The 55,016-nt window shown below is 66.4% G+C and carries 55 protein-coding genes (1 of these 55 running past the window's edge); 26 read left to right on the top strand and 29 right to left on the bottom strand.

The window, feature by feature from the left end; all coding sequences use genetic code 11:
* From IPU70_RS25560 to IPU70_RS25550, 3 genes are all read left to right on the top strand, one after another.
* A protein-coding gene (locus IPU70_RS25560; protein ID WP_207471715.1) for a metallophosphoesterase crosses the window boundary here: on the top strand, positions 1–1,124 show its 3' portion. Its footprint begins 949 nt before the window's first position; 1,124 of the gene's 2,073 nt are visible here — the last part of the coding sequence; its start codon lies off the left edge, out of view; the stop codon is at positions 1,122–1,124.
* 28 nt (positions 1,125–1,152) lie between these two features.
* Positions 1,153–2,118, top strand: coding sequence for a tripartite tricarboxylate transporter substrate binding protein (locus IPU70_RS25555; RefSeq protein WP_207471713.1), 966 nt, complete (start codon positions 1,153–1,155; stop codon positions 2,116–2,118).
* A 124-nt stretch (positions 2,119–2,242) separates the two neighbouring features.
* Positions 2,243–4,159, top strand: coding sequence for a S9 family peptidase (locus tag IPU70_RS25550; RefSeq protein ID WP_207471712.1), 1,917 nt, complete (start codon positions 2,243–2,245; stop codon positions 4,157–4,159).
* Here the strand turns inward: IPU70_RS25550 and IPU70_RS25545 are convergent.
* Entirely contained in the window at positions 4,149–5,360 is a 1,212-nt protein-coding gene (locus tag IPU70_RS25545) for a GGDEF domain-containing protein (RefSeq protein ID WP_207471710.1), read from the bottom strand. The two genes, IPU70_RS25550 and IPU70_RS25545, sit on opposite strands and share 11 nt — an antisense overlap.
* Positions 5,361–5,912: 552 nt before the next feature.
* Between IPU70_RS25545 and pgaA the strand changes: the two genes are divergently transcribed.
* The 4 genes from pgaA to pgaD are packed head-to-tail and all read left to right on the top strand — an operon-like array spanning position 5,913 to position 12,218.
* Positions 5,913–8,384, top strand: a complete 2,472-nt coding sequence (pgaA, locus tag IPU70_RS25540) for a poly-beta-1,6 N-acetyl-D-glucosamine export porin PgaA (protein WP_207471709.1) — start codon at positions 5,913–5,915, stop codon at positions 8,382–8,384.
* 20 nt (positions 8,385–8,404) lie between these two features.
* Positions 8,405–10,438, top strand: coding sequence for a poly-beta-1,6-N-acetyl-D-glucosamine N-deacetylase PgaB (pgaB, locus tag IPU70_RS25535; RefSeq protein ID WP_207471707.1), 2,034 nt, complete (start codon positions 8,405–8,407; stop codon positions 10,436–10,438).
* Positions 10,435–11,775: a poly-beta-1,6-N-acetyl-D-glucosamine synthase gene (pgaC, locus tag IPU70_RS25530; protein ID WP_013392973.1), complete on the top strand. Its 1,341-nt coding sequence runs from the start codon at positions 10,435–10,437 to the stop codon at positions 11,773–11,775. The genes pgaB and pgaC overlap by 4 nt, the downstream gene beginning before the upstream one ends.
* The gene (gene pgaD, locus IPU70_RS25525; protein ID WP_207471705.1) at positions 11,772–12,218 is read left to right on the top strand and encodes a poly-beta-1,6-N-acetyl-D-glucosamine biosynthesis protein PgaD; all 447 of its coding nucleotides are present in this window, start codon (positions 11,772–11,774) and stop codon (positions 12,216–12,218) included. The genes pgaC and pgaD overlap by 4 nt, the downstream gene beginning before the upstream one ends.
* 67 nt (positions 12,219–12,285) lie before the next feature.
* Here pgaD and IPU70_RS25520 read toward each other — a convergent pair whose 3' ends face one another.
* Positions 12,286–13,530, bottom strand: a complete 1,245-nt coding sequence (locus tag IPU70_RS25520; protein ID WP_207471703.1) for an MFS transporter — start codon at positions 13,528–13,530, stop codon at positions 12,286–12,288.
* 170 nt (positions 13,531–13,700) lie between these two features.
* On the opposite strand from IPU70_RS25520, the gene IPU70_RS25515 reads away from it, so the two are divergent.
* Both IPU70_RS25515 and IPU70_RS25510 read left to right on the top strand, forming a co-directional pair.
* Positions 13,701–14,501, top strand: coding sequence for a helix-turn-helix domain-containing protein (locus tag IPU70_RS25515; RefSeq protein WP_013392970.1), 801 nt, complete (start codon positions 13,701–13,703; stop codon positions 14,499–14,501).
* 247 nt (positions 14,502–14,748) lie between these two features.
* A complete protein-coding gene (locus IPU70_RS25510) occupies positions 14,749–17,340 on the top strand; it encodes a penicillin-binding protein 1A (protein WP_207471701.1) in 2,592 nt (863 codons plus the stop codon).
* 36 nt (positions 17,341–17,376) lie between these two features.
* Here the strand turns inward: IPU70_RS25510 and IPU70_RS25505 are convergent, their stop codons facing one another.
* Positions 17,377–18,090, bottom strand: coding sequence for a metallophosphoesterase (locus tag IPU70_RS25505; protein WP_207471854.1), 714 nt, complete (start codon positions 18,088–18,090; stop codon positions 17,377–17,379).
* 176 nt (positions 18,091–18,266) lie between these two features.
* Here IPU70_RS25505 and IPU70_RS25500 point away from each other — a divergent pair, with 176 nt between their 5' ends.
* The gene (locus IPU70_RS25500) at positions 18,267–19,442 is read left to right on the top strand and encodes a PepSY domain-containing protein (protein WP_013392967.1); all 1,176 of its coding nucleotides are present in this window, start codon (positions 18,267–18,269) and stop codon (positions 19,440–19,442) included.
* On the top strand, positions 19,439–19,624 hold the full coding sequence (locus IPU70_RS25495) for a hypothetical protein (RefSeq protein ID WP_013392966.1): 186 nt from the start codon (positions 19,439–19,441) through the stop codon (positions 19,622–19,624). The genes IPU70_RS25500 and IPU70_RS25495 overlap by 4 nt, the downstream gene beginning before the upstream one ends.
* A 39-nt stretch (positions 19,625–19,663) precedes the next feature.
* On the opposite strand, the gene IPU70_RS25490 is transcribed toward IPU70_RS25495, so the two are convergent.
* On the bottom strand, positions 19,664–20,491 hold the full coding sequence (locus IPU70_RS25490) for an aldo/keto reductase (protein ID WP_207471699.1): 828 nt from the start codon (positions 20,489–20,491) through the stop codon (positions 19,664–19,666).
* 343 nt (positions 20,492–20,834) lie between these two features.
* Here IPU70_RS25490 and IPU70_RS25485 point away from each other — a divergent pair, with 343 nt between their 5' ends.
* Both IPU70_RS25485 and IPU70_RS25480 read left to right on the top strand, forming a co-directional pair.
* Positions 20,835–22,640 carry an ABC transporter ATP-binding protein/permease gene (locus tag IPU70_RS25485; RefSeq protein ID WP_207471692.1) on the top strand — a complete coding sequence of 602 codons (1,806 nt, stop codon included), beginning with the start codon at positions 20,835–20,837 and terminating at the stop codon, positions 22,638–22,640.
* Between the two features lie 52 nt (positions 22,641–22,692).
* Positions 22,693–23,085, top strand: a complete 393-nt coding sequence (locus IPU70_RS25480) for a Rieske (2Fe-2S) protein (RefSeq protein WP_207471690.1) — start codon at positions 22,693–22,695, stop codon at positions 23,083–23,085.
* Here IPU70_RS25480 and IPU70_RS25475 read toward each other — a convergent pair.
* Positions 23,082–23,957: a nickel/cobalt efflux transporter gene (locus tag IPU70_RS25475; RefSeq protein ID WP_207471688.1), complete on the bottom strand. Its 876-nt coding sequence runs from the start codon at positions 23,955–23,957 to the stop codon at positions 23,082–23,084. The two genes, IPU70_RS25480 and IPU70_RS25475, sit on opposite strands and share 4 nt — an antisense overlap.
* A gap of 11 nt (positions 23,958–23,968) precedes the next feature.
* Positions 23,969–24,247, bottom strand: a complete 279-nt coding sequence (locus IPU70_RS25470) for a metal-sensing transcriptional repressor (protein ID WP_207471680.1) — start codon at positions 24,245–24,247, stop codon at positions 23,969–23,971.
* 130 nt (positions 24,248–24,377) lie between these two features.
* Between IPU70_RS25470 and IPU70_RS25465 the strand changes: the two genes are divergently transcribed.
* From IPU70_RS25465 to IPU70_RS25455, 3 genes are read left to right on the top strand one after another with little or no spacing between them, the layout of a single operon-like run.
* The gene (locus IPU70_RS25465) at positions 24,378–25,343 is read left to right on the top strand and encodes a chromate resistance protein ChrB domain-containing protein (protein WP_207471671.1); all 966 of its coding nucleotides are present in this window, start codon (positions 24,378–24,380) and stop codon (positions 25,341–25,343) included.
* Between the two features lie 25 nt (positions 25,344–25,368).
* A complete protein-coding gene (locus IPU70_RS25460) occupies positions 25,369–26,568 on the top strand; it encodes a chromate transporter (protein WP_207471669.1) in 1,200 nt (399 codons plus the stop codon).
* A gap of 21 nt (positions 26,569–26,589) precedes the next feature.
* Positions 26,590–27,054, top strand: coding sequence for a chromate resistance protein ChrB domain-containing protein (locus IPU70_RS25455; protein WP_207471666.1), 465 nt, complete (start codon positions 26,590–26,592; stop codon positions 27,052–27,054).
* A gap of 170 nt (positions 27,055–27,224) precedes the next feature.
* On the opposite strand, the gene IPU70_RS25450 is transcribed toward IPU70_RS25455, so the two are convergent.
* Positions 27,225–28,208: a bile acid:sodium symporter family protein gene (locus IPU70_RS25450; protein WP_207471659.1), complete on the bottom strand. Its 984-nt coding sequence runs from the start codon at positions 28,206–28,208 to the stop codon at positions 27,225–27,227.
* 108 nt (positions 28,209–28,316) lie between these two features.
* On the opposite strand from IPU70_RS25450, the gene IPU70_RS25445 reads away from it, so the two are divergent.
* Positions 28,317–29,159 carry a LysR family transcriptional regulator gene (locus IPU70_RS25445; RefSeq protein ID WP_207471657.1) on the top strand — a complete coding sequence of 281 codons (843 nt, stop codon included), beginning with the start codon at positions 28,317–28,319 and terminating at the stop codon, positions 29,157–29,159.
* A gap of 10 nt (positions 29,160–29,169) precedes the next feature.
* Here the strand turns inward: IPU70_RS25445 and IPU70_RS25440 are convergent, their stop codons facing one another.
* The 8 genes from IPU70_RS25440 to IPU70_RS25405 form a co-directional block, all read right to left on the bottom strand.
* A complete protein-coding gene (locus IPU70_RS25440) occupies positions 29,170–29,703 on the bottom strand; it encodes an OsmC family protein (protein ID WP_207471655.1) in 534 nt (177 codons plus the stop codon).
* A gap of 48 nt (positions 29,704–29,751) precedes the next feature.
* Entirely contained in the window at positions 29,752–30,864 is a 1,113-nt protein-coding gene (locus tag IPU70_RS25435; protein ID WP_207471653.1) for a c-type cytochrome, read from the bottom strand.
* Between the two features lie 59 nt (positions 30,865–30,923).
* Entirely contained in the window at positions 30,924–31,715 is a 792-nt protein-coding gene (locus tag IPU70_RS25430) for an ABC transporter ATP-binding protein (RefSeq protein WP_207471651.1), read from the bottom strand.
* Entirely contained in the window at positions 31,709–32,725 is a 1,017-nt protein-coding gene (locus IPU70_RS25425; RefSeq protein ID WP_207471649.1) for an ABC transporter permease, read from the bottom strand. The genes IPU70_RS25430 and IPU70_RS25425 overlap by 7 nt, the downstream gene beginning before the upstream one ends.
* Positions 32,712–33,743 (bottom strand): ABC transporter substrate-binding protein, encoded by a 1,032-nt coding sequence (locus IPU70_RS25420; protein ID WP_207471647.1) that lies wholly within the window; start codon positions 33,741–33,743, stop codon positions 32,712–32,714. Before IPU70_RS25420 ends, IPU70_RS25425 begins: the two co-directional genes overlap by 14 nt.
* Before the next feature lie 131 nt (positions 33,744–33,874).
* Positions 33,875–34,216, bottom strand: a complete 342-nt coding sequence (locus IPU70_RS25415) for a hypothetical protein (RefSeq protein ID WP_207471645.1) — start codon at positions 34,214–34,216, stop codon at positions 33,875–33,877.
* 72 nt (positions 34,217–34,288) lie between these two features.
* A complete protein-coding gene (locus IPU70_RS25410) occupies positions 34,289–35,158 on the bottom strand; it encodes an N-formylglutamate amidohydrolase (RefSeq protein ID WP_207471643.1) in 870 nt (289 codons plus the stop codon).
* 2 nt (positions 35,159–35,160) lie between these two features.
* Positions 35,161–36,150: a tripartite tricarboxylate transporter substrate binding protein gene (locus tag IPU70_RS25405; protein WP_013392954.1), complete on the bottom strand. Its 990-nt coding sequence runs from the start codon at positions 36,148–36,150 to the stop codon at positions 35,161–35,163.
* Between the two features lie 112 nt (positions 36,151–36,262).
* Between IPU70_RS25405 and IPU70_RS25400 the strand changes: the two genes are divergently transcribed.
* Positions 36,263–37,195, top strand: a complete 933-nt coding sequence (locus IPU70_RS25400; protein ID WP_207471641.1) for a LysR substrate-binding domain-containing protein — start codon at positions 36,263–36,265, stop codon at positions 37,193–37,195.
* Between the two features lie 106 nt (positions 37,196–37,301).
* On the opposite strand, the gene IPU70_RS33105 is transcribed toward IPU70_RS25400, so the two are convergent.
* From IPU70_RS33105 to IPU70_RS25375, 6 genes are all read right to left on the bottom strand, one after another.
* Positions 37,302–37,517 (bottom strand): hypothetical protein, encoded by a 216-nt coding sequence (locus tag IPU70_RS33105; RefSeq protein WP_013392952.1) that lies wholly within the window; start codon positions 37,515–37,517, stop codon positions 37,302–37,304.
* Between the two features lie 103 nt (positions 37,518–37,620).
* Positions 37,621–38,727: an AGE family epimerase/isomerase gene (locus tag IPU70_RS25395; protein WP_207471639.1), complete on the bottom strand. Its 1,107-nt coding sequence runs from the start codon at positions 38,725–38,727 to the stop codon at positions 37,621–37,623.
* Between the two features lie 148 nt (positions 38,728–38,875).
* Entirely contained in the window at positions 38,876–39,088 is a 213-nt protein-coding gene (locus IPU70_RS25390) for a hypothetical protein (protein WP_008159938.1), read from the bottom strand.
* 346 nt (positions 39,089–39,434) lie between these two features.
* Complete coding sequence (locus IPU70_RS25385) at positions 39,435–39,659, bottom strand: hypothetical protein (RefSeq protein ID WP_013392950.1); 225 nt, start codon at positions 39,657–39,659, stop codon at positions 39,435–39,437.
* Between the two features lie 70 nt (positions 39,660–39,729).
* The gene (locus IPU70_RS25380; RefSeq protein ID WP_207471637.1) at positions 39,730–40,476 is read right to left on the bottom strand and encodes a sulfite exporter TauE/SafE family protein; all 747 of its coding nucleotides are present in this window, start codon (positions 40,474–40,476) and stop codon (positions 39,730–39,732) included.
* Positions 40,477–40,582: 106 nt separating this feature from the next.
* Positions 40,583–41,494, bottom strand: coding sequence for a DMT family transporter (locus tag IPU70_RS25375; protein ID WP_207471635.1), 912 nt, complete (start codon positions 41,492–41,494; stop codon positions 40,583–40,585).
* Positions 41,495–41,654: 160 nt separating this feature from the next.
* On the opposite strand from IPU70_RS25375, the gene IPU70_RS25370 reads away from it, so the two are divergent.
* Positions 41,655–42,125: an Lrp/AsnC family transcriptional regulator gene (locus IPU70_RS25370; RefSeq protein WP_006226939.1), complete on the top strand. Its 471-nt coding sequence runs from the start codon at positions 41,655–41,657 to the stop codon at positions 42,123–42,125.
* Between the two features lie 108 nt (positions 42,126–42,233).
* Entirely contained in the window at positions 42,234–42,467 is a 234-nt protein-coding gene (locus IPU70_RS25365) for a hypothetical protein (protein WP_207471633.1), read from the top strand.
* A 69-nt stretch (positions 42,468–42,536) separates the two neighbouring features.
* On the opposite strand, the gene IPU70_RS25360 is transcribed toward IPU70_RS25365, so the two are convergent.
* From IPU70_RS25360 to IPU70_RS25350, 3 genes are all read right to left on the bottom strand, one after another.
* Positions 42,537–43,130, bottom strand: coding sequence for a YSC84-related protein (locus IPU70_RS25360; RefSeq protein ID WP_207471631.1), 594 nt, complete (start codon positions 43,128–43,130; stop codon positions 42,537–42,539).
* Positions 43,131–43,241: 111 nt separating this feature from the next.
* Complete coding sequence (locus tag IPU70_RS25355; protein WP_013392945.1) at positions 43,242–43,496, bottom strand: hypothetical protein; 255 nt, start codon at positions 43,494–43,496, stop codon at positions 43,242–43,244.
* Between the two features lie 184 nt (positions 43,497–43,680).
* Positions 43,681–44,544 carry a MurR/RpiR family transcriptional regulator gene (locus tag IPU70_RS25350; protein WP_207471630.1) on the bottom strand — a complete coding sequence of 288 codons (864 nt, stop codon included), beginning with the start codon at positions 44,542–44,544 and terminating at the stop codon, positions 43,681–43,683.
* 118 nt (positions 44,545–44,662) lie between these two features.
* On the opposite strand from IPU70_RS25350, the gene IPU70_RS25345 reads away from it, so the two are divergent.
* Together IPU70_RS25345 and IPU70_RS25340 are read left to right on the top strand one after the other, a co-directional pair.
* Complete coding sequence (locus IPU70_RS25345) at positions 44,663–45,661, top strand: tripartite tricarboxylate transporter substrate binding protein (protein WP_207471629.1); 999 nt, start codon at positions 44,663–44,665, stop codon at positions 45,659–45,661.
* Between the two features lie 11 nt (positions 45,662–45,672).
* Positions 45,673–46,626, top strand: coding sequence for a succinylglutamate desuccinylase/aspartoacylase family protein (locus IPU70_RS25340; RefSeq protein WP_207471628.1), 954 nt, complete (start codon positions 45,673–45,675; stop codon positions 46,624–46,626).
* Between the two features lie 95 nt (positions 46,627–46,721).
* Here IPU70_RS25340 and IPU70_RS25335 read toward each other — a convergent pair whose 3' ends face one another.
* Positions 46,722–47,636, bottom strand: a complete 915-nt coding sequence (locus tag IPU70_RS25335; RefSeq protein ID WP_207471622.1) for a PhzF family phenazine biosynthesis protein — start codon at positions 47,634–47,636, stop codon at positions 46,722–46,724.
* A gap of 208 nt (positions 47,637–47,844) precedes the next feature.
* On the opposite strand from IPU70_RS25335, the gene IPU70_RS25330 reads away from it, so the two are divergent.
* Together IPU70_RS25330 and IPU70_RS25325 are read left to right on the top strand one after the other, a co-directional pair.
* Positions 47,845–48,216, top strand: a complete 372-nt coding sequence (locus tag IPU70_RS25330) for a hypothetical protein (RefSeq protein ID WP_013392939.1) — start codon at positions 47,845–47,847, stop codon at positions 48,214–48,216.
* An 87-nt stretch (positions 48,217–48,303) separates the two neighbouring features.
* Positions 48,304–48,942 carry a hypothetical protein gene (locus tag IPU70_RS25325; protein WP_207471621.1) on the top strand — a complete coding sequence of 213 codons (639 nt, stop codon included), beginning with the start codon at positions 48,304–48,306 and terminating at the stop codon, positions 48,940–48,942.
* 27 nt (positions 48,943–48,969) lie between these two features.
* Here IPU70_RS25325 and IPU70_RS25320 read toward each other — a convergent pair whose 3' ends face one another.
* A complete protein-coding gene (locus IPU70_RS25320; RefSeq protein WP_207471618.1) occupies positions 48,970–49,377 on the bottom strand; it encodes a helix-turn-helix domain-containing protein in 408 nt (135 codons plus the stop codon).
* 95 nt (positions 49,378–49,472) lie between these two features.
* Here IPU70_RS25320 and IPU70_RS25315 point away from each other — a divergent pair, with 95 nt between their 5' ends.
* The gene (locus IPU70_RS25315) at positions 49,473–49,901 is read left to right on the top strand and encodes a DoxX family protein (protein WP_207471616.1); all 429 of its coding nucleotides are present in this window, start codon (positions 49,473–49,475) and stop codon (positions 49,899–49,901) included.
* On the opposite strand, the gene IPU70_RS25310 is transcribed toward IPU70_RS25315, so the two are convergent.
* Complete coding sequence (locus tag IPU70_RS25310; RefSeq protein WP_207471613.1) at positions 49,885–50,874, bottom strand: 2-hydroxyacid dehydrogenase; 990 nt, start codon at positions 50,872–50,874, stop codon at positions 49,885–49,887. The two genes, IPU70_RS25315 and IPU70_RS25310, sit on opposite strands and share 17 nt — an antisense overlap.
* A 133-nt stretch (positions 50,875–51,007) precedes the next feature.
* Between IPU70_RS25310 and IPU70_RS25305 the strand changes: the two genes are divergently transcribed.
* Positions 51,008–51,901, top strand: a complete 894-nt coding sequence (locus tag IPU70_RS25305) for a LysR family transcriptional regulator (RefSeq protein WP_207471612.1) — start codon at positions 51,008–51,010, stop codon at positions 51,899–51,901.
* 2 nt (positions 51,902–51,903) lie between these two features.
* Here IPU70_RS25305 and IPU70_RS25300 read toward each other — a convergent pair whose 3' ends face one another.
* Together IPU70_RS25300 and IPU70_RS25295 are read right to left on the bottom strand one after the other, a co-directional pair.
* Entirely contained in the window at positions 51,904–53,640 is a 1,737-nt protein-coding gene (locus IPU70_RS25300; protein WP_207471610.1) for an IlvD/Edd family dehydratase, read from the bottom strand.
* A 20-nt stretch (positions 53,641–53,660) separates the two neighbouring features.
* Positions 53,661–54,671 carry a tripartite tricarboxylate transporter substrate binding protein gene (locus IPU70_RS25295; protein WP_207471608.1) on the bottom strand — a complete coding sequence of 337 codons (1,011 nt, stop codon included), beginning with the start codon at positions 54,669–54,671 and terminating at the stop codon, positions 53,661–53,663.
* Between the last annotated feature and the right edge of the window lie 345 nt (positions 54,672–55,016).

Here is a 55,016-nt window from a genome sequence, read left to right as displayed (position 1 = left end):
CCGCCTGCGACGGCATCGCCGTCGAGATGCGGCACCCCTGGGCCGAAATCGTCGAGATCCCCTGCACCGGCGGCGTCCAGGAATTCGGCCGCAAGCTGGCGCGCAACGACTATCCCCTGATGTCCATGTGGGAAATGGGGCTACGCACCCTCAAGATTCCCGTGCAGGACCTGCGCGACGACAAGACGCTGCGCCGCGCCCGCCTCATGTCCGACGTCGGCCACCGCTTCGTGCTGACCTCGCTGGGCCTGCCGGACGCCAAATTGCTGCAACAGGCGCGCCAGCACGGCGTGGCCATCGCGGCCATCGAGATCAACCTCAACGCCCAGGCGCTGGTGGACGCGGGCGCGGCCTTGCAGCGCCTGCGCGAACACACCGACGCCCGCCTGCTCTATTGCAAGATCAGGACCGGCGCTGACGACGAGCACTTCGACGGCAAGCACTACAGCCATTTCGTCAACACGGGACTGCGCGCCTCCGAACTGGAGACGGCCCAGACCGCGCTGTTGCCGCACTTCGCGCAGAAGAACCTGGACGGTTTCACCGTGCGCCTGGACTGGGGCGCCGACCTCATTGCCACGCATCAGCAACTGGCCAGCCAGGCGCGGGACTGGGGCGCGACCGTGAACGTGGGCGTCAAGCTGGCCGACCGCCTGGCGGCGGCGAACGACGACGACACCGCCATCGCCGCGCTGGTGGCCGAAGCCTTCCTGGCGGCCCGGACCACCGACACGGTCAGCTACTCCTTCGACACCTTCATGGACGTGGACCGGGGCTACTTTCCGCGCAACGGCCTGATCGACCGCCGCTACGACCCGCGGCCGGCCGGACTGGCGCTGGCGGCATTGAACGCGGTCTTCGCAGGCCAAGCCGCGGGCGACGGATCGGTTGAACGGATCGACGGCGAGGCCGGCCTGCGCCTGTGCCGCTACCAGTCCGGCGGGCAGACCTATGAACTGGCCTACGGCTGCGGCCCGGCGCTGCAACGCCAGGTCGAGGCCGGCGCATTCACGCGCGTCGTCGATCTGACGGCCCAACGCGTGCTGCAAGCAGGGGACGATTGGACCGGGTACGCGCGCCTGCCTCTGCCCGACCAGGCGTTGCTGCTGATCCAGCGCAACTGAACTCACGCAACTGCACAGGAGCCACTCCATGTTTCGATACGCAATCAAACTCGCGGGCTTGCTGGCCGCCACCTGCCTGCCGCTGTTCGCCCAGGCCCAGCCCTACCCCGACAAGCCGGTGCGCCTGATCGTCGCCTACACGCCGGGAGGCGCCACCGACGTGATCGCCCGCATCCTCGCGGCCAAGCTGAGCGCGAGCTGGGGACAGCAAGTCATCGTGGAGAACAAGTCCGGCGCCAGCGGCATGATAGGCGCCGAACAGGTGGCGCGCGCCACGCCCGACGGCTACACCCTGCTGCTGGCCTACACGCCCGAGGTCTCGATCAACAAGCTGGTCTATAAGCAGATGCGCTACGACCCCTTGAAGGACCTGCAGCCCATCGCCCTGGTCGCGGATGCGCCGCTGGTACTGGTCAGCGGCCCCAAGCTGCCCGCCACCACCTACGCCGACCTGAAGCGCCAGGGCGCGCAGGCGCCGCTGGTCTATGGTTCGCCCGGCATGGGCGGCCAGCAGCACCTGGCGGGCGAACTGCTGCGGGTGCGCTCGGGCATGAACCTGACTCATGTGCCCTATCGCGGCACGGCCCTGGCCGTGGCCGATCTGGTGGGCGGCCAGATCGACATCTTCTTCGCCACGGCGCCCGCCATCATCGGCCAGATCGGCGCCGGCAAGCTGCACCCGCTGTTCATCGCCGGCCCCCGGCGCCAGGACGTCCTGCCCTCGACGCCGACGGCCAAGGAGGTGGGCCTGGACGACTTCGACATTTCCAACTGGTTCGGCCTGTTCGGCCCCGCCGGCATGCCGCCGGCCCTGGTGGACCGCATCTCCAAGGACACGGCCCAGGCATTGCAGTCCGCCGACGTGAAGGAAAAGCTGCAAGGCCAGGGACTGGCCATTGCCTACAAGCCGCCCCAGGAATTCAAGGCCTACATCGGCGCCGAAATGGCCAAGTACGGCGCCATCGTCAAGGCGACCGGCCTGGAGCCGCAGTAGGCGTAGACCTCACCCGGCGCGGGCCCGAGGGCGGTTCGACACCGCCCGCGCCGCTATGGCATTATCGGCGGACCACCTGGCGGCCGGCCCCAAACGCCGGCCGCGGCAACCTCGGAGGTCTCCCTTGTTCTCATTCCTCAAGCGCACCGTCCTGGCCGCCGGCATCATCGGCGCATCGCTGGGCGCCAGCGCCGCGCAGCCGCCGCGCGCCTATCCCCTCAAGGATTTCTTCCGCAACCCCGAACGGGGCTTCTTCCGCCTGGCCGACGACGGCCGGACGCTGGGCTTCATGCAGCCCACCAGCGTGGACGGCAAGCCCGCCCGCATGAACATCTACGTGCAGCCGCTGCAAGGCAGCACGCCGGTGGGAGACCCCCGCCAGCTCACCAGCGAAACCGCGCGCGACATCAGCAACTTCTTCTGGAAAGGCGCCGACGTGGTGCTCTACCAAAAGGACTTCGGCGGCGACGAGAATTTCCACGTGCTGGCCGTCAATGCCAAGACGGGCAAGATCACCGACCTGACCCCTTATGAAGGCGTGCGAGCCGGCATCGAAGACGATCTGGAAGACGACTCCGATCACGTCCTCATCAGCCACAACCAGCGCAACCCCGAAGTCTTCGACGTCTACCGCGTCAACGTGCACACCGGCGCGGCCGTATTGGTTGCGCAGAACCCCGGCAACATCGTCGGCTGGCAGACCGACCACGCAGGCAAGGTGCGCGCCGCCGTCGCCAGCGACGGCCTGAACACCACCCTGCTCTACCGCGACGACGAATCGTCCGAGTTCCGTCCGCTCATCAGCACCGACTACCGCACCAGCGTGAGCCCGGCCTTCTTCACTTTCGACGACAAGAAGTTCTACGCCTTGTCCAACCGCGGACGCGACAAGCTGTCGCTGGTGGTGATCGACCCGGCCAAGCCCGAGGCCGAGGAAGAGATCTTCACGCCCGACACGGTCGACCTGGATTCCGCCGGGTACTCGCGCAAGCGCCGTGTGCTGACGGTGGCCGCCTACCAGACCGACAAGCCGCAATACAAATTCTTCGACGAGCAGAGCGAGACACTCTTCAAGAAGCTGTCGGCCAAGCTCACGGGCTACGACTTCGCCATCCAGGGTTCCAACCGCGACGAGGACAAGTTCATCGTCGCCGCCTACAACGACCGCACGCCGGGCTCGCGCTACATCTACGACGCGGCCGCCGACACGCTGACCAAGCTGGCCGACATCAACCCGGCCATTCCCGAGGCGGACATGTCGCGCGTGCAGCCCATCAGCTACCAGACCCGCGACGGTCTGACCGTCCACGGCTACCTGACGCTACCCGCCGGCCGCGATCCGAAGAACTTGCCTTGCATCGTGAACCCGCACGGCGGCCCCTGGGCGCGCGACGGCTGGGGCTACAACCCCGAAGTGCAGTTCCTGGCCAACCGCGGCTTCTGCGTGCTGCAGATGAACTTCCGCGGCTCGACCGGCTATGGCCGCGCCTTCTGGGAAGCCAGCTTCGGCCAATGGGGCCTGAAGATGCAGGACGACATCACCGACGGCGTGCAGTGGCTGATCGGCCAAGGCATCGCCGACCCCAAGCGCATCGGCATCTATGGCGCCAGCTACGGCGGTTATGCCACCCTGGCCGGGGTAGCGTTCACGCCCGACCTGTACGCCGCCGCCGTGGATTACGTGGGGGTGTCCAACCTGTTCACGTTCATGAAGTCCATTCCGCCGTACTGGAAGCCCATGCTGGACAAGATGCAGGACATGGTGGGCGACCCGGAACGCGACCGCGAACGTTTGGCCGCTACCTCGCCCGCGCTGCATGCGGACAAGATCAAGACGCCGCTGTTCGTGGCCCAGGGCGCCAAGGATCCGCGCGTGAACAAGGACGAGAGCGACCAGATGGTCAAGGCGCTGCGCGCGCGCGGCGTCGAAGTCGAATACATGGTCAAGGACAACGAGGGCCACGGCTTTCACAACGACGAGAACAAGTTCGAGTTCTACGAAGCCATGGAGAAGTTCCTGAAGGAACATCTCAAGCCCTGACCTCCTCCTCCAGCGCCGCCGGGCCGCGCTCCTGCGCGCGGCCCGCGGGGCGGCCGATCCAGGCCATCTCCACGCGGTCGCGCCCATGTTCCTTGGCGCGGTACAACGCGTCGTCGGCGCGGGCCAGGATGCCGTCCGCGCTGTCTCCCGACTGATACGAAGCCAGCCCGCCGCTGGTGGTCATGCGCACTTCCCGGCCTTGCAGGTGAAAAGGCGTGTCGCGCAGGGCATCGCAGACGCGCTGGGCCTGCACCAGCGCGCGGGCCGGATCACAGTCGTACATCAGCAGCACGAATTCCTCGCCGCCCAGCCTGCCGAAGCGATCGCTGCCGCGCACCGCCCGCTGCACCACCTGTGAAAAATGGCGCAGCGCCGCGTCGCCCGCGGCATGGCCGTAGCGGTCGTTGATGGATTTGAAGTGGTCGATGTCCAGCACCAGCACCGCCAGCTTGCCGCCGGCGCGCTTGCAGCGCTGCAGCTCGCGCTCCAGTTCGTCCAGGATGCTGCGGCGCGAGTACGCGCGCGTCAGGCCGTCGAAGGTCAGCGCGGCCTCCATGCGCTCGGACAGGCTGGTCTGGATCAGCAGCAGCAGCGCCAGGAACAGGCCGGGCACGGTCACCGCTCCGCACACGATGAAGAACAACCCCCAGGGCGTCGGGTCGAGCAGCGATGAGGGGGCCTGCCCGCCGATGCTGTAGACCACCACGCGCAAGGCGTGCAGCGCGGCCAGGCCGAAGCTCGCCAGCATCAGGTACAACATCACCCCGCGCGTCTGGATCCGCTTGCGCTGGCGGAAGAACACCAGGCCCGTCGCCACCATGGCGGCGAAGGTATAGGCGGAAAACAGCAGCATGCGCGCGCGCAAGTCATCCACCACGTACAGCAGCAGCGCGAACGCAACAATGCAGAGCCCGCCCAGGACAGCCGTGCGCCGCACCAGCGGCCGCAGGCCGAAGAACTGGCGCACGCCCACGTAGACCAGGCTGACCGCGCAAACCCAGGCCGCGTTCGACGCCATCACATAGACGCCGGGCGGCAGGATCTGCGAGGCCGCATAGGCGAGCAGCGACAGCACCGCCAAGGCGTTGCCAGTGGTGAACGCGCGGATGCCGCCCACGTCGCGGGCGCGCAACGGCGCCAGCAATGGCAATGCCAGAGCCGTGGCCAAGCCCCACATCAGAAAGAAGAGAGAAGTCGTCATGGTGTTTGCCGGCACACGCCCCGCAGGCGTGCGCCGTCGCTCGTCATTGCTGTTGCACTGGGTTCACACATCTGGCGGCGTTACATCCCACCACTCCAGACGCTTTTTGTTACCCGCGCGGCGACAGACCGGCACTATCTGGCGCCCGTCCGTCGCCGCACGCCGTTTCGCCCTGAACCTCTACCGCCCGCGCCAAGACGATTGCGCGGCAAGCGACGAAGAATACGCCAAGGCGAGGCCTGCGCAACCTTCCTTTGCACTAATTGACAGTTACCTGACAGTTAACACACTTATAATTTCGATCATTGACGGTGCCGTGTAGAGCGCCGCAATCACGCCCTACGGGCGTGGCGCGTACTAGCCATGCACTCCCATAGCGCGAGTGCGAAGGTCCCCGCAGCGGGCGCCGCGCAGTCCTAACCAAAAAGTGTTCCTTCCCCGTGCCGCCGGCGCCTTTGTGCTGCGCGTCGCCTCGGCTCGCGCCGACAAAAGGCACGCGCTCGGCCGGCCGGATCAGGAACGCCCCGAGTAGCAACTGCGGAAGTAAAACAGATGCAAAACAGAGGATCGACACCTCCGGGTGCCGTTGGACCACGACTGAGCCTGCTGGCGGCTTGCGCCTTGCTGGCTCCCGCCCTGGCCCTGGCCGCCCCCGGCAACGACTATGACGCGCTGATCGCGCGGGCGCGAGCCGGCGACTACGAGCCCGCCCTGGCCATGCTGCGCCAGCAAGGCCCGGCCGGCGGCAGCCGCGCCATCCATGACCACATCATCATTGCGGGGTGGGCCGGCAAGCCCGCCGAGGCCGTCGCCGCCTACGAGCAGTTGCCGCAAGGCGCGGCGCTGCCCGCCGAGATCCAGCTGGCCGTGGCGCGCGCCTACCGCGACCTGCAGCGCTGGCCCGAGGCCCTGGCCGCCTATCAGGCGGGCGCGCGCCGCCATCCCGGGCAATCCGCCTTTCGCGCCGGCGAAATCATGACCCTGGCCGACGCCGGCCGCTACTCCGAGGCGCGCGCCGCAGCCGCGCAGTGGCTCAAGCGGCATCCCCGCGATGTCGATGCCCGGCTGGCCTTGAGCTATGTCCATGCGCGCCAGGGCGAGCCCTACGAAGCGCTGCACCAGGCCGACCTGGCCCTGGCCGCAGCGCCCAACACCCCTTACGTGTTGCGCGAGTACATCCATGCCTTGCAGCGTGCCCGCATGGCGGATGTAGCGCTGGAATTGGCGCGGCGCCATCAGGACCTGTTCGACGCCAGCCAGATGCGCGGCTTCGAGGCCGACGCGCTGGCCCAGCAGGTACGGCTGGCGGCCATGCCCACGCGCTCGGAAGCCGAGCGCTTCGTGCTGGCCGACCGCGCCCTGGCCCGCTACGACGAACTGATTCCAGCCTGGCAGCAGCAGGACGACGCCCGCGCCGACGCGCTGCGCGCTCGTATCGACCGCCTGCACGCCTTGCACGTCCGCGTGCGCATGGCCGATCTGGTCCGCGAATACGAAGCCCTGCTGGCCGAGGGCGCCACGGTGCCGCGCTACGCCTTGAACGACGTGGCCTCGGCCTACCTGTACTTGCGCCAGCCCGAACGCGCCCGCGACATCTATCGCCAGGTCGCGGCCGACGACGCCCTGCGCGGCGACGATGCCGAACAGCGGCTGGCGACCGAAACCGGCCTCTACTACTCGCTGGCCGAAGGCGAGCAGTTCAACGAGACCGGCGCCGTCACCGATGGCGTCGAATCGGGCTATGCCCCCTGGCTGTACTACAAGGGCCAGGCTACCCGCATGCCCAACGACCTGAACCTGGAAAGCCGGCAAACCCTGGCCTCGGCGCGCCTGCAGGCCAACGACACCGTCGCCGCCCAGCAGCGCCTCGAAGAGATGGTCGAGAACGCCCCGAACAACTCGGGCCTGCGCAGCGACCTGGCCACGGTCTACCGCGCCCGCTCACTGCCCCGCGCCTCGGAAACCGAGCTGAAAATGGCCGAAACCCTGGCGCCGCGCAGCCTGGGCGTGGAGAACGGCCAGGGCTTCACCGCCCTGGACCTGCAAGAATGGCGCCAGGCCGAAGCGCTGTCGCAAGACACCATCACCCGCTCGCCCGAGAACCTGACCAGCCGCCGCCTGGCGCGCGAGTGGGAAGTGCACAACAAGGCCGAGCTGCGCATCAACGGCTACCGCGGCCTGGCCTCGGACAGCCCGGTCACCGGCAGCGGCGACTTCGGCATCGACGCGGTGCTGTACTCCTCTCCGCTGGACTACAACTGGCGGGTCTTCGGCGGCGGCGGCTACGCCTCCGGCGACTTCGAGGAAGGCCGCGGCAACTACCGATGGCTGCGCACCGGCGTGGAATGGCGCGGCCGCGACCTCACCGTCGAAGGCGAAGTCTCCACCCATGACTACGGCCACGGCGTGAAGCCGGGTGTGCGCCTGTCGGCCGCCTACGACCTGGACGACCACTGGCAGGTGGGCGGCTCGGGCGAAATCATGTCGCGCGAAACCCCGCTGCGCGCGCTCACCAGCGGCATCACGTCCAACAGCCTGTCGGCCTTCGTGCGCTGGCGCGCCGACGAGCGCCGCGAGTGGACGCTGGCGCTGTCGCCCTCGCACTTCAGCGACGGCAACAACCGCTGGGCGCTGGGCCTGGCCGGGCGCGAACGCGTCTATACCGCGCCGCGCCTGTGGGCGGACCTGGAGTTCGAGGCCTCCACGCAACGCAACAGCCACGACAGCAACGTGCCCTATTTCAATCCGCGCTCGGACCTGATGCTGCTGCCCGGCGTGCGCCTGACCCACACCCTGTACCGCCGCTACGAGACCGCCTGGGAGCAGATCGGCACCCTGGGCGCGGGCACCTACACCCAGCAAGGCTACGGCACCGGCGGCGTCATCGCGCTGGGCTACGGCCAGCGCTACCGCGCCAACGACGTCCTCGACATGGGCGCCATGATCACCGGCACCAGCCGCCCGTACGACGGCGAACGCGAGCGCGAACTGCGCATCGTGTTCGACCTGACGTACCGCTTCTGAACCCGGAACCGAGTAACGCCATGATGCTTAAAACCCATACCCGCCTGATCCTGGCCGGCCTGCTGCTGCTCGCGATCCTGGCGCTGACCGCCTGCGCCAAGGACATCCCCGTCTACACGCCGCCGGACCAGCGCCCGCTCGCCCCCGCCGAACAGCCCTGGGTCCAAGGCCAGTTCCTGGCCCTGGCCTACCACGACGTGGAAGACGACGACCCCGACCAGGGCTTTCTCAGCGTGCGCACCGACCGCCTGGTCGAGCAGCTGGCCTGGCTGCGCGCCAACGGCTACCAGGCCGTGACCGTGGACCAGATCCTGGCCGCGCGCCAGGGCGGCAAGCCGCTGCCCGAACGCGCCGTGCTGCTGTCCTTCGACGACGGCTACCGCAGCTTCTACACCCGCGTGCTGCCCATCCTGAAAGCCTACCAATGGCCCGCGCTGCTGGCGCCGGTCGGTATCTGGATGGATACGCCGGCCGACCAGCGCGTCGACTTCGGCGGCAGCCCAGAGGACCGCAAACGCTTCCTGAACTGGGACGAGATCCGCGAGATCTCGCGCTCGGGACTGGTGGAGATCGCCGCGCACACCAACGCCTCGCACTACGGCGCGCTGGCCAATCCCCAAGGCAATACCGAGCCCGCCGCCGCCATCCGCGCGTACGACGCGCAGACCCGCCGCTACGAGACCGAGGCGCAATTCGAGGCCCGCATGGGCGGCGACGTCGCCGCCATCACCGAGAAGATCCGCCGCGTCACCGGCAAGAAGCCGCGCGTGTGGGTCTGGCCCTACGGCGCCGAAGGCGGTTCCACCCTGCGCATCACCGCCGAGCACGGCTATCAGCTGGCGCTGACGCTGGAGGATGGTCCGGGCCGCGTCGGCCGCCTGATGTCCACGCCGCGCCTGCTGCTGTCCAGCGACCCCACGCTCAAGCCCTTCGCCAACAGCGTGGTTGGCATGGAGGCCCAGCCCTTCATGCGCGTGGCGCACGTGGACCTGGACTACGTCTACGACCCGGACCCGGCGCAGACCGACCGCAACCTGGGCGAGCTGGTGCAGCGTATCCTGGACATGCAGATCAATACGGTGTTCCTGCAGGCCTATTCGGACCCCGTGGGCGACGGCCTGGTGAAGTCGGTCTACTTCCCCAACCGCTGGCTGCCGATGCGCGCCGACTTGTTCAACCGCGCCGCCTGGCAGCTGCACAACCGCGCCAACGTGATGGTCTACGCCTGGATGCCGGTGCTGTCCTTCGACCTGGATCCCGCCCTGCCCCGCGTCACGCGCTGGCAGGAAGGCCAGGTGCAGCCAGAGCCGGATCCCGACCAATACCGCCGCCTGTCGCCGTTCGACGCCACCGTGCGCACGCGCATCGGCGACTTGTACGAAGACCTGTCCCGCTACGCGATCTTCGACGGCATCCTGTTCCACGACGACGCGCTGCTGTCGGACTTCGAGGACGCCAGCCCCGGCGCGCTGGCCGCCTACCGGGCCGCGGGCCTGCCAGGCAGCATCGCCGAATTGCGCGCGGATCCCGACACCCTGCAACGCTGGACCCGCTACAAGAGCCGCGCGCTGGTGGACTTCACCGCGGAACTGACGCAACGGGTGCGCGCGGTGCGCGGCCCGCAGATCAAGACCGCCCGCAACATCTTCGCCGAACCCATCCTGAACCCCGGCAGCGAAACCTGGTTCGCGCAGAACCTGGACGACTTCCTGGGCGCCTACGACTGGACCGCGCCGATGGCGATGCCGCTGATGGAGAACGTGCCGGCAGGCAAGGAAAACGCCTGGCTGGACCGGCTGGTCGACACCGTCGCGCAGCGCCCCGGCGCGCTGGACAGGACCGTGTTCGAACTGCAGGCGCGCGATTGGCGCACCGGCCCCGGCCGCCCAGAAGCCACGCCGGTCGACACGGCCGTGCTGGCCGGCTGGATGAAGCGGCTGCAGCTGCGCGGCTCGCGCAGTTTCGGCTACTACCCCGACGATTTCTCGCAAGACCAGCCCCGGCTGCAAGGCATCCGGCCCGCCATTTCCGAAGCCTGGTATCCCCTCCGATGATAGACCGTCTGATTGCTCTGCTGATTCTCTGCGCGGTGCTTGGCGCGCCCTTCGGCTTCACCCTGATGCTGACCGGCGAGGCGCTGCTGGGCTTCGTGTTCTTCTATCCGCTGTTCATGTCCGGCATGTGGATGGCCGGCGGCATCTATTTCTGGTGGCATTGGGAGCGGCACTGGAAATGGGGCAAGGACAGCCAGCCGCCGGCCCTGGCCGGCAATCCGCTGGTGTCCATCCTGGTGCCCTGCTACAACGAGGCCGACAACGGCGAAGAGACGCTGCTGGCGGCGCTGGGCCAGAACTATCCGCACATCGAGGTCATCGCCATCAATGACGGCTCCAGCGACGGCACCGCCGCAATGCTGGACCGCATGGCCGCCGCCCATCCGCGGCTGCGCGTGGTGCACCTGGCGCAGAACCAGGGCAAGGCCATGGCGCTGCGCATGGGCGCCATGGCCGCGCGCAGCGAATACCTGGTCTGCATCGACGGCGACGCCATGCTGGACCCGGACGCGGCCGCCTACCTGGTGGCGCCGCTGATCGACAATCCGCGCGTGGGCGCCGTCACGGGCAACCCGCGCATCCGCACCCGCTCCACCATGATCGGGCGCATCCAGGTGGGTGAGTTCTCGTCCATCATCGGCCTGATCAAGCGCACCCAGCGCGTCTACGGCCAGGTGTTCACGGTGTCCGGCGTGGTCGCCGCCTTCCGGCGCGCGGCGCTGGACCGCGTGGGCTACTGGAGCCTGGACATGATCACCGAGGACATCGACATCAGCTGGAAGCTGCAACGCGACCACTGGTCGATCTTCTACGAGCCGCGCGGCCTGTGCTGGATCCTGATGCCCGAAACCCTGCGCGGACTGTGGAAGCAGCGGCTGCGTTGGGCCCAGGGCGGCGCCGAGGTCTTCCTGAAGAACCTGCGCTCCATCTGGGTCTGGCGCCATCGCCGCCTGTGGCCGCTGATGGCCGAGTTCTGCCTGTCCACCGCCTGGGCCTTCGCCTTTGGCGTGTCGGTGCTGCTGTGGGCCCTCAGCCAGGTGATCACGCTGCCCAACAACATGCAGATCGCCAGCCTGATGCCGCCCGCCTTCACCGGCATGATGCTGGCGGTGGTCTGCCTGCTGCAGTTCGTCGTCAGCATCCTGATCGACCGCCGCTACGAGCCGGGCCTCGCCCGCTCGCTGTACTGGGTCATCTGGTATCCGCTGGCCTTCTGGATGGTGAGCCTGTTCACCACCCTGGTCAGCTTCCCCAAAGTCATGCTCCGCAAGCAGGCCCGCCGCGCGCGCTGGACCAGCCCGGACCGGGGCATCAAATCACCGGACGCAACGTCATGATCATCACCACGCAACGTTCCCGCGCAGGCTATCTGTTCGACCTGGTCCTGACCGCCATCGGCTGGTTCGCCTTCGTGTATCTGTTCGGCGCCGGCATTCTGGCGATCCTGCGCGCCGCCGCGGGCGGCCCCGATGTCTCGCTGTGGCCGGTGTTCCTGCCCACCGTGCACACGCTGTGGGGCTATGCCCTGCTGGCGCTGGTCAACGCCGGCGTGCTGGTGGCCTGGGCCGTCTACAACCACCGCAAGTTCGCCGGCCGCGACCGCCGCAAGCCGATCAAGCCGGTGGGCGACCGCCGCGTGGCAAGCAGCTTCGCGATCAGTCCGGCGCAGTTGATGCAGGTGAGGTCGGCGCATACCTGCATCATCCACCACGGCGCGAGCGGAGACATCACCGGCATCGAAATGGGCCGCCCTCACCTGAGCGCCTTGCGGGCGGGCTGACTCCCCCCCGCTACGGGATAGCGGGCGCCGCGCGCGGCCTTCCCGCTACCCGGCCTGGCGCCCGCGCTCAGCGGCGCGCCTTCTCCACATTCGGCAACAGGATCGCCACCACGCCCAGCAAGGGCAGATAGGCGCAGACCTGGTACACGTAGCCTATGCTGGTCGCGTCGGCCAGCTTGCCCAGCGCCGCGGCGCCCACGCCGCCCATGCCGAAAGCGAAGCCGAAGAACAGGCCGGCGATCATCCCCACCTTGCCCGGCACCAGCTCCTGGGCGTAGACCACGATGGCCGAGAAAGCCGAGGCCAGCACCATGCCGATGATCACCACCAGCACGCCCGTCCAGAACAGGTTCATGTAGGGCAAAAGCAGCGTGAACGGCGCCACGCCCAGGATCGACACCCAGATCACGATCTTGCGGCCGATGCGGTCGCCAACCGGGCCGCCCACTACCGTGCCCACCGCCACCGCGGCCAGGAACAGGAACAGGTAGAGCTGCGCCTCGCGCACCGACAGCGCGAACTTGTCGATCAGGTAGAAAGTGAAGTAACTGTTCAGGCTGGCCAGGTAGAAATACTTGGAGAACACCAGCACGCCCAACACCGCCAGCGCGCCCAGCACCTGGTTGCGCGACAGCCCGTGGCCGGCCCCCTCGCGCCGCGCGCGCGGCTTGAGCCGGACGCGGTTGGCGCTGTACCAGCGGCCGATGCCGGTCAGCACCACAATGCCGAACAGCGCCGCCAGCGAGAACCAGGCCACGCTGCGCTGTCCGTGCGGAATGATGAAGAGCGCGGCCAGCAGCGGCCCCAGCGCCGAGCCCACGTTGCCGCCCACCTGGAACAGCGACTGCGCCAGGCCGTGGCGCCCGCCGGACGCCATGCGCGCCACCCGCGAAGATTCCGGATGGAACACCGACGAACCCGTGCCCACCAGCACGGCGGCCACCAGCAGCCAACCGAACGACGGCGCCATCGACAGCAGCAGCAGCCCCACCAGGGTGAAGCCCATGCCCACCGGCAGCGAATACGGCTTGGGATTGCGGTCCGTGTAGAAACCGATGAAGGGCTGCAGCAGCGAGGCCGCAAGCTGGTAGACCAGCGTGATCAGGCCGATCTGCGCGAACGACAGGCTGAACGAGTCCTTCAGCATGGGATAGATGGCCAACAGGATCGACTGGATCATGTCGTTCATCAGGTGCGCCACGCTGATCGCGCCCAGCACCTTGAAAGCGGTGGACGGATCCGACGAGGCGGCTGGCGGCGGGGCCGTGTTGGCGTCGGCGATGCCGGCGGCAGGGTTCTGGGGTGGATTCATGAGCGACGGACGCGAATAAGGGGATGAGCATGCCCGGCACCGTGCCGGGACCTGCTGCCAGTGTAGGAATCCGGGCCGGATCCCATATGCCAATTTCCGTCGTTTAAGTGACAAAATACGGAAACCGCTCTTGAGCCGCCTCTCTCATCCTTACGCCGGAAGTGACACGCATGCCCGCCCGACTGCTTTTGACCGACCCCACCCGCAGCGTCAATCCGCAGGACTACCAGCACCGGCCGCGCGCGGTGACGGCCATGGCCAAGGAATTCCCGCCCGGCACCCGGACGGGCACCCATTCCCACCCGCGCGCCCAGCTGGTCTACGCGGTCGAAGGCGTGATGCGCGTCACCACGCCCAGCGGCTTCTGGGCCCTGCCGCCGCTGCGCGCGCTATGGGTGCCGGCGGGCGTGCCGCATGGCGTCGACATGGTGGGCGCCGTGTCCATGCGCTCGCTCTACCTCGAAGCGGAGACCGCCTGCGGCTACTGGCCGCAATGCCAGGTGGTCGAGGTCAGCGGCCTGCTGCGCGAACTGATCCTGGCGCTGACCGCCGAACCCATCGAGTACCCGCTGGGCGGCCGGGCGGAGCAGATCGCCGCCCTGGTCCTGTCCGAGCTGGCCGCCGCGCGCGTCGCGCCGCTGCAGATCCCCTGGCCGCGCGACCGCCGCCTGCAGACCATCTGCGCGGCGATCCTGGACGACCCCGGGCTGCAGCGCGGCATCGAGGACTGGGGCGACGAAGTCGGCGCCAGCGCCCGCACGCTGATCCGGCTGTTCCAGGCAGAGCTCGGGCTGAACTACCGGCAATGGGTGCAGCAGGTCCGGCTGGCCGAGGCGGTATGCCGGCTGTCGCAGGGCGTGCCGGTCGCGCGCATCGCCTCCGACCTGGGCTACCGCAGCGCCAGCGCCTTCTCGGCAATGTTCCACCGGGCGCTGGGCGCCCCACCTCAGGGTTACCTGAAGAACAGCTGACTGAGGAACGGCTGACTGAAAAGCGGCTGACGCGTGCAACCGGACTTGCCGTTTGTCACGGCCCGCAATACATTTCAGTGCGTTCCCGCAGCGCAGCACCGCGACAAAGCCGCGCCCGGCGTATGCTAGAACCCGTCCCTGAATTCCCCCGGCGTTTACGCTGCTTCCGCCCCCCGGGCAAGTTTGGTTACCGAAACCTTATTGCTCCCTGGGCGGTCTATAGCGTTCTGCCCTAGAATCGCCTGCAATGAGCACCCCCCAGCAATCCTCCGCCACCCCGGGCGGCAAACCGGGCCTCCCCTGGAAACGAATCCTGATCAAGGCTGGCGTAGCCGCCGGCGGCGCCGCCGTGTGCGGCGGCATCGCGCTCGGCCTGGCGTTGGCCCTGGCCTGGCCCAGCCTGCCCGACCTGCACGCCATGACGGACTACCGCCCGCGGGTGCCGCTGCGCATCTATACGGCGGACAAGGTGCTGATCGGCGAATACGGCGAAGAACACCGCAACGTACTGCGCTTTGACGAGATCCCGCCCGTGATGCGCCAGGCGGTGCTGGCGGCCGAGGACGACCGTTTCTACAGCCACGGCGGGGTCGACTGGATGGGCGTGGCGCGCGCGGTGCTGACCAACCTCGTCAAGGGTTCCAAGAGCCAGGGCGGCAGCACCATCACGATGCAGGTGGCGCGCAACTTCTACCTGTCGTCGGAAAAGACCTATTCGCGCAAGTTCTACGAGCTGCTGCTCACTTTCAAGATCGAATCCGAGCTTTCCAAGGACCAGATCCTTGAGCTCTACATGAACCAGATCTACCTGGGCCACCGCGCCTATGGTTTCGCGGCCGCCTCGCGCACCTATCTCGGCAAGCCCTTGTCGGAAGTGACGCCGGCCGAGGCCGCGATGCTCGCCGGCATCCCCAAGGCGCCGTCGCGCTTCAACCCCATCACCAATTTCCCGCGCGCCGAGATCCGCCAACACTACGTGTTGGGCCGCATGAAAACGTTGGGCTACCTCACGCCCGAACAGGCCGATGAAGCGCTCAAACAGCGCCTTACGATCCGCGGCGCGGACGGCGCCAGCGCGCGCGGCTTCGCCATCCATGGCGACTACCCGGCCGAACTGGCGCGCCAACTGATGTACGGCGTGTTCCAGGAACAGACCTACTCCAAGGGCATCGATGTCTACACCACCATCGATTCCAAGGACCAGGAAGCCGCCTACCGCGCCGTGCGCGACGGCGTCATGGACTACACCCGCCGCGCCGTGTATCCCGGGCCGGAAGACCAGATCGACCTGCCCGACGGCGTCGAGCAGGACGCGGCCGCGCTGGATGAAATCCTGGACGGCGTGCAGGAAAAGACGCCTGACAGCGAAGACCTGCTGACCGCCGTGGTGCTGGCCGCCAGCCCCACCGAAGTAACGCTGGCGCGCAGCGCCCGCGACATCATCACCATCAGTGACAAGAAGGCGCTGGCAGTGGTGGCCCGCGCGCTCAACCCCAAGGCCAGCGACAGCCAGCGCCTGCGCCGCGGTTCGGTGGTCTACATCCACAAGAACGGCGACAGCTGGGAAATCATCAACATGCCGACGTTGCAGGCGGCGCTGGTCTCGATGGTGCCCCAGGACGGCGCCATCCGCGCCATGATCGGCGGCTTCGACTACAACCGCGGCGGCTTCAACCGCGTGACGCAGGCCTGGCGCCAGCCCGGCTCCAACATCAAGCCCTTCGTCTACGCCGCGGCGCTGGAACGCGGCCTGACCCCGGCCACGCAGATCTCCGACCAGCCCTTCATGCTGACCGCGGAGCAGACCGGCTCCAAGGCCTGGCAGCCCAAGAACGACGGCAACAAGTACGAGCCCATGCTGACCCTGCGCCAGGGCCTCATGCGCTCCAAGAACATGGTCTCGATCCGCATCCTGCAGGCCATCTCGCCGCAGTATGCGCAGGACTACCTGACCCGCTTCGGCTTCGACAAGTCGCGCTGGCCTGCCGTGCTGCCGCTGGCGCTGGGCGCGGGCGGTGCCACGCCGCTGCAGGTGGTCAACGGCTACAGCGTATTCGCCAACGGCGGCTACCGCGTCACCCCCTACCTGGTCGACCACGTCACGGACCGCTCAGGCAACGTGTTGATGAAGGCGCAGCCGGTGGTTGCCGGCGACGAGCAGGCGCGCGCCATCGATCCCCGCACCGCCTGGGTCATGGACGACATCCTGCGCGGCGTCACGGTCAGCGGCACCGCCGCCCGCGCGCACCAGGTGCTCAAGCGCAACGACATCGGCGGCAAGACCGGTACCACCAACGAGGCCGTGGACGTCTGGTTCTCGGGCTTCACGTCCGGCCTGGCCACCACGGTCTGGATGGGCTTTGACCAGCCCAAGTCGCTGGGCACCAACGAATTCGGCAGCGGCCTGGCCCTGAGCACCTGGCTGGACTACATGCAGCCGGCCTTGAAGGGCGTGCCCGAAACCAAGCCCGCGCCGCGGCCGGACGGCCTGCTCGTGGACAACGGCGAATACTATTTCTCGGAATTCCCGCCGGGCCAGGCCGTGGCCTCGCTGGACCTGTCCTCGGGCGATGCGCTGACCGATTTCCTGAACAACAACCGTTCGACGGACGGCGTGGACACTTCGGTCAAGCCCTTGCCGCCCAGCGGCGCCGTGCCGCAGAGCAGCGCTGGCCAACCGCCAGTCGCCCTGCCCGTCCCCGTGGCGCCCGCAGGCGGCGCACCGGCCGGCAACGCGCCTGTCATCCCGCCCATCCCCGTGCCGCGCGTGGACGCCGACACCCCTGCCCGCGCCAGCGCCGTCAGCGGCGCCGGACCGGTGGCCGCCCGGCCGCTGTGAGCGTTCCCGGCGCCAGCCGCCGGGAATTCAAGCCTGCTATTCCTGCTCCGCGAGTTCGGTCACGACCTCGCGCGGCCAGGCCCGCAGGGATTCCAGGTCCAGGAAGGTGAAATAGCCGGACTTCCAGCCCTCGGTGTCGATGTGATAGACGTTGCCCAATAGCAGCGGCGCCGGCACCGGCGTATGCCCCGCCACCACCGCCCGCACGCCGCGGATGCCGGTGCGGTCCATCTGCCGCAGGCGGTCGCGCGACCACTGACAGGCGGCGCTGGTGCGCCGGTAGCGGTCTTGCAAGGCTGATTCCAGCCGCGGCCAGAACAGCACCGGGCAATCGGCATGCAGCAGCCCCACCGCGCCGTCCAGGGTTTCGACCTCGATGGCGATGGGCAATTGCGCGAAGGCCTCGGCGAACACCTGCTGCCGATCCCGGGGCAGGTCCAGGAACCAGCCGCCGCCGTAGCCGCGCCAGTTGTCCACGTCCACCTGCCCGGTGCGCACGTGGCGGATCGCGTAATCCTCGTGATTGCCCTGCACCGCATGGAACCAGGGCCGGGCCAGCCACTCCAGCGCGGCCTCGCTTTCCGGGCCGCGGTCCACCAGGTCGCCGACGGAAAACAATCGATCCCGGGACGGATCGAAGCCCAGTTGGTCCAGGCTTTCCTGCAGGCGGGAAAAATGCCCATGCAAATCGCCCACCGCGAAATCGCGGCCTAGCGGGTTGCGCGGAACTTTGAGAAAACGCTGCTCCATGATGATCAGGACTGCCACTGGGTTGGTGCTGGATCCCTCTTTTTAACCCGCTTTCAAGCCCACCCGACTGCCCCCCCTAGCAAGGCTGTGGTCAAAATTTGGTTACGAGAATCGATATTATTCGCGATAATATTCAGTTTTCTCCAACCCGCGCCTGCAAGGGCACCGCCCTCCCCATGACTGCCGCGTCCACCATCAAAACCTGGTACCTGGTCCACAAATGGACCAGCCTGGTCTGCACGATCTTCCTGCTCATCATCTGTCTTACCGGTTTGCCTCTGGTGTTCCACCACGAGATCGAACACTGGCTCGACGATGGCAAGCCGCTGTCCGACGTGCCGGCCTCGACCCCTCGCGCCAACCTCGACCAGTTGGTCGACAGCGCCCGCGCCATGTATCCGGGCGAAGTCGTCGACTACCTGTTCTTCGACCCCGACGAGCCGCAAGTCTATGTGGGCATGGCGAAAACGCCCGGCGACGGCCAGGTGTCCGGCCATGCCGTGCGCATGGACGCGCGCACCGGCGACGTGCTGCTGGACGGCCCGCTCTACACGCAGGACAAGTTTTCCTTCATGGGCATCATGCTGGCCCTGCACGTGGACCTGTTCGCGGGGCTGCCCGGCGAGCTGTTCCTGGGCTTCATGGGGCTGCTGTTCTGCGTGGCCATCGTTTCCGGCGTGGTGCTCTACGGCCCCTTCATGAAGAAGCTGGAATTCGGCACCGTGCGCGCCACCCGCTCCACCCGCCTGAAATGGCTGGACCTGCACAATCTGCTGGGCATCGTGACGCTGGTCTGGGCCTTCGTGGTGGGCATTACCGGCGTGATCAACGAACTATCCACGCCACTGTTCCGCCTGTGGCAATCGACCGAACTGGTGCGCATCCTGGAACCCTACAAGGGCCAGAGCGTGCCCACCGAGCTGGCATCGGCCCATGCCGCCGCCGATACGGCCCGCAAGGCCCTGCCCGGCAACGAGGTGTCGTTCATCGCCTTCCCCGGCAACGCCTTCGGCAGCCCTCACCACTACATCACCTGGATGCGCGGCGACACGCCGCTGACCTCCAAGCTGAACACGCCCGTGCTGGTGGACGGCAAGACCGGCGAACTGACCACCGTGGCCAAGATGCCCTGGTACCTGACCGCGCTGGAAGTCTCGCGCCCGCTGCACTTCGGCGACTATGGCGGCCTGCCCTTGAAAATCATCTGGGCGCTGCTGGACGTCATCACGATCGTGGTCCTGGTCAGCGGCCTCTATCTCTGGCTGGCCCGCCGCCGCGCCACCGAGGCGCGCATCGCCGAACTCGTGCGCAAACACCAAGCCGCCGCCATCCCCAAAAGGACTCCCGCATGAGCAAGACAGCCCGTGGTTTCATGTTTGTCTGGGGCGCCCCGATCCTGCTGGGCGTGCTCAGCGTGTTCGGCCTGCTGGCCGCCCTGCTGGGCACGGGGGGCTGGCACTGGGCGTCCTGGACCTCCCTGGCCATCCTGCTGGCGGTGATCGCACGCTATTGGGTGTTCCCGCTGAAACCGTAGCGCGCGCGGCGCGCCAGGCGCCGCCCGCGTGCAATACGGCTACTTGCCAAACACTTCCGGGTCCGGCCCCAGGCGTCCGCCTTCCTTGATACCGTCGATGGCAGCCATGTCCGCCGCCGACAGCTCGAAGTCGAAGACATCGATGTTCTCGCGGATGCGGGCCGGCGTCACCGACTTCGGAATCACGATCAGATCGTTCTGCAGGTGCCAGCGCAGCGTCACCTGGGCGGGCGACTTGCCGTGCTTCCGCGCCAGGTCCAGGATGACCTTGTCCTTCGCCACGCCGCCCTGGGCCAGGGGGCTCCATGACTCCGTCGCGATGCCGTGCCTGGCATGGAAGTCCCGCAGCGCGCGCTGGGTGAAGCCGGGGTGCAGTTCGACCTGATTGACCGCCGGCGTCACGCCGGAGGCGTCGATCAACCGTTCCAGGTTGGCCTGGGTGAAATTGGACACGCCGATCGAACGCGCGCGGCCGTCTTCCTTCATTTCGATCATGGCCTTCCAGGCGTCCACGAACTTGGTGCTGCCAGCCACGGGCCAATGGATCAGGTACAGGTCCACGTAGGCCAGGCCCAGTTTTTCCAGGCTCTCGTCCATGGCCTTGTGGGCTTCGTCGTAGCCGTGCCTGTCGTTCCAGAGCTTGGTCGTGACATACAGATCCTTGCGCGCCACGCCAGCCGCGCGCAAGCCCGCGCCCACGCCAGCCTCGTTGCCATAGATGGCCGCCGTGTCCACCGAGCGGTAGCCGGCCGCCAGCGCCTCTTTCACGCTTGCGGCCGCCTGATCGTTCGGCACCTGCCAGACGCCCAGGCCCAGCTGGGGAATCTTGCCGCCGTCGTTCAATTTCACTGCGGGTACTTTCGCCATAAGAACCTCCGTAGCTTGCGACGCGACGTCCGCGCGGCGAATATGCGCCGGGTCGCGCAACCAAGGGGCAGCCAGGCTTCGTCCTTGGTTGAGATAGTAAAAAAACGGGCCCGCCAGGCTGCGCCCGAGTCACCGTGCCGGATTGAAAACCCCCGGGAGAGGTGTACACATCCCAGGGGCCGTGAGGCCGATAATACCCCCACGGCCGCCAATTCCTTGAATGCCCCCCGCCAAAGCAGCTATTTCCGCCCCTGGCGCGGCCCCGCGGCAGAAATGCGGCCCGTAGCCGATAATGCGCTTCCGACGGCCCGCCGGCCCATGCATAACCCTCCCGGCCCTGACCATGAATGCTCCTGACACGCGGCCCGAGCGCCGCGGCGGTTTCTCTACCCTGCGCACCCTCTTCCCATATCTCTGGCCGCCCGGCGAAACCGGCCTCAAGGCGCGCGTGGTCGCGGCCCTGCTCTGCCTGTTCGCGGCCAAGGCCGCCACGGTCTATGTCCCCCTGCTGTACAAGCAGGCCATCGACCAATTGGGCAAGGGCGCACCGGGCGCCGTCACGGTGCCGCTGGGCCTGATCCTGGCCTACGGCACCGCCCGGGTGCTGTCGCTGCTGTTCTCGGAGCTGCGTGACGCCATCTTCGCCCGGGTCGGGCAGCACGCCATCCGCGCGGTCGGGCTGCAGGTCTTTCGCCACCTGCACGCGCTGTCGCTGCGCTTTCACCTGACGCGCCAGACCGGCGGCCTGAACCGCGCCATCGAACGCGGCACCAAGGGCATCCAGACCTTGCTGTCGTTCCTGCTCTTCAGCATCTTGCCCACCTTCTTCGAAATCGGGCTGGTCTGTATCGTGCTGTGGAAGATGTTCGACATCTGGCTGGCGCTGGCCACCGGCGCCACGGTCACGCTCTACATGGCGTATACGCTGCTGGTCACGGAATGGCGCGCCAAGTTCCGGCGCCAGATGAACGAAACCGACTCCGAGGCCAACACCAAGGCCATCGAAAGCCTGCTGAACTACGAAACGGTCAAGTACTTCGGCAACGAGGAGCACGAAGCCCGCCGCTACGACGCCTCGCTCACCCGCTACGAGCGCGCCGCCGTGCGCAGCCAGGTCAGCCTGTCCGTCCTCAACGTCGGCCAGGCCGCCATCATCTCGGTGGGCCTGACCCTGGTCATGTGGATGGCCGCCACCGGCATCGCCGAGGGCCGCTACACGCTGGGCGATTTCGTCCTGGTCAACACCTACCTGCTGCAGCTGTACCAGCCGTTGAGCTTCTTCGGCTTCGTGTACCGCGAGATCAAGCAGGCCATCATCGACATGGAGCGCATGTTCGAACTGCTGGGACAGGACCGCGAAGTGGCCGACCGGCCCGATGCCCAGCCGCTGCGCGTGACCGGCGGCGAGGTGGAATTCCGCGACGTGCATTTCGGCTACGACGCGCGCCGGCCCATCCTGAAGGGCGTCAGCTTCACCATCCCGGCCGGCAAGACCGTGGCCGTCGTCGGCACGTCAGGCGCCGGAAAATCGACCATCGCGCGCCTGCTGTTCCGCTTCTATGACGCCGATGGCGGCGCCATCCTTATCGACGGCCAGGACGTGCGCGAGGTGACGCAAGCCAGCCTGCGGGCCGCGATCGGCGTCGTGCCGCAGGACACCGTGCTGTTCAACGACACCATCCTCTACAACATCGGCTACGGCCGCCCCGGCGCCACCGAGGGCGAAATCCAGGCGGCGGCGCGCCTGGCGCACATCCACGACCTGATCATGGCCATGCCGGACGGCTACCAGACCATGGTCGGCGAACGCGGGCTGAAGCTGTCGGGCGGCGAAAAGCAACGCGTGGCGATCGCCCGCACCATCCTGAAGAATCCCGCCATCTTCCTGTTCGACGAGGCCACCAGCGCGCTGGACAGTCATACCGAACGTGAAATCCAGGCCAATCTGCGCGAAGTCAGCCAAGGCCGCAGCACCCTCATCATCGCCCATCGCCTGTCCACCGTGGCGGACGCGGACGAGATCATCGTGCTGGGCGAGGGCCGCATCGTCGAACGCGGCCGCCATCCGCAACTGCTGGCGCACGGCGGCGTCTACGCCGGCATGTGGGCCCGGCAGCAGGAAAGCGCCCAGGCCGGCGCGCCGGATTGACAAGCCCGGCGCCCTGTCCGAACATCGCACCCTTTTGCATTCCAGGCCACCCATGCAGGATCCGCCCCCCGCCCCCGCCGTCCGCGTCTGCGCCTCCTCCGACCTCGCCAATGGCGGCCTGGGCGTGAAGATTCCCGTGTCCGACGCCGCAGGCCGGACCACCGCGTTCTTCGTGCGCTACCAGGACCGCGTGCATGGTTACCTGAACCGCTGCGCCCACGTGGGCGTGGAACTGGATTGGGAAGGCAGCTTCTTCACCCGCGCCGGCGACCTGATCATGTGCGCGCGCCACGGCGCCACCTACCAGCCCGACACCGGCCTGTGCGTGGGCGGGCCCTGTAAGAATGGCCGCCTGACCGTGCTGGCGGTCGAGGAACGCGACGGCGCGGTCTATTGGCAGCCGGCCGGCAAGATCCGTCCTTTGGAAGACGCGGCCGACGACTAGCCCCGCATGCCCAGCCATCCATTCACTCCCACATAGATGCCCACGGCGATGATCAGCAGGCTGGAGAGATAGGGAGCCCGCTGGGCGACTGCGCTAAACCACGGAGCACGCTTGTTGACTTGGCGTACGCTTAGCGCCGCCACGGCACCGACCGTCACCAGCGTGATGGCCAGTCCGATCGAGAAGCACAGCACCAGCACCGCTCCGAGCGTGAATTCCTTCAATTGCAGGCACAGCAGGAGCACCGTAATTGCCGCGGGGCAAGGAATAAGCCCGCCGGTCAGGCCAAACAGGGCAATCTGCCAGTTGGTTACGTTCCGGTTGGCGAAGCGCCGCCGGATGTCATTGGCGTGCGCAAGCTGGTGGGCGTCCTGATACCCAACGCCCGCGACGTCCAGTCCTCGCGGCCCTTCATGGCGATGATCACGCTGGCGTTGATCTGGCTCCGTGAATGCGACGGCATGGCTGTGGGCATGCCCGTGGTCATTGCGATGGTCATGGTGATGATGGTCGTGGCTTGCGCCATGCTGATCACGCCAGGTCCGCCAAAACATCCATGCAGCGATCAGCACGATGATCACCCCGGACGCCAGCTGGAAATATGGTTCCAGTTCCTCCGCAGCGACTCCGCGCCAGAGGTACAGGCCGCCCAACCCGATTCCCCACACAATCAAGGTGTGCGAAATGGTCGCGGTGATTCCAAGCAGCACAGCCTGCCACACGGTCCCTCTGATCGCGACGATGAACGCCGCCATCATCGTCTTGGAGTGGCCGGGCTCCAGCCCGTGTAGAGCGCCCAGCAGGATGGCGCTGGGAATAAACAGCCAGGCATGCGTAGCACCCTGGGCAATCAAATCGGAAAACGACAGCATGGATGGCGTTCTTAAAGGTACTTGGTGATTTCTTTGAATTCGTCTATCACGCGCTGTCTGTCCTGGTCCAACTCGCCCACCGCATCCTGCAAGCAATGGTCAATATGGTCTTGAATGAGGATCTTCTTGGCCTGGGCAATCGCACGCTCGACCGCATGCAACTGCTGGGCCAATTCAAGACAGGGACGATGTGCTTCCATCATTGCCAGGATGCTGCGCAAATGGCCTTCTGCTCGCTTGAGGCGCTTGGCGACGGCATCGTGATGATGATGAGGATCGGGTTTGTTCATGGAGCCATCATATCCCCTCCGGGAGGATATGATTAAGGAAACCATGTCGTCGATCGGGGAAAGGGAGTATCGGTCTGTAGCGATATCTACATGATTGCAGAGATAGCAATGCTTTCATATTCTGCTCCCCATGGACACGCCACTTGCCTCCTCTTGGCTACTGCTTATCGTCAGCCTGCCCACCAACGGCGCCACGGCGCGCATGCGCATCTGGCGCAAGCTCAAGGCGTTGGGGTGCGCCGCCTTGCGCGATGGAGCCTATCTGCTGCCGGCGCACGCCGAACAGGCGCTCCAGCTGACGGATCTGGCCGCCGAAACGAGCGAAGAAGGCGGTCAGGCTTGGCTGCTGCGGGTCCAGTCCCAGGACAATGACGAGTCCGCCTCGTTCCGGGTCCTGTTCGACCGTTCGGCCGACTACGATGTTTGGCTGGCGGAACTGGCCCAGGCGCGCCAGACGCTGGCTGAGTTGAAGGCGACTGAGCTCAACCGCCTGTTGCGCCGCTACGAACGTAGCTATCAGGCGTTGCGCCGCATAGATTTCTTTCCGGCTGAAACGTCGCTCCGCGCGCAGGCGCAGCAGCGCGATTTCGCCAATGCGATCGAATCCCTCCTGTCGCCCGGCGAACCCCACGCATCGGGGGGCGGCATAGCGCGCCGCGATCCCATGAACCATCGGGGACGCCTCTGGGCGACCCGACGCCATATCTGGGTTGATCGAGTTGCCTGCGCGTGGCTGATCCAGCGCTTCATTGACCCTTCCGCGCGCTTTCTGTGGCTGGAAACCCCGGCTGACTGCCCGGCCGACGCCCTGGGATTCGATTTCGACGGCGCCACTTTCACGCACGTCGGCGATCGGGTGTCGTTCGAAGTCCTGCTTGCCAGTTTCGGTTTGGAGGAGAATCGCGGCCTCGCGCTGTTGGGAACGCTGGTGCATGCGCTCGACGTGGGCGGTGCCACGGTGCCGGAAGCGGCGGGCTTTGAAGCCATCCTGGCTGGCGCTCGCAAACGCCTGTCCGACGACGATGCTTTGCTGCTCGAAGCCTGCACCGTACTGGATTCCCTGTACGCCCATTTCTCCGGCGGGCGTAAGACCTGACTGTCCTCTGTTCAAGAGCGCAACCATGAATCCGTCCCAAGAATCCGCCTGCGACAGTGCGGCAACGCTTGTCGCGCAACCAACCTATACCCTCAGGCAACTAGTCTGGTATTTCATCCGGCTAGGGGCCCTGGGCTTTGGGGGGCCGGTTGCCCTGGCCGGTTATATGCGCCGCGATCTGGTGGAGGGAAGAGGCTGGATCGCCGACGGCGACTACAAGGAAGGTTTGGCGCTCGCCCAGCTCGCGCCAGGTCCTCTGGCCGCGCAGCTCGCCATTTATCTCGGCTACGTGCATTACCGCGTTCTTGGCGCCACACTGGTGGGGATCTCCTTCGTCCTGCCGTCGTTCTTCATGGTCGTTGCCCTGGGGTGGGCATATATGCGTTTTGGCGGCCTGGCCTGGATGCAAGCCGTGTTCTACGGCGTGAGCGCTGCGGTGATCGGCATCATTGCCATCAGTGGCTACAAGCTCACTACCAAGAGCGTGGGCAAGGACAAGCTGTTGTGGGCCATCTATCTGGCGCTAGCCGTCGTCACCGTCATCACCGAATCCGAAACAGCTTGGCTGTTTCTGGCGGCCGGCCTGCTGGTCTGGTTTTGGCGCGCGCCGCCCAGATGGGTAAAGTCCGGTCATCTGTCGGCGGCGGCAGCGGTATCCGTGCCGGCGGGGGCTACGCTGAGCACGCTGGATTGGCCGCTGCTCTGGCAGATCGGATTGTTCTTCGCCAAGGCGGGAGCTTTCGTCTTCGGCTCCGGGCTGGCCATCGTGCCGTTTCTCTACGGCAGCGTGGTTACCGACTTCCACTGGCTCAATGACAAGCAGTTCGTCGATGCAGTGGCGGTCGCCATGATCACGCCGGGACCCGTTGTCATCACGGTCGGCTTCATCGGCTACCTGGTCGCGGGCTTGCCCGGAGCCGGTGTGGCGGCCTTGGCCACCTTTCTGCCTTGTTATCTGTTCACCATCATCCCGGCGCCGTACTTCAAGAAGTACGGAAAACTGCCCGGCATTCTCGCCTTCGTTGATGGCGTGACGGCCGCTGCGATCGGCGCCATCGTGGGCGCAGTCATCGTTATCGCCCGGCGCACGATCGTCGATGTGCCGACATTGCTGTTGGCAATGGCTGCAGTGCTGTTGCTGCTGTGCTTTAAAAAACTTTCGGAGCCGATGATCGTTGCTGGCGCGGCGATGATCGGCCTGGCGGTTTATCCGCTGCTGCACTAAGTGCTTCTCCAGGAGTTCATCATGCAATGGATCACTCGTGAACGGCCCAAGATCGACCGCATCGCCTGCCCATGGCTAATCGCCCGGTTCATCGACGAAACGCCAGAATTTCTCTACGTGCCGGCGGGGGAAGTTCTACGCATCGCCAAGGAAACCGCCGCTATTCCCTATGACATCCCTGGCGTGGAACTTTCCCACGTTGGAGAGTTTTGCAGCTTTGACGCTTTCCTCGATAAGTACGGGCTGGCGGACAACCCGGCGCTGCAGCAAATGGCCACCATCGTTCGCGGCGCCGACACCTCGCGCCTGGACCTGACACCACAGTCAGCCGGACTGTACGCACTGTCGCTGGGCTTGTCGCACTTGTACGCCAACGACCACGTCATGCTCGGCCATGGCATGGTCATGTACGACGCCTTTTATGCCTGGTGCCAATCGTGCCAAGGAGAAACGCACCGCTGGCCACCGCTCATGCCGATGGCATAAGGGGCCATTCCAGCCGAACCACTGCGTCTTTGCGGAGACCCTCATGCAAAGCATATCCGTTCCTGATATCTGCTGGGCGGAATAGCGGCCTGGCGCTCGGTCGGGCAGCGTGTGGAACCCATCACGGAGTAGCTTTTGAAGCAGCACGCCTCGGCCGGACTTTCTCGCGCTCAAGCTTGCACCACCGCGGCTTCAGCCGGCGCCTGCCGTTCCGCGTAGCGGCGCGCCAGCACCGCGCAGACCATCAGCTGCATCTGGTGGAAGATCATCAGCGGCAGCACCACCACCCCCATCTGCGAGGTGCCGAACAGCACGGTGGCCAGCGGAATCCCCGAGGCCAGCGACTTCTTCGAGCCGCAGAAGACCAGCGTGATCTCGTTTTCCTTCGACAGCCCCAGCTTGCGGCTGCCCCAGGTCGTGACCAGCAGCACCGTGCCCAGCAGCAAGGCGTTGACCAGCACCATGGAGGCCAGGTCGATCGGCGGGAACGCGTGCCAGATGCCCTGCGCCACCGCCTCGCTGAACGCCGTGTAGACGGCCAGCAGGATGGAGCTGCGGTCCACTTTCGACAACGTGCGGTTGTTGCGCTGGGCCCAGGCGCCGATCCAGGGCCGCAGCAGGCTGCCCACGGCGAACGGCAGCAGCAATTGCAGCAGGATGCGGCCGGCATCGGCCAACCCGTGCCCGCCGCCCTGGCGGTGCAGCAGCACCGCCACCAGCAGCGGCGTCAGCACGGTGCCCAGCAGGTTGGACGCCGTGGCCGCGCAGATCGCGCCCGGCACGTTGCCGCGCGCCATGGAGGTAAAGGCGATCGACGACTGCACGGTCGAAGACAGGGTGCAGACGAACAGCACGCCCAGCCACAGCGACGGCGTCAACAGATTGGGGAACAGCGCCCGCAGCCCCAGGCCCAGCGCCGGAAAGAGCACGAAGGTGCAAGCCAGGATCAGCGCATGCAGGCGCACGTCCTTCACCCCCGCCACGATGGCATCCGTGGACAGGCGCGCGCCATGCAGGAAGAACAGCAGCGAAATGGCGATGTTGCTGGCCACGGTCATGAAGGCCGCGCCCTGGCCCACGGCCGGGAAAAAGCTGGCGAAGACCACCGTGGCGATCAGGATGAGCGTGAATTGGTCGGGCAGGAAGCGGCGCATGGCAAAGGTTTCCGTACAGGTTGCGGAAAACTATAGGCGCGCCTCTTGCCATCGTGAAGACCACTAGGTACTTTAACTGTCATCGGAATCTTCTATGACCAGGCCGCCATGCTCAATCCCCTCTGGCTCAAGACCTTCACGGCCGCCGCCGCCGCGCCCAGCTTCACCGAAACCGCCCGACGGCTGGGCCTGACCCAGCCCACGGTCAGCGAGCACATCCGCCAGCTGGAGCAGGCCCTGAACCGCCGCCTGTTCCAGCGCGACACGCACTCGCTCGCGCTCACCAGCGACGGCCGCAGCCTGCTGGTGCATGCCCAGATCATCCTGGACGCGCACGAACGGGCCGAGCGCCTGTTCGACGCGCCCCGCCTGCGCGGGCGGGTGCGCCTGGGCACCTCGGACGACCTGGCGATGGGTCCCCTGCCCGACGTGCTGGCCGCGTTCCGGCTGGCCCACCCCGAAGTGGAACTGGACCTGACCATCGGCGTCACCAGCGAGCTCTACAAGCTGCTGGACGACAACGGCCTGGACGTGATGATAGGCAAGCGCCGCAAGGGCGACCGCCGCGGCCAGACCCTGCACAAGGAAGCCCTGCTGTGGCGGGCCAAGGAAGGCCTGCGCGTGGCGCCCGGCGAGCCGCTGCCGCTGATCCTGCTGCGCGAGCCTAGCGTAACGCGCAGCCTGACGCTGGACGCGCTGGCCCGCGCCGGCCGCAGTTGGCAGATCGTGTGCACCAGTACCAGCTACGCGGGCTGCCAGGCCGCCGCCCGCGCCGGCCTGGGCATCACGGTGCAGCCCTCGCATCTATCCACCGCGGGGCTGGCCGCGCCGGCGGGCGCGGCGCAGTTGCCGGCGCTGCCTCAGGTGGAATTCATCGTGATCTCGGCGCCCGCGCCCAACAAGCCCACGCGGGCCCTGACCGAGATCCTGATGCGCAGCATGCTGACCTGAGGCTTTTTCCCTACTGCGCCGCCGAGCGGGTGTGCTGCACGCGGCCTTCCAGTGGCTGCGGCTGCTTGAGCAGGTTCAGGATCGGGCACCATTGCTCCACCGCTTCGTGCACGGCGCGCACTGCGCTCTCGTCGGCCGGCGACACGATGTGCGCGGTATAGCGGATGTTGTGTGGAAAGAACGGCACCTGCTCATAGCCCGGCTTGCCGCCGCGCGGATCCAGGTACCCTTCTATCTCCACCAACAACGACTCCAGCGGCAATTCAAGTTCTGCCGCTTTGATCAAAAAGATGTGCGTCAGGCAACTGCCCAGCGATCCCAGCAATAGCTCGGGCGAACTCGGCCCCAAGTCGTAGCCCGCGAAATCGGCAGGGCTGTCGCTAACCACCTGGTGATCGCGGATCCGAATGCGGCGCACGCCGCTGCGGCCTTCGGCGCTGACCTGCGCGCGCAATTTCACAGGCGTCACGGTCTGCGGATCGCGCGCGTTGCGCCTCAGCACCGCCTGGCGTTTCTGGCCCAGATACTCGTTCAACGTACTCATGTTGCAGACCTCGCTTGGAGTTGTTAAGTGCTAGGACAAGCGCCGCGCCTAATGCTCGCGACGCGCATCCGGAATGGCGATGGGCGCACGATCCATCGCCTGCAATAGTTGGCCCAGCCCGCCGGCCGTCGTGCCCTCCATCCGCCCTCCCGGCCCGCACACCTCGTCCGCGCTGGTCCAGGCCGGGGCCGCCCCCGGCAGGCGGCGCGCGCGCAGCCAGCCCCGGCGGTCGACCATGAACTGCGCGCCCGCCAGTTCGTCAGGCGGCACGCCCGCTGCCAGCGCATAGGCGTTCCAGGCGCCTGCGCCGGCCGCCACGCAATCCGCATTGACGTCCTGCGCCCCGCCTCGCGTCAGCGCCACGCTAAGCAGCCGCGGATCCTGCGGTTCCGCGGGCGCGCCCGGCGCATGGGCCATCACACGCAGGGGCAAACCACGCAGGCCGCTGAGCCGAGTCGCCCGACCATCACGGCAGACGATTTCGACGACAGGCGCGGCCACCGCAGGCATGCCGCTGCCGCCGCCGGCCCCATAGGCCCGCAAACGCAAATGGTCCAGCACCTGCCATATCTCCCCAGCGGTCAGCGTTGCGCCGAACGCGGGCATCGCGGGCTTGCCGGCCGGCTCCTGGCCGCCATGCGCGATGCGCCAGTGCAGCTCCCCTTCCAGCCGGTTCTGGAACAGGGCCGGTCCCAGCACGCTGGGCCACACTGGCAGGCTGGCCGCAAGCTCGCCCCGTCCATCGGCTGCCGCGCCATGGCATGCGGCGCAATGCGCCTGGTACAGCCGCCCGCCTTGCAGCAGGTTGGCGTCGGAGAACGGCAGCGGTGAAAGCTGATAGGAGGAACTGTGCGCCTCGGTCAGCAGCATCTGCGGACGCGGCCAGTCGGTCAGCAGCGCCAGCGCGGCGGCGGCGCTCAGCCATGCCAACCGCCGGCGTTTGGCGAACAGCGCGCCGCACAACAGCGCCAACGCCGTCGCCGACTGCGCCAGCGCCAGCCACAACTGGCGCCAGGTATGCGGACTTACGGGCAGGTCCGGGTCATAGCGCCAGGCGAACGGCCAGTACGTCAATACCGGAGCCTGGACTAGCGAACGCCAGCCCGCAGCGGCCAGGGTCAGCGCCAACGCGGCGAACCCAACTATCAGCAGCGCTGCCATGCGCCGCCGGCCCGGCCGCGCCGCGCGAGCGGCATCCGCCGGCCGGCGTCGCGCGATGCTCACCACGTCGCGTCCAACCCCAGCAAGGCCAGCGCGCGATGGCGCAAGGCCGCCAGGCGCGGATCGCCGCGATGCCTGGGGTACGGCAGGTCGTTGACGATCTCGTCCTTGATTCGCGCCGGCCGCTCGCTCAGCACCACGATGCGCGTGGCCATGAACAGCGCCTCCTCCACATCGTGCGTGACCAGCAAGGCCGTGTAGCCTTCGCGCTGCCACAGGTCCACCAGTTCGGACTGCATGGCGATGCGGGTCAGCGAGTCGAGCTTGCCCAGCGGCTCGTCCAGGATCAGGATGCGCGGATCGTTGACCAGCGCGCGCGCCAGCGCGGCGCGCTGCGCCATGCCGCCGGACAGCTGGTGCGGGTAGGCCTGGCCGAACGCCTTCAGACCCACGCGTTGCAAGGCCTCGTCCACCCGGCTGCGCTGCGTCTTCAACAGCCCACGCGCCTGCAGTCCCAGGGCCACGTTGTCCCAGACCGTTCGCCAGGGATACAGCGTGGGATCCTGGAACACCACGATGCGCGAAGGCGAAGGTCCCTTGATGGGCTCGCCGTCCGCCAGCAGACCGCCTTCGGCCGGAGGCTCCAGGCCCGCGACCAGGCGCAGCAGCGTGGACTTGCCGCAGCCGCTGGGCCCCAGCAAGGCCACGAACTCGCCCGGCTTCACGTCCAGGTCTATGCCGTCCAGCACCGGCAAGTCCGCGCCATCCAGGTCGAAGTGATGGTTCACGCCGCGCACGGCCAGCGCGGCGCCGGATGCTTTCTGCTTTTCAGAGACGGCCGCCGCTACCATTTCACGACTCCCTTCTGCCAGGCCAGGAGGCGGTCACGTCCCAGGAACAGCAAGGTGATGAGGCCCGAGAACACCAGCGCCATCACAATCAACGCGCCGTACATATTGGCGTAGGAGGCCCAGCCCTGGGCCCATGACAGATACCAGCCCAAGCCGGATTTCACGCCCATCATCTCGGCCGCCACCAGCACCGAGAACGACGCGCCCAGACCCATGAACAGGCCCACGAATACCTGCGGCAAGGCCGCCGGAATCGCCACGCGCAGTACCAGGAACCATTCAGTGGCGCCCATGGTGCGCGCCACGTCGTAGTACGCTCGGTTCACGCCCGCCACACCCGACCAGGTCAGCACCGTGACCGGAAACCAGGTGGCCAGGGCGATCAGGAAGACCGCTGCCGACCAGCTCGACGGAAAGAAGAAGAACGCCATCGGCAGCAAGGCCGTGGACGGCACCGGCCCCAGGAAACGCAGCACCGGATGCACCCAATAGCCCAGGGCGCGCGACCAGCCGATGGCGACCCCAGTCAGAAAGCCTGCGGCGGCGCCCAGCAGAAAGCCGTTGGCCAGCAGCCACAGCGAGTTCGCCAGGCTGTCGGCCAGCCGTTTGTAGTCGGTGGCGTAGACCTCGATCAGCGACTGCGGCGGCGCGAAGAACGGGCTGGGCAGGAGCGCCAGCTTGGCCGTCGCGATCTCCCAGGCGCCCACCGCCACGGCCAGGGCCGCGAGCCAGGGGCCCGCGCAGTGCAAGGCGCGCACTGCACGCAACTGCCCCGCTCCCGGCACTGCCGCCAGCAACAGCAGCAACGCCAGCGCCAAGGCCGCCGCGCCGAATTCTTGCGTATAGCCCCAGGACGAAAAGCCGACTTCCACATTCGGCCATGACAGCGTCACAGCGCCCACGCCCGCCCACAGGACGGCGGCCACGATGCCAGACTTCCACAAGCGCCGGTCGCGCGCAGGCGGATTCGCGCCCGCGGCCGGGGCATGCAATACGTCAGCCGAGGACATTGGGCACCACCACTTGCGCGTACTTGTTGACGTCCAGGCCCGCGCTCAGCACCTTGATTGTCTTCAGGTCCTTGGCGTAGCCCACGATCTCCTCGCGCAGCGCCGCTCCGGTCGACGCGTGCCCGTGGCTATGGCTGCGCAGGATCGCGGCCACGCGTTCGGCCGGCACCTTCCCGGGCACATAGGGCGCGAAAATGCGCGCGGTCTCGTCCGGGTTGGAAGCGGTCCAGCGCTGCGCGTCGATCACCGCGCGCGCAATGGCTGCCGCGGCCTCGGGATCCTTGCGTACCAGGTCGCCGCGGAGGCCCAGCACGCAGCAGGTGCGGTTCTCGTAGTCGCCCTCGATGTTGGTGGCGATCTCGCGCAGCTTGTTATCCTCGCGCAGCGTGTAGATCAACGGATCATCGCCCGCGATGGCGTCGACCTCGCCCTTGCGCAGGACCTCGCCAAACAGGTCTTGCGGATACTGGCGCCAGTCCACCGATTCCGGCTCGATGCCCAACTGCGCCACGCGGATCGCGAAGAAGTTCTTCACCGGGCTGGCCTGGTCAGACACCGCCACGCGGCGTCCCTTCAGATCGTTGACGCTCTGGATCGGCGAGTCTTGCGCCGTCAGCAAGCGCATGCAGCCGCCATGCGTGCCCACGGCCAGCTTGACGTCGAAGCCCTGCTCCAGCGGCTTCAACCAGCGCAGCGCCATGCCGATGCCGCCATCGGCGTGGCCGGTGGCGATCGCCTCCAGCAGCTGATCGGTGGAGCCGCTGAAGTTGATGCGTTCGACCTTGAGGTTGTATTTGTCGAAGAAGCCGCGCTCCAACGCCACCGACACAGGCGACTGGCAGACCGCGGTCTGGCTCCATGCAATCTTGAAAGTGCGCGGCGCCGCATTGGCAGCCAGCACGCGCGAGCCCAGCATGCCCAGCGGCGCGGCAAGGCCCGCGGCGCCTGCCGCGCGCAACAGCGCGCGGCGCGAGATTCCCCGCGTGGAGATGGCGCGGGAATGGACGTTCGTATTCATCAACCTTCCTTTTGAGCAGACCGTGAATGGCGATGTTTGCCATGCGGCATCATCGGCCTGCGCTCAGGGGTTCGACAAATACAAAGTCGGGATAACAATATGGGCGGCGCACCGCCGCCCAGGGGCAGGGCTTACTCGGGCAAGTGATCCGGAACACCGTCCTCGTCGACCAGCTTGATGCGGTCCAGCGCGTTGCGCGCGGCCGACATGGCCTCGACCGTGCTGCGGAAGCGCCGGCTGATGAAGATCTCGAAGGCCTGGGTGTCCGGCTCGGCGTCCTGCACGTCTGCCGGCGCGGCGTCAGCCGGTTGCGCTTGCGCGTCCGCCTGGGCCGCGGCCTGCGCGTCCCGTTCGGCCTGGCTCAGCTTCTTCGGCAGCCGCCGCGTTTCGATGAAAGCGCGCGGTGGCACGCGCCCCTCGGGTTGGGTCGCGTACGCGAGCACCGAAAATCCGTTGATGATCTTCTCAGCCATTGCGGTTCCGTGTGGCCGCGTCCAAAAAAGGCGCGGTTCCTTGTTACCGACTACGGCCCGCCGCAGGGAAACTTAAGCCAGCGCCGCCTGGCGCGTGCGCACGTACGCCGCCACCTGCTCCAGCACGTCGGACAGGTCGGCCTGCAGCGGCGCGAAGCCCGCATTGCGCTCACGCGTGGCCTCGTCCATGTACAGCGGACGGCGGATTTCCACCTGCAGGCTATGGCGGTTCAAGGCCGGCTGGCCGATCTGCGCGATCAGCTGCACGCCCTTGTATGGGTCGTTGCGAGCCACGGTATAGCCCTTGCCGCGCAAGGCCGCCTCGATCAGGGCGATGAACTCAGGCTCGCAGGTCGTGCCGTCGCGGTCGCCCAGCACGAAGTCCGCCAGCGGATGCTCGCTCTGGCGGCCCAGGCGCTCGTAGGCGTCGTTGGGCATGGAATGAAGGTTCAGGTGCCAGACCGCGCCGAAGCGCTGCCGCACCTGCTGGATCGCCTGCGACAGGGCCGCGTGGTAGGGCTCGTAGTACGCCTGGATGCGGTGGCGCACTTCGGCCAGCGTCAGCTTGCGATCGTAGATCGGCGTGGTCCGGTCCATCCTGCGCCAGATCAAGCCCTTGCCCAGGCGGGTCTTTTCGCCCGGGTCCAGCGGTTCGGGCCAGGGCTGGGCCAGCAGCTCGGGGTCCAGATCCTGCAGCGTGCGGTTGGGGTCGATGTAGACGCGCGGAAAGTTCGCGGCGATCAGCGTCGCGCCCAAGGCCGGCGCCGCCGACCACAACGCGTCCACGTGCGTGTCCTCGCCCTGGCGCAGCTGCGCCAGGGTGGCCGCGGCGCCGAAATCGTCCGGATAACGCTCGCCGCTATGCGGCGAATCGCAGACCAGCGGCAGGGCCGGGCCGGTGGGCTCGTGTACGGAAACAGCGTCGAAGTCGGCGTGGGTCATCGTCAATCAGCCTGAATATTGGCAGTCTTGGCAACCTTGGCATAACGGGCCAGGGCCTGCTGGATCTGCGCCTCGAACTCCTGGGGCGTGGTGCGCACCAGCGTACCACCCACTTCCTCGGCCTTCTTGCGGAATTCCGGGTCGTCCTGGGCGGCGCGCACTGCCTTGTTCAGGCGTTCGATCACGGCCGGCGGCGTGCCGGCGGGCGCCACCAGGCCGAACCAGCCGCCCGTGCCCATGTCGGGGTAGCCCAGCTCGATGTAGGTCGGCACGTCGGGCAACAGCGGCGAGCGTTCGGCGCCCAGCACGGCCAGCGCGCGCAGCTTGCCGCCCTGCACCTGCGGCAGGGTCGAGGACAGGTTGTCGGTGATCGCATCCACCTGCCCGCCCATCACGTCATTGAGCGCAGGACCCGCGCCGCGATACGGCACGTGCAGCAGCTTGATGCCGGACAGCATCATGAAGTTCTCGATGTTCACGTGGCCCAGCGACCCCACGCCCGGCGAGGCGAAGCTGTAGCGTTCCGGCTGCTTCTTGGCCAGGGCCACGAATTCGGCCATGTTCTTGGCCGGGAGGCCCGGGTTGATCGCGAAGATGCTGGGTACCGCGACCACATTGGCCACCGGCACGAAATCCTTCACCGGGTCGTAGTTCATCTTGCGGAACACGGCCGGGTTCGAGCCGTGCGTGCTCATCGTGGCCATGCCGATGGTGTAGCCATCGGGCGTGGCGCGCGCCACCTGCTCCATGCCCATGGAACCGCCGGCGCCGGCCTTGTTCTCGACCACGATGGTCTGTTTCAGGTCGCGGCCGGCGTACTCGGCCACCAGGCGCGCCACGATGTCGGTCGAACCGCCGGCGGCGAACGGCACCACCAGCTTGATGGGGCGGGCGGGATAGTCGGCGGCTTGGGCGATGCCGGCAAAGGTCAGCGTGGCGAACATGCCGGCGAGCGCGAAGCGCGCGGACCGGCCCAGAAGGCGGCGGGACATGGGGATGACTCCGGAAGTTGAAGGTCAAACGACAAGGCCGCCAGTGTCCGAACTTTACGGTCCCCTTTCAAACGACTATATTGCACGGCTTCATTACCAATGGTCATGCTAGATGCGATTGCACTCGCCCTCCATGTCCGAACTGCACGCCTTCGTGACGGCGGCACGCCTGGGCAGCTTCACCCGTGCCGCGGAGGTCCTGTGTGTCACCCAGGGCGCCGTCAGCCGGGCCATCTCGCGCCTGGAAGCGCATTTCGGCCAACCGCTGATGCATCGCAACGCCCATGGCCTGACCCTGACCGAAACCGGGCGCCGCCTGTACGACGGCGCGCAGGGCCCATTGCAGGAAATCGAAGCGCTCAGCGCCGGATTGCGCGCCAACGACCGCCGCCTGCGCCTGACGCTGTCCACGGTGCCGACGCTGGCCAGCGCCTGGCTGGTGCCACGCCTGTCCGACTTTCACGCGCGCCATCCCGATATCCAGCTAGGCTTCGCGGCCTATCGCCGCAACGAGGATTTTTCGGGCGCGACGCCCGACGCCAGCATCCTGTCCGGCATGCCGGAGCAATGGCCGGGTTGGCAGGCGGACTATGTGATCGGACGGGAAATGGTCGTGATCTGCCACCCCGGCCGGCTGGCGGCGCGACGCGCGCAAGGGCTCTGGGACACGCCCGCGGGCCTGCTCGGGGAGCCGTTGCTGTATCACTCGAACGGCGTGGACAACTGGGTGCAATGGCTGAGCGCCGCCGGCGTGCCGCGCGCCTCGGTCCAACTGGCCAATGGCTTTGACCAGGTTTCCATCCTGGTCCGCGCCGTCATGGCCGACATGGGCATCGCCGTCCTGCAGCGCTGCCTGGTCCGCGACGACCTGCAGGCCGGACGCGTGGCGGCTCCGTTTCCCGACCTGCCCATCCGCATCGCCCGCGGCTACCACTTGTGCGCCCCGGCCCAGCGCCGCGACCATTACGCACTGGCCTGCTTCCGCCAGTGGCTGCTGGAAACCGCCGGGCGCGACCCGGACGTGTTGGCCGCCGGCCCGGACTGAAAGCGCGCCAGCGCGAAACATGCGGTTTCGCGCGGCGGCGGTCAATTATTACCAAACGAAAACGGGCTCCTGCTGAGGAGCCCGTTCGCATGACGCGGCGGAATGCTCAAGGCGCGAGCTTGAACCCCAGGTCCACGCCCCACTTGTCGGTCTCGCGCAGCCATTTCGCCCCGCAACTCAGGCAGCGGAAATGATCTTCACGGCTTTCCTCACGGCCCTTCTGTGTCGGATTGGTAAAGCCTTGATGCCCCAGATGGGCATGCGGCGCAACGCCAGCGAGCCCAGGGTTAATGCGTTGGCAAGCCAGGCACATAACGCTCATTGATGCTTCCCTACAAACATAGTAACCAAATTGTAAGGGATTTCACCAATACTTTTCTATCGATATGTGACGGTAAATCCAAAAATAATTGTTAACGCCACAATTAAACAACGGTCGGCATGGCGGACAGGCAGGTCGCCAGGTGGTACGGCGAGGTCGAAGGCATGTCCGTGCGCACCACCGCCCCTTGCGCATCCAGGCATTCGTGCCAGCCCCCCGGGTGCAGGAAGCGCGCGCGGAACAAGGCCAAGCCGGCCCCCAGCGCAGGCAGGTCGCCCAGCACGCCGAGCACCCGCAGATACTCGGTCTGAGCCCAGATCCGGCGCGTGTCGTCGATGACGGCGCCGGACTCGTCCAGCGCGGCCACCACCCCGCCCGCATCCACGCCTCGGCGGCGCGACCAGCGCACGGCGCGCGGCAGCGATTCCGCCAGGTCCAGGCCGTCGAACACCTCGGCCGAGCCATGCACCAGCGACAGCCATTCGAACTGATGCCCGGGCTCCAGCCGGTTGCCGGCCGTGCCTTGCCGCGCTTCCGAAATGCATTGCGAGGCCGCGTGCACGAAGAATTGGCTGATGCCTTGCGCCAGGCCGCGCAGGCGCTGCGCGTACAGCGCGGGCTCCGCGACCTGGGCCGCCGCCAGATACGCCTCGGTCAGATGCATCATGGGATTCTGCGCGGGCGCGCGCAGCGGCTGGCTCAGGTCGGCGCTGAGCGCGGCGTGATACAGCCCATCGGCGGTCTTGAAACGCGCCTCGATGGTCGAGGACGTGGCCAGCATGAGTTTGCGCGCATCCGCGTTGCGGCTGCGGCGGAAATAGGCCGCGCAAGCCAGCACGATAAAGGCATGGGTGTACAGGTCCTGAGTTTCGTCCAGCGGACGCGCCTCGGCATCCACGCTGTAGCGCCAACCGCCATGAACCTCGTCGCGGAACACGCGCCGCAGCGATTCGAACAGCAGATCGGCATGCGCGCCAGCGGCGACGCCCGGCGCTTCTGAAAATACGTAGAGCTGGCGCGCGCAAGCCATGGCGCGGTAGCGCTCAACCGGCAGCGCAGTGCCGGTGGCCGCGTCCAGCGATTCAAAAGGCAGACCGAGCGCGCCATTGAAACCCTGCCCCATCCAGAGGGGCAGGACCACGGAATCAAAATGGTGGCGTAATGCGCGGATGTGTTCCGCAAGTGAAGAGTTGGTCTGTGCGGCAGTCATCTTGGAACGGCGCATACCCAATAAGGGCCCCAGATTTTGGAGCAGCAACGATAACCGAAATTTTCGCCGCAAACCGTTGAGTATTCTCCGAAGCGTCATGCTCACACAGACCGGTCCCGTCAATCAGCTCCGTCCAGGGCGTAGCGCCCTATCGGAAGATGTTTTCCTCTACCCAGTTCTGCGCGAATACTTCCGCGCGATCGCGTGCTTCGTCCAACGAAGCGCAGTTGCCCAAGTGGGAAAACGCGGCATCCACTTCGGTGCCGCCCTCGGCCGTAACCGTCAGCAGTACGCCATATCCGCCGGTATCCATGGCCGCTGTGGAAACGTCGATCAGAACTTCCTGGTCACGATGCTGCATGTGCTACCTCCCAGTCGGTTACCTAAACGCGTGAACCACGCGTGACGTTGCGGGAGCAGGATTCCCGCGCAAATGAATAGACCTGCAAACGTCACGCAAGTTCATCTTACTGGCGACTCGACGCCCGCGATACGTCGAAAAGCAGCCAAATCGCGCATTCCGTCTCAGGAAATTCCCGTAGCGCCCCGGAATACTCGCGAAGCTGCGACATACTGCGAAAACATTCGCAAATTGTGTGGGATTTTCGTAAGTCAAACGATCAAGACGCAGCGAAACGCGGCACGCGGGCCTGCGCCGCGGCGCCTGTCGACATTATCGGATTCTGCAGCCGGCGCGCTGCGCCGCGCTATCGCAAATGGATCGCGCCGGGCTCTTCCATGCGCAGGGAGAGCTTGCCCTTGTCGGTGATGAGCCAGCGGCCGTCGGCGCCGGCTTCAATGCAACGCAACGTCTCCAGCGCCTGCGCCACGTGCGCGGGCACTTCAGTCTGGGCAGCGCCGGGCTCGCCATTGTCGGCCACGACGCGCAGCCAATGTCCCAACTCGCCTTTCTCGAAACGGTGCAATGCCATGCGGTGATTCTCTCTTGAATACCCAACGATAGCATGTTGCCAGGCCCGTCCTGGCGACCGGTAAAGAACGTTAGGCCAGCAGCCCGGGCAGCGATGACGCCAGCAGCGCCACGCCCGAGACGGTGAGCAGGCCCAGCACGATGCGGCGGAACGCCAGGTCGCTGATGCCCACATACACGCGCGTGCCCCACAAGGTCGGCACCAGCATCGCCGGCAAGATCACCGCGAACAGCGGCAGCATGTCGCGCGTGACCACGCCGGTGTAGATGTAGCTCGCCATCGTCACGACCAGCATCGACAGATTGAAGTTCTGGATCACCGCGCGCTGCACGTCGCGGTCGAAGCGGCGCAAGGTGCACCACAGGGTGGGAATGACGCCGGTGAATCCGCCAATGCCGCCCATGACGCCGCCCATCGCGCCCACCACGCCGTCGGCGAATCGTCCGCCTGCGGTGACGGGCGGCAAGCGCGTCGCGAACAACATGACAGGACACCAGACCGCCAGCAGTCCGCCGACCAGCGCCTTGAACATCAGCGGATCCAGGTACGGCAACAGCTTGACGCCCAGCGGAATGCCCAGCAGTCCGCCCGCCACGAAAGGCAGCAGCCGCGCCGTTGCAAAACCGCGGCGCACACTGAACGCGGCCAGCAGTTGTCCGGTCAGCGAGCCGAACACCACCATGGCGGCGGCGAGCTTCGGATCTATCGTCCAGGCCCAGAACGACATGGCCACCATGCCAAAGCCGAAGCCCGACAGGCCCTGCACGAAACCGGCGGCCATGGCGCCCGCCGCGACCAGCACATATAAGGAATCCATATCCGCCGCACGCCCGCAAGAGTAGCCGGAACCGGTCCCGGCGCACGACATTCTAGAACGCGCGGATGCTCCGTCCCGTGGCTGGGCGCGCTTGCATGGACTACGGCTACGAGGGGCGCAGCGCCAGCGGCCGCTTCAGGCGCGTCGCCGCGGCCGAGGCCGCCACGCTGGCGCCGATCAGGGCCAGGCCCAGCGCAAGGTCGGCCGAGATGCGCTCCTGGAACACCAGAGACGACACGATCAGCCCGATCACCGGCACGCAGAGCATGGCGATCGACGTCGCCACCGGCGGCATCTTCTGCGTCATGCCCAGCACCACGATGAAGGTCAGCGCGGTGGCCAGCGGGCCGGTGTACAGGATCACGGGCCATGCTTGCGGCTCGGCCAGAAAGACGGGTGCGCCATCCCGCAGCCATGCCAGTGCGGCCAGCGGCAGCGCCGCGATGGCGGTCTGCCAGGGAATCATGTCCGCGCCCAGGCGGATATGCCGGTTGCCGCGCAGCTGGATGATGTTGCAGGCCCAGGCGAAGGAGGCGCCCAGCAGCATCGCCAGCCCGATCACCGTGTGCGCCTGCCAGGGGCTGAACGCGGGCGCGACGATGACGACGATGCCGGCATAGCTCAAAGCCGTCGCCAGCCATTGCGCCATCGACAGGCGTTCCTTCAGGATCAGCGAGGACAGCGGAATGACCCAGATGGAAGTGGCATAGGCGATCACCGACGCGCGCCCCGGCGCCACGTATTGCAGGGCCCACAGCGCCAGCGCGGTGAACGCGCCCATCTGCAGCAGCGCCACGCCCGCCACCAGCGGCCATTCCTGCCGCGTGGGCAGGCGCAGGCGGCCCAGCATGCCCAGCACCAGCGCGCTGATCAGCGCGGCCGAGCCGAAGCGGCTGGCGGCCAGCCAGAGCGGGCTCATGTGCGTCAGCCCCAGCTTCATGACGGGCCAGTTGCCGCCCCAGATGGCTACCGCGCCGACCAGCGGCAAAAACCTGCCCAATGTGCTCTGCTGACTCATTACTGCCCGATCTACCGCTTGGATATTCCGTGTTTTGGCCTGATTGCCAAACGAAGGAATAGTCTATAGGGTAAACCCGAGCATATTCGACCGCATTCGATCGCATTACCCGTCATACTCAGCACGGATGGATTGCCGAATGACCATAACTGGGTGACTTATGCCGGAAATCAACCTGGATGCCACTGACATCCGTATCCTCAACGAACTCCAGCGCGATGCGCGGCTGACCAATGTCGAGCTCGCCGCGCGCGTGAACCTGTCCGCCTCGCCCTGTCTGGCGCGGGTGCGCCGGCTCGAAACCGAAGGCCTGATCGACCGCCGCGTCACGCTGTTGAACGCCCGCAAGCTGGGCCTGAAGGTCAACGTGTTCATCCAGATATCGCTGGACAAGCAGCGCAAGGCGGCGCTGGACGTGTTCGAACGCGAGATCGCCGTCCTGCCGGAAATCATGGAGTGCTACCTGATGTCAGGCGACGCCGACTACCTGATCCGCGCGCTGGTGCCGGACGTGGATGCGCTGGAGCGGCTGATCGTCGAACACATCACCCGCATCCCCGGCGTGGCCAGCATCCGCTCCAGCTTTGCGTTGAAGCAGGTGCTCTACACCACCGCGGTCCCGCTCGCGTGAAGCACCGCGGCAACTTGCAGGATCCCCCGCGCCCCTCCACAATGAAGGCGCCACGCGGGCTGCGCGCCCGCGCCGGCGCCCCTCCCATCGCCTAGCAAGGAGAACACCATGCCTGAAACCGAATGGTTCCCCGGCGGCACGCTACCCGATCGTCAGGGCTACTTCGAAGTGGAATTCGAAACCGGTGAAACCGAAATCACACGCTACGGCATGCTCGGCTGGGAACCCGAGCAGGACCGCGGCCCCATCAAGCGCTGGCGCGGCCTGGACCCGGCCATCGAAGCTGCCGAGATGCAGCGCGAGAGCGCGGTGCGCAACAACGGCGACTCCCTGATGGGCTGAAACGCTGACGACGCGTAAAAACAAAAACGCCGCGGAGAACATCCGCGGCGTTTTGCTTTGCCGGCAGGCTCAAAGATCCAGCTTGGAGATCTTGGTGCCGGCCAAGGATACGCCCGCCATCAGGCCGCCGTTGTTCATCACGAAACCGACGATGGGCTGCTGCGCCGTATTCGTGTCGATGCGGCCGTTCGCACCCACATTGACGACCGCGACCGTGGCATCGGCGCCCACGGTCCAGCCGCTGCTGTTGCGGAACTTGTTCAGCGCCTCGTCCGTCATGAACAGCAGCACCATCGCCTTGGACTGCGCGCCGGCCTGGAAGCCGACCGAACCCGCCGTGGTGCTGTAGTAGCCGGCAGTGGAACCACCCACGCGCAACACTCCCTTGCCATGCTCGGCGCCGATGATGAAGCTACCGCTCAGCACGTCGGGAAAAATCAGCACGCCGCGGGCACGCGCGACCAGCTCCCTGGACTGGGGCGAAGCTTGATAAAGCTTGCCCAGCGTGGCCTCGGCCGCGCTGTTCAGGGACTGGCGCTGTTCAGTGGCGGTAGCGGAGGATTTGGGACTGGTAGTGGTGCAGCCCGTGAACATCAGGCCGGCTACACCGATCGCCGCGGCAGCCAGGCCGGCGCGACGCAAGACAGGAAAAGTATCAAACATGGAACTCTCCTTTTTGTTGTCACCCTCTACCACTGTACCGGGCAAATCGGCCAGCGCAAAGCACACGATTGTGTGAAAAGAAACAAAACCTGCCTGCACGCCCAATCCCTGCTACAGGATCCCGTAGCGCGGTTCGCCGGTGGATTCGTCCACCGACACGATGCCGGACAGCACCAGTTCGGCATGGCGTCTCGCAATCCCCGGATCCTCGAAGGTGACGAAGCGCGGCAACGACCAGCGCCGCTCCAGTTCGCCCTCCGCCTTCCGGCACACGGCAACCTCGATCGCCAGCACGCCTGTGTCCAGCCGGATGACCTGGCATTCCACTTCGAACCCATCGATATGACGCTGTGGCCACGCGCCCATTCCTCGCTCCTGAAAGAGGTTTTCCCGGCCGCAATATGCCAAAAATATTGGACCTTGAAAAGCAATGTTTTCAAGGAGTTATGACGTACTAGTATGGCTAGTGCGAACGCATCTTGAAGTCCGCGAAAATGGCTACCGGCCGCTCCATTCCGGGACCTTTGCCGCGGGCCTCGGACTGCTGTTTTCAGCCGCGCGGCGGACGTATCCATTGCGCGTCCCACAAGCCTTCGCCGCGCTCGAGCGCCGCGCCCAATGCCTGTTTGCTGCGCTGCGCCACCGCCGCGAGCAAGGCATTGCAAACCGAGAATGCCGCCGTATAAGAATCGAAAGGCGAGGCGCTGGAACTGCGCGCGACCAGCACGTGGTGAGCGGAGGCGGCGGCGGGCGCCGACGCGGAGTCGGTGACCAGGATCACCTTGCCGCCGCGTTGCCGGAAGTACTGCACCGCTTTGGCTGCGGCGACTGAATAGCGTCTGAACGTAAACGCCAGCAGCACATCGGCCTCGTCGATCCAGAGCAGTTGGTCCTCCAGGAACAGAGGGCCGGCGGCGACCATGGGCTTCACCGACGGCAGGCACAGGTTCAAGTAGAGCGCCACATGGCTGGCCAGCGGCGCGGCCTGGCGCAGTCCCAGCACATGCACCCGCCCTTTGCGTTGGGTCAGCAGCCGCACCGCCGCCTCGAAGGCCGCCACGTCGATCGACGCGTAGGTCTCCTTCAGGTTGTGCTGGTCATGCAGCAAGGCGTTGTGCAGACAGGCGCGCGGTGTAGGTTTGTCTGCGCCCACCACGCCCGCGCGTTCGCCGGGCGAGGCCAGGCGCGCCGTCACTTCCGCGCGCGCCTCCATCTGCGCCTGCGCATAGCTTTCGTAGCCCAACTTGGCCAGCAAGCGCACCACGGTGGAGGCGCTGGTGCCGACCTGCCTGGCCAGCGCCGTCGCCGATTCCAGCAGGCTTTGCGGATAGCGCGCCTGCATTTCCTCAACCAGCACTTGTTCGCTCTTGCTGAGCTTGCGGCCGTAGCCGGCGATACGTTGATGCAGATTCATGCTTGCCCGGGTCCTAGGTGATAACCCCAAATTTCACAACACACATTGCATCTTATATTGCAGCTTGCAATCTTCATTGCAAATTAGACCAAACCCGCAGTCATCACCCGAGAATTCCATGAAGCATCACCCCCAGGGGCCGTCCTTGGCCCGCCGCAGCCTGGTCCTGGCCGGCCTGGGCGCCACCCTGCTGCCGTTGGCCGCACGCGCCAACGCCTATCCCTCGCGCCCCATCACGCTGGTCGTCCCCTTTCCTGCGGGCGGCTCCGTCGACCTGATCGGCCGGCTGTACGCGGACGCGTTGGGCAAGGCGCTGGGTACCAGCGTCATCATCGAAAACCGCGACGGCGCCGGCGGCGCCATCGGCAGCAAGCGCGTGGCGCGCGCCGCGCCTGACGGCTACACGCTGGTCGCGTCCTCGCAAAGCTCGCATCTGGCCAACCCGTTGATGCGCAATGATCTCGGCTATGACCCGATCAAGGACTTCGTTTCCATCTCGCAGCTGTCGCGCACACCCAATGTGCTGGTGACCAATGCCGCCGTGCCAGCGCGCAACCTGGCCGAATTCGTCGCGCTGCTGAAGGCGCGCCCCGATCAGCTGCACTACGCCACCGCGGGCATCGGCAGCATGGGCCAGCTCAACGCCGAACTGCTGAAGAACACCTTGCAGCTGCAGGCCGTGCACGTGCCCTACCGTGGCGGCGCACCGCTGATCAACGCCCTGCTCTCCGACCAGGCGCAGTTCGCGCTGGACAACCTCGCGCCCTTCCTGCCGCACATCCAGGTCGGCAAGATGCGCGCGCTGGCGGTGGCCGCACCCAAGCGCCTGGACTCCCTGCCCGACGTGCCGACCTTCGAGGAACTCGGCTACCCCGTGCTCAACTCCATGTCGTGGATCGGCCTGGCTGCGCCCGCCGGCACGCCGCCCGACATCGTGCAGAAGCTGCTGGCGGCCGTGCGCACCGCCGCCACCGAGGACGGCATGCCGCAATCCCTGGAAAAGGCCGGCGCGCTGCCGCCCGAAAACCAGACGCCGCAGCAGTTCACCGCCATGATGTCCGAGCGCCTGGCGTTGTACAAAGACCTGATCGACCGCGCCGGCATCCGTCCTGAATAGGCCAGACCCTCATGAAAAATCCCGCCTTCGAACCCGACACCGCTCCCCTGGAAGTCCTGCCGCGCGACCTTGCGGCCTACCGCGAGGGCAATGTCGGCATTCCCTATGTGCACCGCTTCGAGTCGGGCCGTCCCGGCCCGCACGTGCTGATCAACGCCATCACGCATGGCAACGAAATCTGCGGCATGGTCGCTGCGACCCATCTGCTGGACAGCGGCGTGCGCCCCAAGATCGGCACGCTCACCGTCAGCTTCGCCCACGTCGAAGCCTATGAAGCCTTCGATATCGAGAACCCCTACGAGAATCGCCAGCTCGTCCATAACCTGAACCGCATCTGGTCGGCCGCCATGCTGGACGGCCCGGAAGACAGCCCCGAACTGCGCCGCGCCCGCGAACTGCGCCCGGTGCTCGACGCCGCGGACTTCGTGCTGGACATCCACTCCACCCGCGCGCCCGTGCAGCCCTTCTGGGTCTACACGGAAATGGACCGCAACACGGCGCTGGCCAGCGCCGTCGGCGCGCCACAGGTGCACCTGGTGATGCCGCCCGACCTCTTCCCCGGCACAGGGGTCATGGGCTACGGCCGCCATGGCGATCCGCACTCCGACAGCAGCGGCTCGCTGGTGGTCGAATGCGGCCAGCATTTCGCGCAATCCGCCGCCGAGCTGGCCACGGACGTCACGCTGCGCTTCCTGGCGCACACGGGCCTGATCGACATGCCCGCCGGCACGCCGCCCCCGCCCGCGCCACAGCGCTACCGCCTGCTCGAAGTGCATATGGTGAAGTCCGAAGACTTCAGCTTCACGCGTCCGGTGATCGGCTTCGAAACCTTTGCCAAGGGCGAGCTGATCGCCATGAACGGCACCGAGGAAATCCGTTCGCCCTGCGACGACTGCACCATCTTCATGCCCACGCGCATGCCCATCGTGGGCCGCGAAGCGGTGTACCTGACCGTGGCGATCTGATCGCGACGCAAGCGCCCGTTCCGAACTCCGTCAAAGGTCCGGAATGAGGTGCTCATGCAGGCATACATACACGAGGCGCCGAAGCTCAGCCAACTTCAAGACGCATCAGGCGCCGCCAGGGTGCCTTCCATGACCACCACGGCCTCGCCCGCCACGCCCGCCCACACGCCGTCAGCGCGCGGTTCGGCATGGGCCAGCAGCACGCTGGCGCGCCCCATGTCCACGCCCTGCTCCACCCGCAGGCGCAATACGCCATCGCCGCGCAAGGCCGCGCGCAACGCCGTCATGGCCGCCGTCGCGCTGCCGGTCGCAGGGTCTTCGGTCATGCGTCCGGTAAACATGCGGGCCTGGATGTCGGCGCGTGCGGCCGCCGGGTCCACACCCGTGTCGGTGGTGTAGGCATAGATGGACTTTGCGCCGTCCAGCGGCAGCAGGGCCGCGTAGCCTGCCGGGTCGGGCATGGCCCGGCGCAAGGCGTCGCGGCTGGCCACCTGCACCACCAGGAAGATCAGGCCGACCGACGCCACCTGCGGCGCATGCGCCGAGGTCTCGATGTCCGCGGGCTCCAGGCTCAAGGCCCGCGCGACCGCGGCGGCTGGCGCCTCGCTGGCGCGCGACAGCGGTTGCGGCGCAAGCAGCTCGGCGCCGGCCACGCCGCTTGCGCCCGCCCGCAGCGCAATGCGCACCAGTCCGGCCTCCTCTTCGAACACGAAGGCATCCGGCACGGTCAGGCCCGACGCGGCCATTTCGCGCGCCAGCACCACGGCCGTGCCTACATTCGGATGCCCCGCGAACGGCACTTCGCGATCAGGCGTGAAGATGCGGACCCAGGCCGTATGCGCGCGGTCTCGCGGCGGCAGCACGAAGCTGGTTTCGGAATAGTTGAACTCGCGCGCGATGCGCTGCATCTGCGCCGCGCTCAAGCCCTGCGCGTCGAACACGACCGCCAAGGGATTGCCGCCATATGCATGGCTGGTGAACACATCGGCGGTGACATAGCGGTAGCGCATGGAACGTCCTTTCAAGCCGCGCGGACGGCGCGGCGACCAGACTAGTGTGCGGGGCCGATGGACTGGCCGCCAGACACAGAGGCGGAGAATCTCGACCGTAACAGCGGGCGGATTTGGCATAGACTAGCTGGCCCAGCCCGGCATTTTTTTCGGTTCATCCCCGCCGCAGCCGGCGCACGACGATTTGCGCACACCAGGAACCCACCCTATGTCCACGGTACGCACCTACTTCCAGGACCGCCTGCCTGCTGGCGAACTTGACCGGTTGACGCAGGCCCAAGAACCGTTCTTTCTTGAGAACATCCCCGACATCGAAGAAACCGTGGCGGCAATGCAGACGCTCTGCCACGATCACGGGCTGAGCGTCCAGGTACTCAAGCAACCCTACAACAGCGGCATCACGGGGTGGGATCTGGCGAGTTTGCTTCCCGCCTGGTTCGGCGGCCTGGCTCTTGGCCTCTTTGCCGCCACCACGCTGGGCAGGCGGCGTACGGACGTCACCCTCAAGCTGCGCAGCAACAGCTTGCTCGAAGTATGTTTTTCCCGGACCGCGCCCCGCCCCGGCACCGCCTTGCCTTGATCTGCGCCGCGCCGCGCCAGCCTGTCCTGCCTCAAAGTACCGGACACTCAGGCCTAGTACAATGTCCCATATATGGGGACGACAAAAATGAAAGACAGTGCAAGCCCCGCAGGGGCGCTTACCGTCGAAGCAGCGGTAGGTCTGGCGGAAAACTGGGCCCGCGCGCATCACGCGGACGCCGAGCGAAGCAGGAAATTCGCCACCCAGTGGCATCGGGACACCAGCCCTGACAACCGGCAAGGCGATGTGCTCCTCAGGGATCTCGCCTTCTTTTTCCAAGCAGCATCCAATGACGCCGCTTACTGGCGGTCGGTCGGCGACTTCACCGAGGAAGCCACCGGCCCCTGGGGAATCCAGGCGCTGAAAGCATTGGCTGGCTTGAATGTCATCGGCCTGGCGACAGCCATCATCCTGTTTGCGGCACGCGACAGCTCAGCCTTCACGGCAGGCGCGTTGAGCGCCTGCGCCTTGTTCCTGGCGGGGCTGCTGCTGGCCTATCCGGCGCTACGGCTCACCGGCATTTCCCGCTCCACGGCAAATGCCGCGTCGGCGATACAGAGCCGCGAAGCTGGTGCCGCATCCACCTGGGAACAATTGCGCTCGGCCAATGACGGCAACCCCAACGTCGGCCGCCAGGAACGCAAGATCGCCTTGCGCCTGGCGGCCATCATGGCCGCCACGGCCACGGCAGGCTGTGCGCTGCTGATCGCGACGGTGTGGGTCTAGCGGGCAGCCATGCCGGCGCGGCGTCCGCTACCGACGGCGGGGCGGCGCCTCGCTCGCCGCGTCTGCCTGAGCATCGAAGGCCGCCCTGGCCACGTCGATGTCGGCAATATGTTTACTGGCCCAGCATCCCAACGCGGTCACGGGTTCGGTGAGCGAGCGTCCAAGCGGCGTCAGCGCATATTCCACATGCGGCGGCATCACTGAATAGACCGTGCGCTTGACGAGGCCGTCACGCTCCAGTCCACGCAGGCAAAGCGTCAGCATCCGCTGTGAGATGCCATTGATGGTGCGCTTGATTTCGGTGAAACGACGCGGACCATCAGACAGAATCATGATGATGAGCACGCTCCATTTTTCACCGATGCGCGCCAGCACCTGACTGATTTTTTGGCAGTCATGCTCGTGCAAAGCGTGGAGCTTTTCAGTCACATTCATAATACCGGGTTCTCCTGATGTGCCGTATTGTGCACGACCTGGACCATAGTTACATTGCTAGCCTCAGTCACAATCTTATACCGAGGCTACCCGCAATGAAGCCATCCCGCAGCAGCGCCGACCAGCCGCAAGCCCAGTCCAAAACCCTCAAGTACGTTTCCCGGGGGCTGCGCATCCTGGCCGCCGTCGTGTTCCTTGCGGCGGCCGCCGCCAAACTGTCGGGTGCGCCGGAAATGGTTCAGGCATTCGACCACATCGGCCTTGGACAGTGGTTCCGCATCGCTACCGGCATCGTCGAAGTGATCGGCGGGATTGCGGTCCTCATCCCCGCGACAGCCTTCCCCGGCGGACTGCTGTTAAGCGCCACCATGGTCGGCGCCGTGCTGGCCCATTCATTTTTGATCGAGGGCAGCCCGGTTCCAGCGTTGATCCTGCTGCTCATCACGGCTGCGATCGCCTGGCTGCATCGTCCTGGCGGCCAAGCCACAAGCACCGGCCCGTCGCCGGTCATGCCACCGGCGTAACCGCCCTCCCCGTCGTGAAAAACGACACCAGATTCCGTATTGCCAGTTCCGCCATCTGGCGGCGCGTCTCATGCGTGGCGCTGCCGATATGGGGCGCCAGGATCACATTGGGCATGTGCCGCAGCGGACTCTCGCCCAGCGGCTCGCTTTCGAACACGTCGAGCGCGGCGCCCTGAATGATGCCGTTGGCCAGCGCATGGCACAGGTCGGCCTCCTTGATGACCGAGCCGCGGGCGACGTTGACGACCAGGCCTTCGGGCCCCAGCGCCCGCAGCACGGTCGCGTCAACGAGGTGGCGCGTGGCCTCGCCTCCAGGGCATGACAGGATCAGCACGTCCACGTCGCGGGCCATGGCCGGCAGTGAATCGAAGTGCCGCCATGGCACGTCCTGGCGCGTGCGGCCGAAATAGCTGAGGTCCACTTCAAACGGCGCGAGCCGTTGCACGATCTCTTTGCCTATGCGCCCCAGGCCGACGATGCCGACCCGCTTGCCCGCCAGGCTCGTCCCCAGCGGAAAAGGCGAGGCCTGCCACGCCCCGGTGCGCACAAAACCGTCGGCTGCGGGCAGACGGCGCAGCAAGGCGAGCAACAGCCCCACCGCCAACTCCGCCACGGCCTTGTTCAACACGTCCGGGGTGTTGGTCACGACGATGTTCTTCGAGCGCGCGTGGTCCAGCGCGATGCCGTCGTAGCCCACGCCATTGGTGGCGACAATGCGCAAGCCCGGCAGACGATCCATGAGCCCGGCGGGAATCCGGTAGTTCGAGCGCGTAACGATGCCGCCAATCGCGGCCACCAGCGCCGGATCGTTTTGCAGCGCCTCTTCCTCGATCAAGGTAAACACCGAACGGAACTGCGCTTCCACCGACTCGGGAAAAACCCCTATCTTGAGCAAGGGAGGAAACTTGCCGCCCCGATCCTCAGGGCTACTTTCTGCTGCCTGGCGTGCTGCGGCCAGTTCATGCTCCATCATGGATTTCAACCTCGACGCTATAACATACGGGGAATTGGCGCGATAAGCCTGCAACCATCGCGGCCGGGTTCGTAGCAGTTCGTGCGATCTTCAACCTGAAGTTTCTCCTTTCAGGGCAATAGCCCATCGCATCATGGACATCAAGTGCATGCAGAGCTTCGTCGCGGTCGTCGAGGCAGGTTCATTCGCCGAAGCCGCGCGCAAGCTCGATCTGACCTCGGCCGCCATTGCCGCGCGCATCAAGGCGCTGGAAATGGATCTGGGCGTGGCGCTGGTAAAGCGCTCGGGACGTTCCGTCAGGCCAACCGAAAGCGGCATGCGCATCCTCGAAGGCACCAAGGCGGCCATCCGCAACCTCCGCGATCTGCGCGCCATGGCCATCGACGGCAACCAGCCGGGCGAGTTCCGCATCGGCTGTTTCGTGTCCGCGCTCACGAACGTGCTGCCTCCCATCCTCAAGTCCCTGTACCGCAGGCATCCGGATGCGTCGGTGTTCGTCACACCGGGCGGTTCCATAGACCTGTGCGGCAAGGTGGTCAACGGCGAACTCGACGCCGCCATCGTGGTGGAGCCGCAGTTCGCCGTGCCCAAGAGCTGTCTGTGGCAGCCGTTCATGGAAGAGCCACTGGTCGTGGTGGCCCCGTCCCATCTTGCGGACCAGGACGCCCACACGCTGCTGTCGACCCAACCCTTCATACGCTATGACCGGAACATCTACGGCGGCCAACTGGCTGACCGCTATCTGCGCGACCACCAGATCTGGCCCAAGCAGCGCCTGGAAATCGACGGCCTGCTCGCCATCGTCGCCCTGGTGCACGAGGGCCTGGGCGTGGCGCTGATTCCGGACTGGTCCTCCATGTGGAAGTCGCTCGACGTGGCGCGCATCCCGCTGCCCAACCGCGCGCCAGTGCGCAGGAACGGCTTGATCTGGAACACCCGCGGCCATCATGCCAAGATGGCCGCGTCGATTTCCCAGGATGCCCGGACCATCTTCGGCAACATGGAAGCACGCCGGGCAAAGCCGTAGCCCTACTTGGACTTGCCCGGCACGCCGCGCAAGAAGTCGAAATCGACGCCCTTGTCGGCCTGGGTCACCGTATCGAGGAACAGCTTCTTGTAGCCGCGCTCGGCCGTGGGCGGCGTGACCGGCTGCTCGCGGCGGCGGCGTTCCAGCTCTTCCGCCGATACCAGCAGCGAAATTTCCCGCTGGCTCACGCTCAGGCGTATGCGGTCGCCGTTCCTGACGTAGGCCAGCGGCCCGCCTATGGCCGCTTCCGGCGTGACGTGCAGCACGATAGTGCCGAAAGCGGTACCGCTCATGCGGCCGTCCGAGATCCGGATGATGTCCTTCACGCCCTGCGACGCCAGCTTCTTGGGGATCGGGATATAGCCCGCCTCCGGCATGCCGGGCGCGCCCTTGGGGCCAATGTTCTTCAGCACCAGGATGTCCTGCGGCGTGACGTCCAGATCGGCGGCATCGATGCGGCTCGCCAGGTCCTCGGCGTTCTCGAACACCACCGCGCGCCCTTCATGCTCCATCAACCCGGCATTGGCGGACGACTGCTTGATGATGGCGCCTTCGGGAGCCAGATTGCCGGACAGCACGGCAATGCCGCCCTGCGGATAGATCGGGTTCTGCCGCGTCCTGACCACGCTTTGCGCAAAGCCCGGCCCCGAGCGCTCGATCTCCTCGCCCAACGTTCTGCCGGTCACGGTCAACGCGTCCAGCTTCAACAGGGGCTTGAGTTCGCGCAGCAACGTGGCCATGCCGCCGGCCTTGTGGAAGTCTTCCATGTAGTGCTGGCCGGACGGCTTCAGGTCCACCAGCACGGGCGTCTCGCGCCCCATGCGGTCCAGCGCCTGCAAGTCCAGGTCCAGGCCCAGCCGGCCGGCGATGGCGGTGAGATGGATGATGCCGTTGGTGGACCCGCCGATGGCCAACAGCACGCGCATGGCGTTCTCGAAGGAATCCTCGGTCAGTATCTTCGAGACGGACAGGCGTTGTCTGGCGATCTCGACCGCTTGCGCGCCCGTAAGCTCGGCGATGCGCATCCGGTCCGCCGTGACCGCCGGCGGCGTGGCGCCGCCGGGTACGGTCATGCCCAGCGCTTCGGCGATACAGGCCATGGTGCTTGCCGTGCCCATGACCGAACAGGTACCCACGCTGGCAACGAGCTGGTTGTTGACGTCGGCGATCTCCTGATCGTCGATTTCATCGGCGCGGTACTTGCCCCAGTACCTCCGGCAATCCGTGCATGCCCCCACCCGCTCGGACCGGTGCGAGCCCGTCAGCATCGATCCGGTCACCAACTGGATCGCCGGTATATCCGCCGACGCGGCGCCCATGAGCTGGGCGGGCACGGTCTTGTCGCATCCGCCGATGAGCACCACCGCGTCCATGGGCTGCGCGCGTATCAGTTCCTCGGTGTCCATGGACATGAGGTTGCGCAGGTACATGCTGGTGGGAAAGGAAAAGCTCTCGTGGATGGAGATGGTCGGGAAATCCATCGGCAGCCCGCCCGCGAACATGATGCCGCGCTTGACGGCCTCCAGCAGCTGCGGCGCATTGCCGTGGCAGGGGTTGTAGGCGCTGCCCGTGTTGGCGATGCCGATCACCGGCCGGTCCAGCGCGCCGTCCGTATAGCCCGCGCCCTTGATGAAGGCCTTGCGCAGGAACAGCGAGAATCCGCTGTCGCCGTAGCTGGTGAGACCCTTGCGCAGGCCGCCGGCCTGGTCCTGCGATGATCCGGTGTTTTTCTTGCTCATCTTGTTCTAGCTGCTTCCAGTTAATTCACGGTGATGCCGCCGTCGCGGATGACCTTGGCCCACTGTTCGATTTCCGCGTTCAGGCGCGCCTTGGAGGCTTCGACATCGAGCGCGTCGGCATAAACGCCTTGCTGCAACAGCTGGGCCTTGGCATCGTCCTTGGCCAGCGCCGTGGTCAGCGCCTTGTTGAGCTTGGCGACGATGGGAGCCGGCGTGCCCGCCGGCGCCATCACGCCAAAGAGCGAACTGACGTTAAAGCCGCTGAAACCCTGTTCCTCGGCGGTGGGAATGTCCGGCAGCATCGAGACGCGTTGGGGCGTAAGCACGGCCAGCGGACGCAACTGGCCGGACTTGATGAAGGAGATCGCGGCGGGAACCGTCTCCGTCATGGTCTCGACCTGGCCGCCGACCAGGTCCGTCATGGCCGGGCCGCTGCCGCGGTAAGCCACGTGCTCGATCTTGACGCCCGCGATCTGCTTGAACAGTTCCATGGCCATGCGTTGGGGCGCGCCGGCGCCCGACGAGGCGAAGTTGAGTTTGCCGGGATTTGCCTTCGCGTAGCTCACCAGCTCGGCCAGCGATTTGATCGGCAGCTTGGGATTGACCACGGCCACCAGCGGCACGAAGCCGACCACGCCGACAGGCGCGAAGTCCTTGCGCAGATCGTACGGGATCGTGTCCTTCTCCAGGGTCGCCATGACCGAGTGCGAGGTCAGCGCTCCCATCAGCAAGGTATAGCCATCGGGCTGGGCGCGCGCCACTTCGGCTGCGCCGATATTGCCGCCTGCGCCGCCCCGGTTCTCGATCACGACCTGGCCGCCGATCTCTTCGCTCAGGCGCTGGCCCACGATGCGCCCGATCACGTCGGTCGCGCCTCCCGGCGGATACGGAATGATCAGGCGGATGGGCTTGCTGGGATAGCTGTCGGCAGCCTGTGCGGAAGCAGGGCCAGGAATGGCGAACGCGGCGGCCGCGATGAAGGCGGCCGCAACGATGTTGATGCGCTTGCGCGCGGCGTGCTTACAGAACATTTTTGTCTCCCGATGCGTTCTTATGGCTTGAAAGCTCTAGACGCATGTTCGCAAACTCTCGCCTGCGAAAAGAGAAAAAAATTTATGTTCTGTCAAAAAAATCCGTGAGAGTCACAGGACTTCCGGATGAGGAAAATCCGGACCGCACTTCGGTTTTGTGAGGTAGGGTTCTTGAGTCGCCGGCGTCCGGACTGAGGGATTCCGATGCTCGCCCCGGTGGGGCTGCGCTTCGGATCCCTCCGCCCGGCCACCGGCTCACGGCATCTGCCCATGAACGGGGTCCGAAACCAACGCATTAGGCGACTGCCAGCCGAGGACCCCGGAGCCATCCGAAGCGCAGCCCCA

The organism is Achromobacter sp. SD115 (assembly GCF_017355315.1).
GTDB classification, from domain to species: Bacteria; Pseudomonadota; Gammaproteobacteria; order Burkholderiales; family Burkholderiaceae_B; genus Achromobacter; species Achromobacter xylosoxidans_B.
The sequence above is the reverse complement of the archived record's forward strand: the minus strand, read 5'-3'. Positions and strand labels throughout refer to the sequence as shown.

What these genes read in the sequence shown, in the direction of transcription:
- IPU70_RS25555 (WP_207471713.1), top strand. Translation starts at nt 1,153, where the DNA reads ATGTTTCGATACGCAATCAAACTCGCGGGCTTGCTGGCCGCCACCTGC.
- IPU70_RS25545 (WP_207471710.1), bottom strand. Translation starts at nt 5,360, where the DNA reads ATGACGACTTCTCTCTTCTTTCTGATGTGGGGCTTGGCCACGGCTCTG.
- pgaA (WP_207471709.1), top strand. Translation starts at nt 5,913, where the DNA reads ATGCAAAACAGAGGATCGACACCTCCGGGTGCCGTTGGACCACGACTG.
- pgaB (WP_207471707.1), top strand. Translation starts at nt 8,405, where the DNA reads ATGATGCTTAAAACCCATACCCGCCTGATCCTGGCCGGCCTGCTGCTG.
- pgaC (WP_013392973.1), top strand. Translation starts at nt 10,435, where the DNA reads ATGATAGACCGTCTGATTGCTCTGCTGATTCTCTGCGCGGTGCTTGGC.
- pgaD (WP_207471705.1), top strand. Translation starts at nt 11,772, where the DNA reads ATGATCATCACCACGCAACGTTCCCGCGCAGGCTATCTGTTCGACCTG.
- IPU70_RS25520 (WP_207471703.1), bottom strand. Translation starts at nt 13,530, where the DNA reads ATGAATCCACCCCAGAACCCTGCCGCCGGCATCGCCGACGCCAACACG.
- IPU70_RS25515 (WP_013392970.1), top strand. Translation starts at nt 13,701, where the DNA reads ATGCCCGCCCGACTGCTTTTGACCGACCCCACCCGCAGCGTCAATCCG.
- IPU70_RS25510 (WP_207471701.1), top strand. Translation starts at nt 14,749, where the DNA reads ATGAGCACCCCCCAGCAATCCTCCGCCACCCCGGGCGGCAAACCGGGC.
- IPU70_RS25505 (WP_207471854.1), bottom strand. Translation starts at nt 18,090, where the DNA reads ATGGAGCAGCGTTTTCTCAAAGTTCCGCGCAACCCGCTAGGCCGCGAT.
- IPU70_RS25500 (WP_013392967.1), top strand. Translation starts at nt 18,267, where the DNA reads ATGACTGCCGCGTCCACCATCAAAACCTGGTACCTGGTCCACAAATGG.
- IPU70_RS25495 (WP_013392966.1), top strand. Translation starts at nt 19,439, where the DNA reads ATGAGCAAGACAGCCCGTGGTTTCATGTTTGTCTGGGGCGCCCCGATC.
- IPU70_RS25490 (WP_207471699.1), bottom strand. Translation starts at nt 20,491, where the DNA reads ATGGCGAAAGTACCCGCAGTGAAATTGAACGACGGCGGCAAGATTCCC.
- IPU70_RS25485 (WP_207471692.1), top strand. Translation starts at nt 20,835, where the DNA reads ATGAATGCTCCTGACACGCGGCCCGAGCGCCGCGGCGGTTTCTCTACC.
- IPU70_RS25480 (WP_207471690.1), top strand. Translation starts at nt 22,693, where the DNA reads ATGCAGGATCCGCCCCCCGCCCCCGCCGTCCGCGTCTGCGCCTCCTCC.
- IPU70_RS25475 (WP_207471688.1), bottom strand. Translation starts at nt 23,957, where the DNA reads ATGCTGTCGTTTTCCGATTTGATTGCCCAGGGTGCTACGCATGCCTGG.
- IPU70_RS25470 (WP_207471680.1), bottom strand. Translation starts at nt 24,247, where the DNA reads ATGAACAAACCCGATCCTCATCATCATCACGATGCCGTCGCCAAGCGC.
- IPU70_RS25465 (WP_207471671.1), top strand. Translation starts at nt 24,378, where the DNA reads ATGGACACGCCACTTGCCTCCTCTTGGCTACTGCTTATCGTCAGCCTG.
- IPU70_RS25460 (WP_207471669.1), top strand. Translation starts at nt 25,369, where the DNA reads ATGAATCCGTCCCAAGAATCCGCCTGCGACAGTGCGGCAACGCTTGTC.
- IPU70_RS25455 (WP_207471666.1), top strand. Translation starts at nt 26,590, where the DNA reads ATGCAATGGATCACTCGTGAACGGCCCAAGATCGACCGCATCGCCTGC.
- IPU70_RS25450 (WP_207471659.1), bottom strand. Translation starts at nt 28,208, where the DNA reads ATGCGCCGCTTCCTGCCCGACCAATTCACGCTCATCCTGATCGCCACG.
- IPU70_RS25445 (WP_207471657.1), top strand. Translation starts at nt 28,317, where the DNA reads ATGCTCAATCCCCTCTGGCTCAAGACCTTCACGGCCGCCGCCGCCGCG.
- IPU70_RS25440 (WP_207471655.1), bottom strand. Translation starts at nt 29,703, where the DNA reads ATGAGTACGTTGAACGAGTATCTGGGCCAGAAACGCCAGGCGGTGCTG.
- IPU70_RS25435 (WP_207471653.1), bottom strand. Translation starts at nt 30,864, where the DNA reads ATGGCAGCGCTGCTGATAGTTGGGTTCGCCGCGTTGGCGCTGACCCTG.
- IPU70_RS25430 (WP_207471651.1), bottom strand. Translation starts at nt 31,715, where the DNA reads ATGGTAGCGGCGGCCGTCTCTGAAAAGCAGAAAGCATCCGGCGCCGCG.
- IPU70_RS25425 (WP_207471649.1), bottom strand. Translation starts at nt 32,725, where the DNA reads ATGTCCTCGGCTGACGTATTGCATGCCCCGGCCGCGGGCGCGAATCCG.
- IPU70_RS25420 (WP_207471647.1), bottom strand. Translation starts at nt 33,743, where the DNA reads ATGAATACGAACGTCCATTCCCGCGCCATCTCCACGCGGGGAATCTCG.
- IPU70_RS25415 (WP_207471645.1), bottom strand. Translation starts at nt 34,216, where the DNA reads ATGGCTGAGAAGATCATCAACGGATTTTCGGTGCTCGCGTACGCGACC.
- IPU70_RS25410 (WP_207471643.1), bottom strand. Translation starts at nt 35,158, where the DNA reads ATGACCCACGCCGACTTCGACGCTGTTTCCGTACACGAGCCCACCGGC.
- IPU70_RS25405 (WP_013392954.1), bottom strand. Translation starts at nt 36,150, where the DNA reads ATGTCCCGCCGCCTTCTGGGCCGGTCCGCGCGCTTCGCGCTCGCCGGC.
- IPU70_RS25400 (WP_207471641.1), top strand. Translation starts at nt 36,263, where the DNA reads ATGCGATTGCACTCGCCCTCCATGTCCGAACTGCACGCCTTCGTGACG.
- IPU70_RS33105 (WP_013392952.1), bottom strand. Translation starts at nt 37,517, where the DNA reads ATGAGCGTTATGTGCCTGGCTTGCCAACGCATTAACCCTGGGCTCGCT.
- IPU70_RS25395 (WP_207471639.1), bottom strand. Translation starts at nt 38,727, where the DNA reads ATGACTGCCGCACAGACCAACTCTTCACTTGCGGAACACATCCGCGCA.
- IPU70_RS25390 (WP_008159938.1), bottom strand. Translation starts at nt 39,088, where the DNA reads ATGCAGCATCGTGACCAGGAAGTTCTGATCGACGTTTCCACAGCGGCC.
- IPU70_RS25385 (WP_013392950.1), bottom strand. Translation starts at nt 39,659, where the DNA reads ATGGCATTGCACCGTTTCGAGAAAGGCGAGTTGGGACATTGGCTGCGC.
- IPU70_RS25380 (WP_207471637.1), bottom strand. Translation starts at nt 40,476, where the DNA reads ATGGATTCCTTATATGTGCTGGTCGCGGCGGGCGCCATGGCCGCCGGT.
- IPU70_RS25375 (WP_207471635.1), bottom strand. Translation starts at nt 41,494, where the DNA reads ATGAGTCAGCAGAGCACATTGGGCAGGTTTTTGCCGCTGGTCGGCGCG.
- IPU70_RS25370 (WP_006226939.1), top strand. Translation starts at nt 41,655, where the DNA reads ATGCCGGAAATCAACCTGGATGCCACTGACATCCGTATCCTCAACGAA.
- IPU70_RS25365 (WP_207471633.1), top strand. Translation starts at nt 42,234, where the DNA reads ATGCCTGAAACCGAATGGTTCCCCGGCGGCACGCTACCCGATCGTCAG.
- IPU70_RS25360 (WP_207471631.1), bottom strand. Translation starts at nt 43,130, where the DNA reads ATGTTTGATACTTTTCCTGTCTTGCGTCGCGCCGGCCTGGCTGCCGCG.
- IPU70_RS25355 (WP_013392945.1), bottom strand. Translation starts at nt 43,496, where the DNA reads ATGGGCGCGTGGCCACAGCGTCATATCGATGGGTTCGAAGTGGAATGC.
- IPU70_RS25350 (WP_207471630.1), bottom strand. Translation starts at nt 44,544, where the DNA reads ATGAATCTGCATCAACGTATCGCCGGCTACGGCCGCAAGCTCAGCAAG.
- IPU70_RS25345 (WP_207471629.1), top strand. Translation starts at nt 44,663, where the DNA reads ATGAAGCATCACCCCCAGGGGCCGTCCTTGGCCCGCCGCAGCCTGGTC.
- IPU70_RS25340 (WP_207471628.1), top strand. Translation starts at nt 45,673, where the DNA reads ATGAAAAATCCCGCCTTCGAACCCGACACCGCTCCCCTGGAAGTCCTG.
- IPU70_RS25335 (WP_207471622.1), bottom strand. Translation starts at nt 47,636, where the DNA reads ATGCGCTACCGCTATGTCACCGCCGATGTGTTCACCAGCCATGCATAT.
- IPU70_RS25330 (WP_013392939.1), top strand. Translation starts at nt 47,845, where the DNA reads ATGTCCACGGTACGCACCTACTTCCAGGACCGCCTGCCTGCTGGCGAA.
- IPU70_RS25325 (WP_207471621.1), top strand. Translation starts at nt 48,304, where the DNA reads ATGAAAGACAGTGCAAGCCCCGCAGGGGCGCTTACCGTCGAAGCAGCG.
- IPU70_RS25320 (WP_207471618.1), bottom strand. Translation starts at nt 49,377, where the DNA reads ATGAATGTGACTGAAAAGCTCCACGCTTTGCACGAGCATGACTGCCAA.
- IPU70_RS25315 (WP_207471616.1), top strand. Translation starts at nt 49,473, where the DNA reads ATGAAGCCATCCCGCAGCAGCGCCGACCAGCCGCAAGCCCAGTCCAAA.
- IPU70_RS25310 (WP_207471613.1), bottom strand. Translation starts at nt 50,874, where the DNA reads ATGATGGAGCATGAACTGGCCGCAGCACGCCAGGCAGCAGAAAGTAGC.
- IPU70_RS25305 (WP_207471612.1), top strand. Translation starts at nt 51,008, where the DNA reads ATGGACATCAAGTGCATGCAGAGCTTCGTCGCGGTCGTCGAGGCAGGT.
- IPU70_RS25300 (WP_207471610.1), bottom strand. Translation starts at nt 53,640, where the DNA reads ATGAGCAAGAAAAACACCGGATCATCGCAGGACCAGGCCGGCGGCCTG.
- IPU70_RS25295 (WP_207471608.1), bottom strand. Translation starts at nt 54,671, where the DNA reads ATGTTCTGTAAGCACGCCGCGCGCAAGCGCATCAACATCGTTGCGGCC.